Origin of the sequence: Pseudonocardia yunnanensis, assembly GCF_039534065.1 — a bacterium.
GTDB classification, from domain to species: domain Bacteria; phylum Actinomycetota; class Actinomycetes; order Mycobacteriales; family Pseudonocardiaceae; genus Pseudonocardia; species Pseudonocardia yunnanensis.
This window is the reverse complement of sequence record NZ_BAAAUS010000034.1, coordinates 288,358-344,733: the sequence shown is the minus strand read 5'-3', so window position 1 is coordinate 344,733 and position 56,376 is coordinate 288,358. Positions and strand designations below refer to the sequence as shown.

General features: G+C 71.6%; 58 protein-coding genes (2 of these 58 cut by a window edge). 23 read left to right on the top strand and 35 right to left on the bottom strand.

What is annotated here, in order from left to right:
• Both ABD743_RS30190 and ABD743_RS30185 read left to right on the top strand, forming a co-directional pair.
• Positions 1-124 carry the end of an ATP-binding protein gene (locus tag ABD743_RS30190; protein ID WP_344725762.1) on the top strand. It extends 2,693 nt beyond the left edge of the window, so the window shows 124 of its 2,817 coding nt (coding positions 2,694-2,817); the start codon falls outside the window, past its left edge; it ends in the stop codon at positions 122-124.
• A 26-nt stretch (positions 125-150) separates the two neighbouring features.
• Positions 151-747, top strand: coding sequence for a COG4315 family predicted lipoprotein (locus ABD743_RS30185; RefSeq protein ID WP_344725760.1), 597 nt, complete (start codon positions 151-153; stop codon positions 745-747).
• 38 nt (positions 748-785) lie between these two features.
• On the opposite strand, the gene ABD743_RS30180 is transcribed toward ABD743_RS30185, so the two are convergent.
• Together ABD743_RS30180 and ABD743_RS30175 are read right to left on the bottom strand one after the other, a co-directional pair.
• Entirely contained in the window at positions 786-1,187 is a 402-nt protein-coding gene (locus ABD743_RS30180) for a nuclear transport factor 2 family protein (RefSeq protein WP_344725758.1), read from the bottom strand.
• A gap of 133 nt (positions 1,188-1,320) precedes the next feature.
• A complete protein-coding gene (locus ABD743_RS30175; RefSeq protein ID WP_344725814.1) occupies positions 1,321-2,625 on the bottom strand; it encodes an NAD(P)/FAD-dependent oxidoreductase in 1,305 nt (434 codons plus the stop codon).
• A 193-nt stretch (positions 2,626-2,818) separates the two neighbouring features.
• On the opposite strand from ABD743_RS30175, the gene ABD743_RS30170 reads away from it, so the two are divergent.
• Entirely contained in the window at positions 2,819-3,088 is a 270-nt protein-coding gene (locus tag ABD743_RS30170; RefSeq protein WP_344725756.1) for a hypothetical protein, read from the top strand.
• A 120-nt stretch (positions 3,089-3,208) separates the two neighbouring features.
• Entirely contained in the window at positions 3,209-4,042 is an 834-nt protein-coding gene (locus ABD743_RS30165; protein WP_344725754.1) for an SAM-dependent methyltransferase, read from the top strand.
• Here ABD743_RS30165 and ABD743_RS30160 read toward each other — a convergent pair.
• Positions 4,012-4,635 (bottom strand): TMEM175 family protein, encoded by a 624-nt coding sequence (locus ABD743_RS30160; protein ID WP_344725752.1) that lies wholly within the window; start codon positions 4,633-4,635, stop codon positions 4,012-4,014. The two genes, ABD743_RS30165 and ABD743_RS30160, sit on opposite strands and share 31 nt — an antisense overlap.
• A gap of 100 nt (positions 4,636-4,735) precedes the next feature.
• On the opposite strand from ABD743_RS30160, the gene ABD743_RS30155 reads away from it, so the two are divergent.
• On the top strand, positions 4,736-5,563 hold the full coding sequence (locus tag ABD743_RS30155) for an SDR family NAD(P)-dependent oxidoreductase (protein ID WP_344725750.1): 828 nt from the start codon (positions 4,736-4,738) through the stop codon (positions 5,561-5,563).
• Between the two features lie 7 nt (positions 5,564-5,570).
• On the opposite strand, the gene ABD743_RS30150 is transcribed toward ABD743_RS30155, so the two are convergent.
• Positions 5,571-6,614, bottom strand: coding sequence for a cupin domain-containing protein (locus ABD743_RS30150; RefSeq protein ID WP_344725748.1), 1,044 nt, complete (start codon positions 6,612-6,614; stop codon positions 5,571-5,573).
• 121 nt (positions 6,615-6,735) lie between these two features.
• Between ABD743_RS30150 and ABD743_RS30145 the strand changes: the two genes are divergently transcribed.
• Positions 6,736-7,230, top strand: a complete 495-nt coding sequence (locus ABD743_RS30145; RefSeq protein WP_344725746.1) for a MarR family winged helix-turn-helix transcriptional regulator — start codon at positions 6,736-6,738, stop codon at positions 7,228-7,230.
• 71 nt (positions 7,231-7,301) lie between these two features.
• Here ABD743_RS30145 and ABD743_RS30140 read toward each other — a convergent pair whose 3' ends face one another.
• Positions 7,302-7,646: a helix-turn-helix domain-containing protein gene (locus ABD743_RS30140; RefSeq protein ID WP_344725745.1), complete on the bottom strand. Its 345-nt coding sequence runs from the start codon at positions 7,644-7,646 to the stop codon at positions 7,302-7,304.
• Positions 7,647-7,846: 200 nt separating this feature from the next.
• Between ABD743_RS30140 and ABD743_RS30135 the strand changes: the two genes are divergently transcribed.
• The gene (locus ABD743_RS30135; RefSeq protein WP_344725744.1) at positions 7,847-8,227 is read left to right on the top strand and encodes an STAS domain-containing protein; all 381 of its coding nucleotides are present in this window, start codon (positions 7,847-7,849) and stop codon (positions 8,225-8,227) included.
• Positions 8,228-8,272: 45 nt separating this feature from the next.
• A complete protein-coding gene (locus tag ABD743_RS30130) occupies positions 8,273-8,923 on the top strand; it encodes an ATP-binding protein (protein WP_344725743.1) in 651 nt (216 codons plus the stop codon).
• Positions 8,924-8,935: 12 nt separating this feature from the next.
• Here ABD743_RS30130 and ABD743_RS30125 read toward each other — a convergent pair whose 3' ends face one another.
• The 6 genes from ABD743_RS30125 to ABD743_RS30100 all read right to left on the bottom strand — a co-directional run bounded on the left by ABD743_RS30125 (position 8,936) and on the right by ABD743_RS30100 (position 14,574).
• Positions 8,936-9,886 carry a PfkB family carbohydrate kinase gene (locus ABD743_RS30125; protein WP_344725742.1) on the bottom strand — a complete coding sequence of 317 codons (951 nt, stop codon included), beginning with the start codon at positions 9,884-9,886 and terminating at the stop codon, positions 8,936-8,938.
• On the bottom strand, positions 9,870-10,895 hold the full coding sequence (locus tag ABD743_RS30120) for an ADP-ribosylglycohydrolase family protein (protein ID WP_344725741.1): 1,026 nt from the start codon (positions 10,893-10,895) through the stop codon (positions 9,870-9,872). The genes ABD743_RS30125 and ABD743_RS30120 overlap by 17 nt, the downstream gene beginning before the upstream one ends.
• A gap of 25 nt (positions 10,896-10,920) precedes the next feature.
• On the bottom strand, positions 10,921-12,522 hold the full coding sequence (locus ABD743_RS30115) for a non-homologous end-joining DNA ligase LigD (RefSeq protein ID WP_344725740.1): 1,602 nt from the start codon (positions 12,520-12,522) through the stop codon (positions 10,921-10,923).
• Between the two features lie 48 nt (positions 12,523-12,570).
• A complete protein-coding gene (locus ABD743_RS30110) occupies positions 12,571-13,125 on the bottom strand; it encodes a hypothetical protein (protein ID WP_344725739.1) in 555 nt (184 codons plus the stop codon).
• A gap of 111 nt (positions 13,126-13,236) precedes the next feature.
• Positions 13,237-13,707, bottom strand: coding sequence for an SRPBCC family protein (locus tag ABD743_RS30105; protein ID WP_344725738.1), 471 nt, complete (start codon positions 13,705-13,707; stop codon positions 13,237-13,239).
• Positions 13,708-13,788: 81 nt separating this feature from the next.
• A complete protein-coding gene (locus ABD743_RS30100) occupies positions 13,789-14,574 on the bottom strand; it encodes an alpha/beta fold hydrolase (RefSeq protein WP_344725737.1) in 786 nt (261 codons plus the stop codon).
• 148 nt (positions 14,575-14,722) lie between these two features.
• On the opposite strand from ABD743_RS30100, the gene ABD743_RS30095 reads away from it, so the two are divergent.
• Positions 14,723-15,484: an IclR family transcriptional regulator gene (locus ABD743_RS30095; protein WP_344725736.1), complete on the top strand. Its 762-nt coding sequence runs from the start codon at positions 14,723-14,725 to the stop codon at positions 15,482-15,484.
• 66 nt (positions 15,485-15,550) lie between these two features.
• Here ABD743_RS30095 and arfA read toward each other — a convergent pair whose 3' ends face one another.
• The 4 genes from arfA to ABD743_RS30075 all read right to left on the bottom strand — a co-directional run bounded on the left by arfA (position 15,551) and on the right by ABD743_RS30075 (position 19,506).
• The gene (gene arfA / locus ABD743_RS30090) at positions 15,551-17,113 is read right to left on the bottom strand and encodes an arabinosylfuranosidase ArfA (RefSeq protein WP_344725735.1); all 1,563 of its coding nucleotides are present in this window, start codon (positions 17,111-17,113) and stop codon (positions 15,551-15,553) included.
• A gap of 121 nt (positions 17,114-17,234) precedes the next feature.
• On the bottom strand, positions 17,235-17,711 hold the full coding sequence (locus ABD743_RS30085) for a hypothetical protein (RefSeq protein ID WP_344725734.1): 477 nt from the start codon (positions 17,709-17,711) through the stop codon (positions 17,235-17,237).
• 99 nt (positions 17,712-17,810) lie between these two features.
• Positions 17,811-18,665 (bottom strand): IspD/TarI family cytidylyltransferase, encoded by an 855-nt coding sequence (locus ABD743_RS30080; protein WP_344725733.1) that lies wholly within the window; start codon positions 18,663-18,665, stop codon positions 17,811-17,813.
• A gap of 538 nt (positions 18,666-19,203) precedes the next feature.
• Positions 19,204-19,506 carry a hypothetical protein gene (locus ABD743_RS30075; RefSeq protein ID WP_344725732.1) on the bottom strand — a complete coding sequence of 101 codons (303 nt, stop codon included), beginning with the start codon at positions 19,504-19,506 and terminating at the stop codon, positions 19,204-19,206.
• Here ABD743_RS30075 and ABD743_RS30070 point away from each other — a divergent pair.
• Positions 19,478-21,055: an LCP family protein gene (locus ABD743_RS30070; protein WP_344725731.1), complete on the top strand. Its 1,578-nt coding sequence runs from the start codon at positions 19,478-19,480 to the stop codon at positions 21,053-21,055. The two genes, ABD743_RS30075 and ABD743_RS30070, sit on opposite strands and share 29 nt — an antisense overlap.
• Before the next feature lie 25 nt (positions 21,056-21,080).
• Here ABD743_RS30070 and ABD743_RS30065 read toward each other — a convergent pair whose 3' ends face one another.
• A complete protein-coding gene (locus tag ABD743_RS30065) occupies positions 21,081-21,803 on the bottom strand; it encodes a response regulator (RefSeq protein WP_344725730.1) in 723 nt (240 codons plus the stop codon).
• A complete protein-coding gene (locus ABD743_RS30060) occupies positions 21,800-23,473 on the bottom strand; it encodes a sensor histidine kinase (protein ID WP_344725729.1) in 1,674 nt (557 codons plus the stop codon). Before ABD743_RS30060 ends, ABD743_RS30065 begins: the two co-directional genes overlap by 4 nt.
• A 136-nt stretch (positions 23,474-23,609) precedes the next feature.
• Between ABD743_RS30060 and ABD743_RS30055 the strand changes: the two genes are divergently transcribed.
• From ABD743_RS30055 to ABD743_RS30030, 6 genes are all read left to right on the top strand, one after another.
• Positions 23,610-24,980, top strand: coding sequence for a cation:dicarboxylate symporter family transporter (locus ABD743_RS30055; protein ID WP_344725728.1), 1,371 nt, complete (start codon positions 23,610-23,612; stop codon positions 24,978-24,980).
• Positions 24,981-25,271: 291 nt separating this feature from the next.
• Positions 25,272-25,583 carry an integration host factor, actinobacterial type gene (gene mihF, locus ABD743_RS30050; RefSeq protein ID WP_241034699.1) on the top strand — a complete coding sequence of 104 codons (312 nt, stop codon included), beginning with the start codon at positions 25,272-25,274 and terminating at the stop codon, positions 25,581-25,583.
• A 155-nt stretch (positions 25,584-25,738) separates the two neighbouring features.
• Entirely contained in the window at positions 25,739-26,605 is an 867-nt protein-coding gene (locus tag ABD743_RS30045; RefSeq protein ID WP_344725727.1) for an alpha/beta fold hydrolase, read from the top strand.
• A gap of 55 nt (positions 26,606-26,660) precedes the next feature.
• A complete protein-coding gene (locus tag ABD743_RS30040) occupies positions 26,661-26,831 on the top strand; it encodes a hypothetical protein (protein ID WP_344725726.1) in 171 nt (56 codons plus the stop codon).
• A 722-nt stretch (positions 26,832-27,553) separates the two neighbouring features.
• Complete coding sequence (locus ABD743_RS30035; protein WP_344725725.1) at positions 27,554-28,444, top strand: ParA family protein; 891 nt, start codon at positions 27,554-27,556, stop codon at positions 28,442-28,444.
• Complete coding sequence (locus ABD743_RS30030; protein ID WP_344725724.1) at positions 28,441-28,872, top strand: hypothetical protein; 432 nt, start codon at positions 28,441-28,443, stop codon at positions 28,870-28,872. The genes ABD743_RS30035 and ABD743_RS30030 overlap by 4 nt, the downstream gene beginning before the upstream one ends.
• Positions 28,873-28,962: 90 nt before the next feature.
• Here the strand turns inward: ABD743_RS30030 and ABD743_RS30025 are convergent, their stop codons facing one another.
• The 7 genes from ABD743_RS30025 to ABD743_RS29995 all read right to left on the bottom strand — a co-directional run bounded on the left by ABD743_RS30025 (position 28,963) and on the right by ABD743_RS29995 (position 36,986).
• Complete coding sequence (locus tag ABD743_RS30025; protein WP_344725723.1) at positions 28,963-29,781, bottom strand: DUF1684 domain-containing protein; 819 nt, start codon at positions 29,779-29,781, stop codon at positions 28,963-28,965.
• Between the two features lie 49 nt (positions 29,782-29,830).
• Positions 29,831-30,982 carry an LLM class flavin-dependent oxidoreductase gene (locus ABD743_RS30020; protein WP_344725722.1) on the bottom strand — a complete coding sequence of 384 codons (1,152 nt, stop codon included), beginning with the start codon at positions 30,980-30,982 and terminating at the stop codon, positions 29,831-29,833.
• 67 nt (positions 30,983-31,049) lie between these two features.
• Positions 31,050-32,723, bottom strand: a complete 1,674-nt coding sequence (locus ABD743_RS30015) for a dipeptide ABC transporter ATP-binding protein (RefSeq protein WP_344725721.1) — start codon at positions 32,721-32,723, stop codon at positions 31,050-31,052.
• Entirely contained in the window at positions 32,720-33,634 is a 915-nt protein-coding gene (locus ABD743_RS30010; protein WP_344725720.1) for an ABC transporter permease, read from the bottom strand. Before ABD743_RS30010 ends, ABD743_RS30015 begins: the two co-directional genes overlap by 4 nt.
• Entirely contained in the window at positions 33,631-34,575 is a 945-nt protein-coding gene (locus ABD743_RS30005; protein ID WP_344725719.1) for an ABC transporter permease, read from the bottom strand. The genes ABD743_RS30010 and ABD743_RS30005 overlap by 4 nt, the downstream gene beginning before the upstream one ends.
• 4 nt (positions 34,576-34,579) lie before the next feature.
• Positions 34,580-36,238, bottom strand: a complete 1,659-nt coding sequence (locus ABD743_RS30000) for an ABC transporter substrate-binding protein (RefSeq protein ID WP_344725718.1) — start codon at positions 36,236-36,238, stop codon at positions 34,580-34,582.
• A gap of 349 nt (positions 36,239-36,587) precedes the next feature.
• Positions 36,588-36,986: a hypothetical protein gene (locus ABD743_RS29995; RefSeq protein ID WP_344725717.1), complete on the bottom strand. Its 399-nt coding sequence runs from the start codon at positions 36,984-36,986 to the stop codon at positions 36,588-36,590.
• An 89-nt stretch (positions 36,987-37,075) separates the two neighbouring features.
• Here ABD743_RS29995 and ABD743_RS29990 point away from each other — a divergent pair, with 89 nt between their 5' ends.
• The 6 genes from ABD743_RS29990 (at position 37,076) to ABD743_RS29965 (ending at position 44,112) form a co-directional block, all read left to right on the top strand.
• Positions 37,076-37,795: a GntR family transcriptional regulator gene (locus ABD743_RS29990; RefSeq protein ID WP_344725716.1), complete on the top strand. Its 720-nt coding sequence runs from the start codon at positions 37,076-37,078 to the stop codon at positions 37,793-37,795.
• A gap of 203 nt (positions 37,796-37,998) precedes the next feature.
• Entirely contained in the window at positions 37,999-39,306 is a 1,308-nt protein-coding gene (locus ABD743_RS29985) for a sugar ABC transporter substrate-binding protein (protein WP_344725715.1), read from the top strand.
• Positions 39,307-39,314: 8 nt separating this feature from the next.
• The gene (locus ABD743_RS29980; RefSeq protein ID WP_344725714.1) at positions 39,315-40,286 is read left to right on the top strand and encodes a carbohydrate ABC transporter permease; all 972 of its coding nucleotides are present in this window, start codon (positions 39,315-39,317) and stop codon (positions 40,284-40,286) included.
• Positions 40,283-41,113, top strand: a complete 831-nt coding sequence (locus tag ABD743_RS29975; RefSeq protein WP_344725713.1) for a carbohydrate ABC transporter permease — start codon at positions 40,283-40,285, stop codon at positions 41,111-41,113. Before ABD743_RS29980 ends, ABD743_RS29975 begins: the two co-directional genes overlap by 4 nt.
• Positions 41,114-41,120: 7 nt before the next feature.
• The gene (locus ABD743_RS29970; RefSeq protein ID WP_344725712.1) at positions 41,121-42,524 is read left to right on the top strand and encodes a glycoside hydrolase family 3 protein; all 1,404 of its coding nucleotides are present in this window, start codon (positions 41,121-41,123) and stop codon (positions 42,522-42,524) included.
• Between the two features lie 88 nt (positions 42,525-42,612).
• Positions 42,613-44,112 (top strand): S1C family serine protease, encoded by a 1,500-nt coding sequence (locus ABD743_RS29965; RefSeq protein ID WP_344725711.1) that lies wholly within the window; start codon positions 42,613-42,615, stop codon positions 44,110-44,112.
• A gap of 66 nt (positions 44,113-44,178) precedes the next feature.
• Here the strand turns inward: ABD743_RS29965 and ABD743_RS29960 are convergent, their stop codons facing one another.
• The 9 genes from ABD743_RS29960 to ABD743_RS29920 form a co-directional block, all read right to left on the bottom strand.
• The gene (locus ABD743_RS29960; RefSeq protein WP_344725710.1) at positions 44,179-45,336 is read right to left on the bottom strand and encodes a CaiB/BaiF CoA transferase family protein; all 1,158 of its coding nucleotides are present in this window, start codon (positions 45,334-45,336) and stop codon (positions 44,179-44,181) included.
• A 39-nt stretch (positions 45,337-45,375) separates the two neighbouring features.
• A complete protein-coding gene (locus ABD743_RS29955; RefSeq protein ID WP_344725709.1) occupies positions 45,376-45,765 on the bottom strand; it encodes a PPOX class F420-dependent oxidoreductase in 390 nt (129 codons plus the stop codon).
• Between the two features lie 10 nt (positions 45,766-45,775).
• Positions 45,776-47,182: an MFS transporter gene (locus ABD743_RS29950; RefSeq protein WP_344725708.1), complete on the bottom strand. Its 1,407-nt coding sequence runs from the start codon at positions 47,180-47,182 to the stop codon at positions 45,776-45,778.
• Positions 47,183-47,256: 74 nt separating this feature from the next.
• Complete coding sequence (locus ABD743_RS29945; protein WP_344725707.1) at positions 47,257-47,760, bottom strand: MarR family winged helix-turn-helix transcriptional regulator; 504 nt, start codon at positions 47,758-47,760, stop codon at positions 47,257-47,259.
• A 69-nt stretch (positions 47,761-47,829) separates the two neighbouring features.
• Complete coding sequence (locus tag ABD743_RS29940; protein WP_344725706.1) at positions 47,830-48,564, bottom strand: alpha/beta fold hydrolase; 735 nt, start codon at positions 48,562-48,564, stop codon at positions 47,830-47,832.
• Between the two features lie 13 nt (positions 48,565-48,577).
• A complete protein-coding gene (locus tag ABD743_RS29935) occupies positions 48,578-50,752 on the bottom strand; it encodes a phage holin family protein (protein WP_344725705.1) in 2,175 nt (724 codons plus the stop codon).
• A gap of 144 nt (positions 50,753-50,896) precedes the next feature.
• Positions 50,897-51,499, bottom strand: coding sequence for a DedA family protein (locus ABD743_RS29930; protein ID WP_344725704.1), 603 nt, complete (start codon positions 51,497-51,499; stop codon positions 50,897-50,899).
• Positions 51,496-52,338, bottom strand: coding sequence for an MBL fold metallo-hydrolase (locus ABD743_RS29925; RefSeq protein WP_344725703.1), 843 nt, complete (start codon positions 52,336-52,338; stop codon positions 51,496-51,498). The genes ABD743_RS29930 and ABD743_RS29925 overlap by 4 nt, the downstream gene beginning before the upstream one ends.
• Before the next feature lie 129 nt (positions 52,339-52,467).
• Complete coding sequence (locus tag ABD743_RS29920; protein ID WP_379658943.1) at positions 52,468-53,799, bottom strand: ATP-dependent 6-phosphofructokinase; 1,332 nt, start codon at positions 53,797-53,799, stop codon at positions 52,468-52,470.
• A 274-nt stretch (positions 53,800-54,073) separates the two neighbouring features.
• Here ABD743_RS29920 and ABD743_RS29915 point away from each other — a divergent pair, with 274 nt between their 5' ends.
• The gene (locus tag ABD743_RS29915) at positions 54,074-55,501 is read left to right on the top strand and encodes an MFS transporter (RefSeq protein ID WP_344725702.1); all 1,428 of its coding nucleotides are present in this window, start codon (positions 54,074-54,076) and stop codon (positions 55,499-55,501) included.
• 35 nt (positions 55,502-55,536) lie between these two features.
• Here the strand turns inward: ABD743_RS29915 and ABD743_RS29910 are convergent, their stop codons facing one another.
• Positions 55,537-55,911: a VOC family protein gene (locus ABD743_RS29910; RefSeq protein ID WP_344725812.1), complete on the bottom strand. Its 375-nt coding sequence runs from the start codon at positions 55,909-55,911 to the stop codon at positions 55,537-55,539.
• Positions 55,912-55,955: 44 nt separating this feature from the next.
• Positions 55,956-56,376 carry the final stretch of an alpha/beta fold hydrolase gene (locus ABD743_RS29905; RefSeq protein WP_344725701.1) on the bottom strand. Its footprint extends 434 nt past the window's final position, so only the last 421 of its 855 coding nucleotides appear in the window; its start codon lies beyond the right edge, outside the window — the gene reads right to left on this strand; it ends in the stop codon at positions 55,956-55,958.

The window sequence follows — 56,376 nt, the reverse complement described above, 5'->3', positions numbered from 1 at the left end:
CTACGTCTCGCCGCACACGGTGAGCACACATCTCAAGCACGCGTTCACCAAGCTCGGCGTCACGTCGCGGCTCGAGCTGGCACGTATCGCGCTGACCCGCGCGCAGTCGAACGTCGTTCCTTGACCGATGGGCGCCGGGAGGTGCATCCGATGACCAGGGGCCGGGAGGCCGACAGCTTCCGGCGCAGCAGATGGTGGGCCGGCGCAGGTGCCGTCGCCCTCACGGCGACCGCGCTCCTGGTGACGGCCTGCAGCACTGAAGACGCCACGTCGCCCGCGGCACTGGCGCAGGCTCCGCCGCGTGTGAAGGCGATGCCCCTGCCTGCGGCCGACGGCGCGCTGGTCGGGCCGCAACCCACCATCGACCTGGGCACGGTTCTCGTGGACGGAGAGGGCCGCACACTCTACGAGTTCGCGGGCGACACAGAGAACAAGTCCGCCTGTACCGGGGTCTGTGCGCAGGACTGGCGGTTCGTGCCGGCGCCCTCCCCCCTGCCCGCGCTCATGCCCGGGGTGATGGGCGCGCTCGGCAGCGCGGCCCGGCCCGAGGGCGGGCAGCAGCTCACGATCGCCGGTCATCCCGTCTACACGTTCGCCGGCGACGTCGCGCCTGGCCAGACCAACGGGCAGGGCAAAGTCGTCGACGGAAGCGTGTGGTCGGCCGTGTCCGCCACCGGCACGCCCGTGCAGAGCTCCCCGGCAGCGGCAGGCCCGGTGACCACCTCGCTCGTCGGTATCCCGTACTGACCGACCGGTCCCCCTCCGGTCAGCCGCGCACGGGTGACTCAGCAGAATTCGTCGGTGAAGAAGCGGTTCATCCCCTCCAGGTCGTCGAGGTAGGTCTCCACCTGGACGATCCTGCCCGCCCGCACGGTGCACACCGTCGCGATGTGCTCGTCGAGCACACGCTCGCCGCAGCGGGCCGTGGCGTGCAGCCCGAGCGCGATGTTGTCGCGGCTCACGAGTACGCGCTCGAGCGTCGAGGTCATCCGGTACGCGCCGATCAGCTGGGCGCGCGCGATGACGTCGTCGATGCCGGCCGCGGTGCCCGAGATGGCGTTGTTCCCCGGCAGGCTCCACGTGGCGTCAGGACTCATGATCTCGCGGAGCAGCGCCCAGTTCTTCGTGCGCAGCGCCCAGAAGAACGCCGTGCCGAGATCGACCTGGGGTGACGCCGTCATGGTCATCAGCTGCCTCCAATGGGGGTTGGGTGGCACCTCATCTTCGAACCATGGTCAGGCCTACGCCGCATACACCACATCACGTGTTGATGGGAGGTCACTCATCGACACGACGGAGCGCCAGGACGAAGACGGACGATCATCCGGTGCGCGTCCCCTGCTCGACGGGCCGGGGAAGTTCGGTATCCAGTGGTACGGCGGCCGAGCGCACGAGCCCGAGCTGCACGGTCTGGCGGCCCGCGGCGACGTCGAGGATCCAGTCGACCGCGGTGCGCAGCCGGTTGCCCGGCATGCTGAGAAGGTGATAGCCGCGGGTCACAGCCTTCGCCGGAAGCCCGCTGAGCGGAATGCGCAGCGGGTTGGCCGCCGCCTGCGTGCCACCGAGGTCGACCACGAAACCGAGGTCGTGGTGCTTGTACCGGCGTATCCGCCCGTGGCCGAGCGATGCAGCGACGTTGCGCCCCGCGAGCTTGCCTTGGCGGCTCGCATGCTGGGCGGTCATCGCCGTCACCTCGCCGCGCCTGGTCAGGTCCGGAACCGCGGCGGCATCCCCACAGGCGAAGACGTCGGGGTGACCGGGCACCACCAGCGTCGGGTCCACCACGAGTCGGCCCTTGAGGGTGGGCAGGCCGGTTTCCTCGACGAGTGGGTCGGGACGGACGCCAACACACCAGACGAGGGTCCGCGTCGGGACGAACTCGCCGGTGGTGAGGTGCACGCCCTCGCGGGTCGCCTCCCGGACGGAGACACCCGTCCCCACCTCGACACCCCGATGCCGCAGCACCCGGTCCGCCGCGCGGGACAGGCGTGGGTCCAGCTCGGGGAGCACCTTCGGCGCGAGGTCGAGCAGTAGCCAACGCACCTTCTGATCGCGCAGGTGCGGGTGGCGCTCGACGATCCTGTCGGTGAACAGCGGGCCCTGCGCCGCCACCTCGGTGCCGGTGTAGCCGGCCCCCACCACGACGAACGTGCACCGGGCCGTCCGCTCATCGGGGTCGTCGGTGGCGTCGGCGAGCTCGATCTGGCGGATGATGTGGTCGCGCAGGTAGAGCGCCTCGGCCACGTTACGGAAGCCGTGGGCGTGCTCGCCGACCCCCGGTATCGGCAGCAGCTTGTTCACGCTCCCCGCGGCGAGGATCAGCCGGTCGTAGCCGAGGCTGTGCGAGCCACCCTCGGGATCCGTGTAGTGGACGGTGCGCTCGTCGAGCGACACCGATTGCACCTCGCCCAGCAGGAGCCGCACCCCGGGCAGCGTCGCCGGGAGCGACACCGTGATCCGCCGCGGATCGATGACCGCCGCGGCCACCTCGGGCAGCAGCGGAAGGTACAGGAAGTAGTCCATGGGATTCACCAGCACGATCTCCACGCCGGAATCCGGCGGGAGCGCCTTCGTGAGCGAACGCGCAGCCTCGTACCCGGCGAAGCCGGCGCCGACGATCACCACGCGCTGCGGCGGCGCCTGAGGCGCGAGTCCGTCGGACCTCTCCGGCTGTTCCGCACGCCCCGTCTGCGTTTCGCGCACCTGCGCCTCCTCGTAGCGTCCCCCGGCTCGGATGACCCTCTCTACCGAAGTCTGCCTGCACACGGGGGGCTACCCGTGGTGGAATCGATGCACACGACGGCACGGGGGATGCGACATGTGGTTGGTCAGCGGGATAGACGAGGAGCACCGGTTTCCGCAGTGGACCGATGCCGTCGAGTTCTACCGGCAGATCGTCGACGACTGGGTGGCCGCCCACGGTGATCCGGACGCAGCAGCGGCCCGCGAGCTGACCACCTCCATCGCCGACCTGCCCATGGGTCAGCCCCACCAGGTGGGCTTCCCCGCGAACGGCGGCGACGCGGTCCGCTTCGAGCTGACCTGGGAAGTTCCCTCCGTTGGGATGGATCACTTCACAGCGTGCTGAATGCGAGGTCACCCACCGAAAGGTGGGCTTGCGGCTTGTGCCGCTGATCACGCTAGTCTCTTCGGCGCAAGCATCGGACGGGACTCGGCCGCTGGTGACCGGCCCCGCGAAGGAGGATCCGTGTCGGGTGGTCACTCCGGGTCCGGGCCGGACGGCCAGGGCGCGCGCAGCGGTGCGCGCCGCGACCTGAACTTCAGGAGGCCGTCGATCGCCCGCGTCTACGACTACGTGCTCGGCGGGCGCGACCACTTCGAGATCGACCGCAAGGCCGCCCACAGCTTCCTCAACGTGGTGCCGGAGGCAGGGCAGCTCGCCAAGGACAACCGGCACTTCATGCGCCGCAGCGTGCGTTTCATGGTCGCCGAGGCCGGTATCCGGCAGATCATCGACATCGGCTCCGGGCTGCCGACCGCAGGCAACGTGCACCAGGTGGCGCACGAGATCGACCCCTCGGTGCGCGTGGTCTACGTCGACAACGACCCGATGGTGCTGGCGCACGCCAGAGCGATGCTCGACGACGACACCACCACGGTGATCACCTCCGACCTCCGCACGCCCGAGGCGATCTTCGACGACCCGGAGACCCACAAGCTCATCGACACGAATCAGCCGTTCGGTGTGCTCATCGCGGGCATCCTGCACCACCTCTCCGACGAGGACGACCCCGCCGGCATCGCGGCCGAGGTCAAGGACCGGCTCAGTCCCGGCAGCTACCTGGCGATCTGCAACTTCCTCGGCGAGGAGCCGCGAGCCAGAGAACTGGAGCGCGGGTTCCTGGACGGCCTCGGATCCGGGCGCTTCCGCACATGGGACGAGAACCGCGCCTACTTCGATGGACTCGAGATGGTGCCGCCCGGCCTGGTGCACGCCAACAAGTGGCGGCCGGACGAGGACACAGCCAAGGACCACTCGGTGGAGACCCTCTACGTCGGCGGGGTCGGCCGCAAACCCTGACGCGCGGCGCGGCGCTCCTCCACCCGACCGAGCAGCGGTGTGACCATCCGGTTCACCAACGAGCTGAACACGAGCAGCAGGAGCGCGAAGTAGGTCACGCCCGAGACGAGGGCCGTCAGCACGAACGCCACCACGAGGATCGCCGTGGTGCTCACCGCACCTGACGCGCCGGCGGGTCCATGGATCATGAACGCCAGCACGCTCAGGCAGACGCTGCTCGCGAGGATCGTCCCGACGTAGAACACGGCCGTGAACCAGTCATCGCCGTACCCCCCGATCATCTCGGTCGGGAAGGGCAGCACCACGATCGTGAGCAGCCACGCCAGGCTCCAGAACAGCAACGGGGTGGAGTCCGCCACCACCTTCTCGAACATGCGCCGGTGCACGACCCAGAGGCGCGCGATGACGGCGAAGCTGAGCAGGAAGCTGTAGATCTGCGGCTGGTGCTCGATGATCACCTCGACCGGGGGCACCCGTGCAACGACCGACTCTCCGACGGCATCGACCAGCGGCAGCACGAGCAGCGTGATCGCGATCGCGACCACCGCATCGGTGAAGGTGACGAGTCGGTCCAACGGTTTCAACGCGCTCACGCGGACAAACGTAAGGCACCGGCCGTCACTCTCAGCTCACCTTCAGCTTCCTGGGCGCTTCTCAGCGTCACCACAGGGACCCCTCCCTAGCGTTCGTTCCATGCCCACCGCACTTGTGACAGGCGCCAGCCGGGGCCTCGGAGCCGTTTTCGCCGACCGTCTCGCCCGCCGCGGCATCGACCTCGTCCTCGTCGCGCGCGACCGCGCCGGGCTGGAGCGCACCGCCGCGACGGTGCGCGGACACGGCGCGGTGGCCGAGGTCCTCGTCGCGGACCTCGCCGACCCCGCCGCCCGGGCCGCGGTCGAGCTCCGGCTCTCCGACGCGGACCGGCCCGTCGACATGCTCGTGAACAACGCCGGTTTCGAGGTGAGCGACGAGTTCGTGAACAGCGAGCTCCGCGATCTGCAGACCCAGATCGACACGAACATCTCGGCGGTCATGTCGCTGACCCATTCCGCGCTCCCGGGCATGATCGCGCGCGGCAGCGGATCGGTGATCAACGTCGCGAGCTTCGCCGGCTACCTTCCCTCGCCGGGCAGCTCCTACGCCTCGACCAAGGCGTGGGTGCTCGCGTTCACCGACACGATGGCCGCGTCGCTCGCGGGCAGCGGCGTCGGCATGATCGCCCTGTGCCCCGGGCGGATGCTCACGGGCAAGCACAAGGCCCCGGACTCACCCTCTCCGCTGTGGCTGGAGCCCACGACGGTGGTGGAGCAGTGCCTGCGCGACCTCGGGCGGGGCCGCACACTCTGCACGCCCGGCTGGATCTACCGCACCGTGGTCGGCACGCTGGAGATGCCGCGCCGCTCACTGCGGGCGGCCGCGAAGCTCGCAGGCCGCGGGCGCACGCAGCAGCGCCCGAAGGCCGACGCGCAGGGCGACACCCAGTCGTTCACCCGCTCCCCCTCGCTCAACGGCGTCGCCTGACCGCGCGTCACGCCTCCGAACCTGGCTGGTCGTCGCGCCACATTCCGAGCGCCTGCAAGGCCGGTCGGTTGCTGTAGGAGAAGACGAACGTGTCCTCGGCGGTCGGGTTGACCAGTCGGTAGGGCTGCCAGCCGGGTACCGCGATCACGTCCTTGGGCCCGAAGTCGAAGCGCTCGTCGCCGATCTCGACATACCCGCTCCCCTGCACGATGTGCAGGACGGCGCTCGCGGTGGTGCGGCGGGGCTGCCCGTGGAAGCGCGGGCGCAACCGGCTGATCCGGCAGTCCATGGTCGGCAGTACCGAGCCGCCGGTCCACGGGTTCGTGTACTCCAGCACGATCCCGTCCGACTCACTGCCCTCGGCGTCGTCGGCGATGGCCGCGAACGCCCGCTCGGTCTCCTGCCACGGGTAGTTGCCCACGGGCGAGGACAGCCGGTCGGGCTGTTCCCAGGCGGGGTTGAGCCTGCCGTGGATGAACCGGCGGCTGGAGAGGTCGTCGGGCACGAGCGATTTCTGCACACGATCCCCGAACAGCTCGAAGAATCCCGCTTCGAAAGCGTTCGTGAGCGGGAAATCGAGGCCGTCCAGCCACATCATCGGATCGTTTCCCTCGTGCCGGTGGTCGTGCCAGTGCCAGCCGGGGGTCAGCAACAGATCGCCCGGATTCATGTGCAGTCGTTCACCATCGACCGTGGTGTATGCCGAGGCACCCTCGATGATGAAGCGGAAAGCGTTGGCCGTGTGGCGGTGCGCCTGCGCCGTCTCGCCGGGAAGGATGATCTGAATCCCGGCGAACAGGCTGTTCACGGTGGCGGGTGGATCCTGCATGCCGGGGTTGACCAGCATCAGGACCCGTCGCTCGGCCTCGTCGAGCGACAGCGTGCGGGTGAAGTGCAACATCAACGGCCGCAGGGCGGCATAGTCCCACCGATGCGGCAGGGCGACGCTGCGCGGTTCGGGCGAGAAGAGCGACCCGTAGTGCCTCCACAACGGTGCGGCCGCGAGTTCGTCGAGCGTCCGATATGCCGCTTCCGATGATTCGACGGTCAACTTCAGCTCCTTTACCGATAAGTGATTGCTCAGTACACTGAGCATCAATTCGAACTGTAGGACGGGGCTTAGCGCCGCGCAAGGACCGGCGGCCCCACCGCACGGCCTCTAGACTCGCGGCATGTCCTCATGGGCCGACCACCAGCCTCCTGAGGTGGACGAGGACGCGTTCGAGCTACGGACCGCCCCCGGCCACCTCCTACGCAGGCTGCAGCAGGTACATCGGGAGATCTGGGCGCGGGAGGCACCCCCGGAGCTCACCTCGGTGCAGTTCGCCGTGCTGAACATCCTCGCCGACAAACCCGGAATCGATCAGCGGATGCTCGGCGAACTCGGCGGAATGGACCGTTCGACCACGGCGGAGATCGTGCGGAGGCTCACAGCGAGGCGGTTGCTCGCCCGGTTCCCGGACGCCGCCGACGCCCGCCGCAACCTGCTGCGCCTGACCCCCGCAGGCCGCGAAGCGCGGCGCGCGGCGCTTCCCTCTGCCGCCCGGGTGAGCGAGCAACTGACCCACGCACTCGACGGCCAGGAGCGCAAGGAACTCGTTCGACTGCTCAACCTCGTGGTCGACAGCCACGAAGAACCGTTCGACCGACGCCCATCCTCCAAATAACCACGACCCAGTGGATCGCCTGAATTCAGGCCGGGAGTCGCCCGGATTCACGGGAACGACGCGGCGGGCGGTCAGTCGGTGGTGGACTTCTTGTCGGCGAGTTGCTCCGTCATCCGGACGACCTCCTGCTCGAGCTCGGTGATTCGTGCCCTGGCCGTGTCGAGATCGTCCTGTAGTTCGACGACTCGGACGGCGGCATCGAGGGTGAACCCCTCGTCGAACAGGGCCCGCATCCGGGCGGCGAGCACCAGTTGGCGGCGAGAGTAGCGCCGGTGTCCGCCACTCGACCGTTGCGGCTTCAGCACACCGGCCGCGTCCAGGCTGCGCAGGAAGGCCGGCTGGACCTCGAGCAGCTCGGCGGCCTGACCCATCGCGACAGCGGGATAGTCCTCGTCGTCGAGGCGGCCCACCCCCATGGCTACCCTCCGCAGACTTGGAGTCAGTGGTGCAGATCCTATCAATCCGAAACCACAGGTTGCTGCATCGCCGCTGGTCGGCGCCGTTGCGGTGCTGCTCGTCCCCGACTTAGCATTGATTCCTCGGTTGAGCACACAGCCTGCCATTTCCTGTACGGCCGCCCTGCCGCAACAGGAAGACCTCCGCGGAGGGAGCACCAGTGACCGAGCTGGGCAGTTACCCCCCGACAACCCGGTGTGCCTGCACGCCTCCTCTGCTCGTCGACCTGGTGTCCTCGGGCACCGACACCGGGTTGCGAGTCGATGTCCGGCTCGACGGTGAGCTCGACCTCGCCACCGTCGATCTTGTGACAGACGCGTTCGCCTGCCTGCGCGACGACCGGCCCGAGCTGGTTGTGATCGATCTCTCCGCGCTGCGTTTCGTCGACGCGCGCGGGCTCCGCGCGTTCGACAACATCCACCGCGAGCTGCTGGCCGTGGGGGGCCGCCTCGTCCTGGCCATGCCGAGCCCGCACGTCGCCCGGGTCCTCGCCGTCGCCGAGCTCGACCCGGAGATCTCCGTATGGAGCCGCGGCGGGTGAGACTCCGGACGCCGCAGTGGTCGCCGTCCTGGACATCCCGCGTGTGTGAACGACGCCGCGATCGGCAAAACCTGGTCGGTGACGGATTACGCAGGAGACGATGGTGCGCGCTCCGGCCGCACGGTCCGGTGGGCGGGGGCGGCCGAACCCGTCGTCGACACGCTCACGATGCACCTGCTCGCCGAGCCGACCACACCGTCGGTCGTGCGGGCCCGGTTTCGCAAGTGGCTGGAGGGCCACGGCTGGCCCGCCGACGCCGTCGACGACGTCATCCTCGCCGTGCACGAGGCCGTGGCGAACGTGATCGACCACGCCTACCCGGCCGGATACACGGGCGACGTGGCCGTGACCGCGACGCTGCTCGCCGACGGCGGCCGGCGGCGGGTCCGGATCGTCGTCCGGGATCGGGGCCGATGGCGCTCGCCGCCGACCGACCCGGGTTATCGAGGACGCGGCCTCCAGATGGTGCGCAGCTGCATGGAGGACGTCGAGATCCTCCCGGGTGTGCACAGCCGGGACGGCACGGAGATCACCATGCTCAGCGCCTCGGTCACACCGGCCGCCGGAATCGGGCGCAGCTCCCCGGCGCCCAGGAGCACCGCCTGCCGTCCGCGGTCCGCCGTCGCCACGCCCAGCGGCAAGGCGCGAACGTGGGCGATCACCTGGCGCTGCCCACCCGTTCCCCCCGCACCCTGACGAGCGCGACCGTCAGGGACGCGCCGATGCCAGCAGCGCGTCGACCTCCGCACGGCCGGGGGCGGTCGCAGGCCCTCTGCAGGTGACCGCGAGCGTGGCGGTGGCGTTGGCCCGCACCGCGGCGGTGTGCAGGTCAGCACCACGCAGCAGTTCGGCAGCGAACACCCCGCAATGCGCGTCGCCCGCTCCCGTGGTGTCGACGGCCACGACGGGAAACCCGGGGACGTGTTCGGTGTGGCCGTCGCGAGTGAGCAGGCACCCGGCCGCTCCGTCGCGCACGACGACCACGCCCGGTTCGGCGAGCCGGCGCGCGAGCACCTGCGCGGCGGTGCGCAGGTCATCGAAACCCGAGAGGGTGCGTGCCTCGGGGGCGCTGGCGCTGAGCATCGTGGTGCGCGCGAGCAGCCTGTCCCAGACCGGGCCGTCGACCTGGCCCGCGAGCGGCCCGGGATCGACCAGCACGCCCGCGCCGTCGACCACCTCGAGCCGGTCCAGCACAGCGCGGCCCTTCGCCTCCACGAGCAAGCTGTATCCACTCACGTAGACGAGATCCGCGCTGGTCACGGGCACCGCGGCGAGCGCGGCACGATCGACCTCCATCTCGATTCCGCTGCCCGTGACGAACGTCCGCTCGCCGGAGTCGTCGACGAGCACGACGCAGACACCGGTGTCGCCGTCCACCGACGCCGGCAGCGCGGCGACGACGCCTTCGGCGGCCAGCGCGGCACGGACCATGTCGCCGAACCGGCCTGCGCCGTGCCCGCCGAGGTAGACGACGGGTGCGCCCGCGCGTGCCGCGGCGGCCATCACGTTGAACCCGCCGCCCGGGAGCAGGTCCACGGCGGAGGCGACCACGTCACCGCCGACCGGTGGCAGCCCCGGCACCCGCATCACCAGGTCCAGCACGACCTGGCCCGTGTGCAGGAGCCGACCGGGGCCGCCCCGATCAGGACCGTCGGCCACCGTCGTCCCCCGCCCGGTGACGCAGCTCCAGCAGCCGGTCGGCCACGGGCGCCAGGTCGAGGCCGTTCACCCGGCAGACGGTGGCGACCAGGCCGCCGGGCAGACCGGCAACACCGTGGTGCGCACCCAGCACGGCGCCGCAGATCGCGCCGATCGTGTCGGTGTCTCCGCCGAGCCCTGCCGCGAGCGTGAGCGCGTCCAACGGTTCCGCTCCCAGGGCCTCCACCAGCGCGAACGCCGCGACCACCGACTCCTGGGCCGCGACCGAGGTGCCCACCACGTCGGCGACGGCGTCGGCGAGCGCCGCCGGGTCCATGCCGCGCACCCAGCCGCGCACCCATCGGATCCGGGCACCGACATCGCCGCCCGCCCGCCAGTGGCCCCGGCGCGCTCCTGCGGCGGCGGCCCGCTCGGCCGCGTCCAGGGCGTCGCCGAGGTCTGCTCCCGCGACGCCTGCCGAGACCGCTGCTGCCACGGCGGCAGCGGCAGCGATCGCGATGCCGGTGTTGTGGGTGACCCTGCTGGCTGTCACCACCGCGTCCACCAGGGCATCCGAGCCGTTGACCGGCACCGCGATCCCGACGGGCGTGATCCGCATCGCGGCGCCGTTGGTGGTGCCGTCGCGGCCGGTCTCGTCGGGCGACTCGCCGTCATGGAGACGCTGGATCGCCCGTTTCGTCGACGGGCCGAGCAGATCGGCGGAGCCGCGACCCACCATGTCGGCCTCCCACCGGCTGAGTGCGCCTGCGAACGCGACCGGGTCGATCTCGCCCGCGCCGTCGATGAGCAGATGGGCGAGCAGCAAGGCCTGCTCGGTGTCGTCGGTGACCGTCCCGGCGGGCAGGCCCGGCGCGATCGGCTGGTCCGGGGCGGCGTTGCGGAGGCCGGTGATCGGCCCGTAACGCTCGGCGATCCGAGCGCGGGACATCGACTGCGTCGGCATCCCCAGCGCATCGCCGAGTGCCAGGCCGGCCAGAGCGCCGATCGCGCGGTCCCGGATCCCGTTCATGACCGGCCGACGCTACTGCCCGCGGCTAGAGCTCCGGCAACCGCTGGGGCCGTCCGATCAACGGGACCAACGGGTCGCCCTCACGCCGCATCCGGTCGATCACGGTCCGGATCGTCCAGCGGTCGGGTCGCAGGCCGGGGTCGTCCAGTTCGTCCCAGCGAACGGGCACCGACACCGGAGCCGCCGGGGCGGGTCGCGCGCTGAACGGCGCGATCAGCGTCTTGTTGATGGCGTTCTGCGTGTAGTCGAGCCGCGCGAGCCCGTCCCGGCGGTCCTTGTGCCACTCCCAGCTCACGAGGTCGGGCACCGTCCGGCCGACGGCCCGCGACAGCTTCTCCACCCACGCCCTGGTATCCGCGAAGGTGTAGCCGATCCCGACGGGCACCCAGATCTGGATCCCCCGCTTGCCGGTGACCTTCGGTGCGGCCGCGACCCTGAGATGCTCGAGCGCGGCGCGGTAGAGGCGGGCGAGCACGATCACGTCCTCGAAGTCCGTGCGGTCACCGGGGTCGATGTCGATCAGCGCCCAGCTGGGCTCGTGCACGTCGGGGAGCCGGGACGTCCAGGGGTTCAGCTCCACCGCCGCGAAGTTCGCCATCCAGACGAGCGATGCCGGCTTGTCGACCACGGCGTAGCACTCCGTCTCTCCCCGGTCCGCCTCCTCGTTGCGCCATCGGGTCAGCCACTCCGGTGCGTGGGTCGGCACCTCCTTGTGCCAGAAGCCCGGCTTCTCGACGCCTTCGGGGTAGCGGTGCAGGTTCACGGGCCGGTCGTAGAGGTACGGCAGCATGTACGGCGCGACCAGCGCGTGGTAGCGGATGAAGTCTCGCTTCGTCACCGGGCTCTCCCCCTCCCTCGCGGGGAACAGCACCTTGTCCAGGTTGGTGAGCCGGACCTCGAAGCCCTGCACCTGCCACCGGCCTTGACGCCCGAGCGCGTCGAGCGCGTCGAGCTCGTCCTCCGTGGGCGGGTCCCATGACGGGGGCACCGGGCGCTCCAGTGGGACGGCGGCCTCGCCCGGGGGCAGGTCGCTGCGCCAGAGCGTGTCGGGGGCGGCGGCCACCTCGTCGTTCGTGCGCCCGCTCTTCACCGACAACGGGTGCTCCTCGGGGTTCCACCCCTTGCGCGCGTGCTCGTCGTTCTTGTGCAGCAGGAGCCACTGCTCCTTGCCCGGTCGATCGGCCTCGCCCCGGCGGACCAGCACGAAGCGGCCGGCCAGCTTCTCCCCGTGCAGGTCGAAGTGCAGCTCACCGTCCTCGACGGCCCGCAGAGGGTTGTCGGTGCCGGACGGCGCCCACGTCCCCCGGTCCCAGACGATGACGTCGCCCCCGCCGTACTCACCGCGGGGGATGACGCCCTCGAAGTCGACGTACTCGACCGGGTGGTCCTCGACGTGCACGGCCATCTGCCGGGCCTTCGGGTCGAGCGTCGGGCCCCTGGGCACCGCCCAGCTCGCCAGCACGCCGTCAACCTCGAGGCGCAGGTCGTAGTGCAAGCGACGAGCTCGGTGCCGCTGCACCACGAACCTTCTCGAACCGATCGCGGGCTCCGATCCGGCCGGCTCCGGCGTGGCCGTGAAGTCACGCTTGGCCCGGTAGGTCGCGAGCCGCTCACGCTGCCCGGTCATGCGGCCGGGGTACCACCGCGACCCGTTCGCGACTCGCCATGCAGCGGGTCACTCGCAGGCGGTGCCGTCGTTGTCGCTGTCCAGGTCGTAGATGTCGGTGCCGGTCACGTCGACGGGACCCCTCGCGTACGCCGGGCCGTTGCCGGAGCCTCCTTCGCAGTCGACGTCGCTGGCGATCGGAACGCACCCGCTGTAGTTCGGATCGCAGTCCCCGCCCGACGGCGCGGGCTTCGCCACCGGCTTGGGCTCGGGCTTCGGTGCCGGCGCGGGCGCCTGCTCCACCTTCGGCGCGGGCTGAGGCTGGACCAGCGGCCGAACCTGCGGCGGCACCGGGTGCGGCGGAGGGACGGGCGCCTGCTGGCGGGCCACCGGCGCTGCCACCGGAGGAGCCGTGCTGGTCGGCGCAGCGGTGGTCGTTTCGGCTGTGGTAGGCGCAGCGGAGGTCGCCGCGGCGGCCAGGGGCTGTACGGCGGGAGCAGCCGCCCCGCCGCACCCACTGGCCACGACCAGCGTGAACGCAGCGGCCGCGATCAGGCACAGTCGGGTGAACCCGCTTGCGTGGGCGCGGCGCGGTGGACGGGACGGGAGCGGCAGGACGCGCATGTGATCTCCAGCGTGACGATGGACACCGGAAGATCGTGAGCTTTCAACCATCGTTACCGGTTTCGGCGTGTCGTCCTGACCTGTCGGCGCGCCGCCGATGTGGGCGCCAGGTCAGGCCACCGCCTCGCAGTGGTTCTTGAGGTTGACGCCGAGCGTCTCGCCCCACGCGCAGTTGCAGAACGCGTACCACCGGGCGTCGCTCGACCAGCCCTCCTGCCGGAACTCCAGCACCGTGAACTCCTCGCCCGTGACGAGCGGAGCGAGAAGCGAGCCGACCCGGTCCCGCCGCACGGTGCGCAGGGCGAAGGTGAAGCGATGGCCGAGCCAGTCGGATGCGGGGTTCGTGGGGTCGTGGAAGTCGGAGAGGCACCGCCACTCCACCCACTCGCCGGGCACGAGGTCGACGATCCGCATGCGCAGCAGGTCGCCGTGACCGTGGTCGAACTCGACGACCGACCCGATCTCGGGCGCAGCCGTCAGCACCGTTCCCCACCAGGCGTCGAGGCCGTCCTTGCTGGTGATCGCCTCGAAGACCGACTTGCGGTCCGCGTTGATCCACACCTCGAGATGGATGGTGCCCACAGTTCCTCCTCCGGCCCGCGCATTGAGTAGGCGAAAGCTTACGTAAGCGATCACCGACTCTTCAAGAGGTGCGCGCCCATGTCACCCGCCCAGGAACCCGGCGAGCACCGGGGCGAGGACCTCGGGGTGGTGCAGGACGGCGTGGTCCTCTCCCTCGATCGTGTGGAGCCGGGCTCCCGGCACGGCCGCGGCGACCGCGCGGGCGGTGTTCTGCATCCACGCTTCTCCGGCACCGCCGGCGAGAACGAGTGACGGCACGCCGATCGTCGCGAGCACGTCGGTCATGGACTGGCCGGGACCGTGCAGTGCGACGTCATAGGACAAGGTGGGGGCGAGCGCCTCCAGCGGTTCCCAGTCAGGCGAGCCCTGCATCATGTCGATCACCTCGGCCGGCACGCCCGCGCACTCCGAGAGGAACAGGCGCGCCGCATCGGCCGGCCGTCCGGCCGCCACCAGCTCCTCCAACTGCTCCGCCATGTCGGCCGGGGGTCGAGGACGGTCGGTCCCGACGATGTACGAGGGCTCGTAGACGGCGAGCCGGGTGATCGGCAGGCCCCGTGCAGCAGCCTGGAGAACCAGCACACCCCCGGACGAGTGCCCGAAGAGCGCGGCCTCTCCCCCGGCATGCGCGACGAGAGCGGCCAGGTCCTCCACCTCCCGCTCGACGGCGTAGGGCGGGGTGTCGCCACTCGACCCGCGCCCTCGCCGGTCGTAGCAGTAGGTCGTGAAACGGTCGGCGAGCAACGCCGCGGTACCGGTCATGGTCGTGTGGTCGTTGAACGCGCCCCCCACCATGATCAGGGCCGGGCCGCTGCCCGCCCGTTCGAACGCGATCGTCGTGCCGTCCGCCGACCGGACCGTCTCCATCTGTTCCTCCCACTCTTGCCGTCCGTACGGCATCCGCCGCCGTCCCGAGGTGGTCGGAGCAGCGGGGCAGGTCTCGACGTCAACTCCAACCGGTATCGTCGCGATCCTCGAATCGCTTCATTCCCCGTGGCAGAACCGGAGCGCACCCATGACGGTGTCCCGCGCTGCGGGCACCGGTCCGGTGCTGGCCCGCGCGTTGCGCATCCTTGGCGCGTTCTCGGCCGACCATCCGGCCATGACGCTCAGCGAGCTGGCGCGCCGCACCCGCCTCCCGGTCTCGACGGTGCACCGCCTGCTGGCCGGCCTCGTGGAGTGGGGCGCCCTGGAACGCGGCGACGACGGGTACTACCGCGTCGGGCTGCGCCTGTGGGAGGTGGGCGCCCTCGCCCCGCGAGGCCAAGGCCTGCGCGAGCGTGCGCTCCCGTTCCTCGAGGATCTCTCCCAGATCACGCGGGAGAACGTGCAGCTCGCGGTGCGCGAGGGCAGCGAGCTCGTGTTCGTCGAGCGGATCGCAGGCACGGGGGCGGTGCCGGTGCTCACCCGCGTCGGTTCCCGGTTCGCGCTCACGCTCACCGGCGTCGGGCTGGTGCTGCTCGCCCACGCCCCCGTCGAGCTGCAGGAAGAGGTGCTGGCTGCGCCGATCGACCGCTTCACCCCGTGCACCGTCACCGACCCCGCCACGTTGCGACACATGCTCGCCGACATCCGCAGGTCCGGTTTCGCGGTGAGCGACCGGCAGGTCACGATGGACGCGCTGTCGGTGGCCGTTCCCGTGCATGACGCCCGCGGCGCCGTGGTCGCGGCGGTGTCGCTCGTCGTCCGGCACGGAAGCGTTCAGGCGCACTCACTGGTGCCGCTGCTCCGCACCAGCGCAAGAGCCATCTCTCGCGCCCTGGCGCAGCCCTCCTGACCGCGACATGGACACATGTCACCGTTCTGCGAGCGCCCGTTCAGCGTCAGGTGACCACGACGCGGACTACCGCTCGCGATCGGCGGGTTCGGCGAAGCGCAGGAGCGACCAGGAGGCGGCCGGCAGCTCCACCTGCACCACGCCCTCCTGCACCGCGGGCAGCTCCTGGTAGCGGACGCGCACGGCGTCGGGATCGGCGGCGCTGTTGACGCGCGGCTCGCCTGCGGCGACACCGAGGTGGCCCACCGGCACCCACCGGCCCCGCGGCAGCCGCACGGATGTGCGCAACGGGGTATCCGGCGAGCGGTTGACGAGGAAGACCGACAGCGCGGCGCCCGCCGGGTCGGGAACGGCGGGGTCGAGGCTGGGGTCCGGAGCCGGGGCGAGAGTTGCGGTGGCATCGAGCTGGGCGACGTCCCCGTACCGGCCCGTCGGCAGCATCGGCGAGGTGACGGCCGCCTGCAGCACGTCGCCGCGGGCGTGACGCGCGGTCAGCGCGAACGGGTCGAAGATGCTCTGCCGCCAGGCCGGGCCGCCCGGCTCGGTGCGGATCGGCGCGATCACGTTCACCAGCTGGGCCTGGCAGGCGATGGCCACCCGATCGGAGTGCCGCAGCAGCGCCAGCAGCAGGTTGCCGACGACGACGGCGTCGAGTGCGCTGTAGTCGTCCTCGATCAGGGCTCGGGTGTCGGCGAACTCCAACGAATCCTCGCCGCCGAACCGGGACTGATACCACACGTTCCACTCGTCGAACGACAGCCTGATCTTCTTGCGGCTGCGCCGGCGGGCACCCACGGCATCGGCGGTGGCGACCACGGCGTCGATCATGTGGTCCATGTCGACGGCGCTGGCCAGGAAGCTCGCGGCGTCACCGTCGTGCTCCTGGTAGTAGGCGTGCAGGGACACGTAGTCGACGAGGTCGTAGGTGTGCTCGAGGACCTCCGCCTCCCACGCACCGAAGGTCGGCATCCTGCTGTGCGAGCTGCCGCAGGCCACCAGCTCGATCCGTGGGTCCAGCCTGCGCATCCCCCGCGCCGCCTCGGCCGCGACGCGCCCGTACTCGGCCGCGGTCTTGTGCCCCATCTGCCACGGGCCGTCCATCTCGTTGCCCAGGCACCAGAGCCGGACGTCGTGCGGCTCGCGGGCGCCGTTGCGGATCCGCATGTCCGACCAGGCCGTCCCGCCCGGGTGGTTGCAGTACTCCAGCAGCTCGCAGGCCTCCTGCATCCCCCGCGTCCCGAGGTTCACCGCGAGCATCGGCTCGGCACCGAGCCTGCGCACCCAGCGCAGGAACTCGTCGGTGCCCACCTGGTTGGTCTCCACGGCCTTCCACGCCCGGTCCAGCCGCACGGGCCGGTCACCGCGGGGCCCGACGCCGTCCTCCCAGCGGTAGCCGGAGACGAAGTTGCCGCCCGGATAGCGGACGACCGACGCACCCAGCTCGCCGGCCAGCTCCAGAACGTCCTGGCGGAAGCCGTCCTCGTCGGCCGTCTCGTGCCCGGGTTCGTGGATGCCGCCGTAGACACACCGCCCCATGTGTTCGACGAACGAACCGAAGAGCCTGCGCGGAACCGGTCCGACGCGGAACGCCTCGTCCAGAACGACCTCGGCGGCGTCGGTGAGCGGCATCGGCAGAACCTCGTTCCTCGGGGGCGGGACGAACCGTGTCGCCGTCCATCGTGATGCCGCCCCGGCACGCCCTCGACGCGGGGGGCCACCCCCGGGAGTGCGCGCACGCCCGCTCTCTCGCTCAGGCTGTGGCCACCGGCTTCTCGGGCCGAGCGACGCGGGCGACGTCGGTGGTCAGCGGGGGGCACGGTAGAACGAACAGACCACGCGACTTGCCCGCGGTCGCCACGGCCGGCACTCGGGCGGCCAACTCGCGTTCGGCGTGTTCAACCGTCGCGAACATCGAGAACCGGGCGAGTGCAGCGCTGATCCCGGAAGGCAGCAGGGCCTCGCGCCCGGCCAGCCCGCAGAGGTGCAGCCGCAGTCCTACGGCGGCAGCCGCGTCCTCCACCGCGACCAGCGCGGTGAAGTCGTCGGTACCGAAGAATCGCACTTCGCCCAGGTCGATCACCACATGCCCGGTGCACAGCCCCAGCTGCGCTCCGGCCACATTCGACACTCTGGTGATCGTCGCGGGGTCGAGTACCCCCGCCAACCGGACCACACGCAACCGCGACCCCCGGACCTCCACCGACACCTGCGCCCCATCGAAAGGCACCCGACACCTCCTGACCTCGACCCGACTGATCGGGTCTGCCACTTCCGGCGTTGGGTCGATACCCGTTTCCGTGAACCGAAACCTCTCGAGGGACAGCCGTCACACTTTCTCGTGGTCTCCGAAGAGTGGGGCCGCCACCTCCTGTGCCAGTACGAGGTCGTGGGGATAGGTGATCTTGAAGTTGCGGGCCTCGCCCGCGACCCATCGGATCGGCACAGCCGGGGCGAAGCGGTGCATGCAGGACGCCGTGTCGGTGCCCGCGAAGCCCTCCCGAGCGGCCTGCTCGTAGGCCGCCAGCAGCGGCGCGGCCGAGAACCCCTGAGGCGTCTGCACTGCCACGAGACCCTCCGGCGCCGGACCGGCGAGCCCGCGTCCGCCGGGCCCCGCCGCGGCGAGATCGTCACGGGGCAGGCCCGGCACCGCGCCCCCGCACTCCCGCGCCACCCGCAACACCTCGCGGACGAGCGATGGGCCGGCGAACGGTCGGGCGCCGTCGTGGATGAGCACCGTGTCGATGTGCTCGTCGCGGATGCGGTCAGCCAGCTGTCGCAGACCGGCGAGCTCGGACTCCTGACGGGTCGAACCCCCGGTCACGACCTCCACGGCAGCGTCCACCTCGCGGTCGATCACCCGACCGGCGAGCTCACGGTCCTCCGCCCGCACGACGAGAACGAGCGGGCCGATCTCGGGCAGCGCCGCGAACGTGTTCAGCGAGATGCCGATCATGATGCGCCCCGCGACGGGCAGGTAGACCTTGTTGCTCTCGCCGCCGACGCGCGTGCCGCTGCCTCCGGCGAGGACGACGGCCGCCGCGCGTCCGGCTTGCCCGGCCGCAGCGCCACTGCGCTCGCCGACGGCCGTATGCCCGTGCTGACCTGCGGCTGTATCGCCGGGCCCGGCGGCGGGCGCACCGCCCCGCTGTTCGGCCGCTGCGCGGCTGCGCTGATCGGGCACGCGGTCAGTGGAGCGCCAGTGGGGCCACCAGGTCAAGCCGACCACGACGTGCGATAATTCTCAACTCGCACCGAATGACGCGCGCCATGACGGCCTTCCGTCGGCCGCAGGTGCCGGGTTGCGGCTCGGGCTTTCGGCCCGCCCTCCCGGGAACCACGGCGGGGGTCCGAACGTCTCACCGGAATGGGGTACCAGCTGGGCGAATTTCCTCCCACCGAGGTGCGCCGTGGAGCGACTTGTCACGGGCAGTAGGCTCCGGCGGGCTCACCGCCGAGTCCTTGGTTGTTCCCCTATTCGTTCGGATGCAGGGAGTGGGCACGGTGAACGATGAAAGCCGGCGCACTCCCCGCGGCGGCGGACAACACATGCCCCCACAACAGCCGTGGCCGCGGCGCAGCGAGCGCGAACAGCACCCCGCACCGCCCCGCCACGCCGAGCCACCGCCGCGCCGGACGCCCAGGTCCGCAGACGCCCCGCCCCGGCCCATGCCGCCCCGGCGCGTCGAGCGCGCCAACGACTCCGAGCTACCGACGCGGCCTCAGCCCCGGCTGGCCCATGAGCGCAAGTCGTCGGCGACGCCGCACCCCGGCAGCACCGCCCCGCCCCGACCGAAGAGCCCCGGCACCAGGACCACCACGCCGCGGACGCACTCCGCACGCTCGGGGGGGTCGACGATCGGGCGGGCGACCCCCACCACGAAGTCCGACACCACGATGATCCCTGCGACGAAGGGATCCGGCGCCACGCGCTCCGCGGCAAAGGCGGCACCCACGTCGACGAGGAGCGGCTCCTCCCGGGTGGGTCCGAAGCGCGTGTCCTCCGCGGCCGGCTCGACCGCCACGGGCGCCACCGTTTCGCGAAGTGCCCGGCGCCGCGCCGGTACCGGCCGCCCTCGCCGCACGCTCGGCCGGGCGCTGCTCGCCACGGCCGCGTCCACAGTGGCCCCGGGCTCGGGCCACCTGATGCTCCGCCGGCAACGCACCGGCGCACTGATCCTCGGTGTGTTCCTGCTGGCCATCGTCTTCCTCGTGGCGCTCGGGGTCAGTGCACGCCGGTCGGCCATCCTCGAGAACCTGCTGTCCACGCGCGTGCTCACGATCATCGCGATCGGCTGTGTGGTCGCCGCGGTGGCCTGGATGGCCGTCATCGTCCGCACGTACATGTTGGCCCGGCCGTCGCGGCTGGCCGCCGGTCAGCAGGCACTCGGCGTGGGAGTGGTGGTTGCGCTCTGCCTCGTGGTCGCAGCGCCGCTCGGGTTCGGCGCCAACCTCGCCAACTCGCAGCGCTCCCTGCTCGACTCGCTGTTCACCGGTGGGGGCGGCACCGCTGTGGCCGAAGCCATCGCCAAGCCGCGGCTCAACATCCTGATGGTCGGTAGTGACGCAGGGCCGGACCGCAAGGGCACCCGTACCGACACCATGATGGTGGCGAGCATCGACACCAGGACCAGCCGCACCACGCTCTTCGCGCTCCCCCGCAACATCGGCCACGCCCAGTTCCCCCCGGGGTCGCCGATGGAGGAGAAGTTCCCCGACGGTTTCTACGACGAGTCCGACCCGCTGTCGGGCAACTACCTGCTCAACGCCGTGTACGCCTACGGGCTCGAGTACCCCGCGCTCGCACCGTCAGGGCCCACCGCCGATCCAGGGCTGAACCTGCTGCACCAGACCGTCTCGTACATGCTCGGCGTGCAGTTGGACTACTACGTCGAGGTCAACATGGCGGGCTTCGCGTCGATCATCGACGCGCTCGGCGGCCTGACCGTCGATGTCGGACCCAACCGGCTCCCGGTCGGCGGCATCACCCCGAGCGGCCAACACGTGGCGCCCGACTACTACATCCCCGCGGGCGTGCAGAACCTCAACGGCGAGCAGGCGCTCGCGTTCGCCCGCTCCCGCACCGGTTCCGACGACTACACGCGGATGGGCCGCCAGCGCTGCCTGCTCCAGTACATCTTGGAGCAGAAGAGCCCCGCCGACCTGCTGACGAACTTCCAGGGCGTCGCAAAGGCCACCACGAACAGCGTGGCGACGAACCTCCCGCAGCAGGTCCTGCCCCAACTGGTGTCGCTCGCAGGCAACGGCAACCTGTCGCTGGAGAGCGTGTCGTTCGACCCCAACCTGCCCGACCCCAATGAGGACGACGGCAAGTTCAACACCCTGTGGCCGGACTTCGAGTACATGCGCGAGGTCGTGCAGAACTCGATCAACAAGCCGCCACCGCCTGCCGCGAGTGCGGCGCCGAACCCCGCGGCCGACCCGAGTACCGCGCCGACCACCACCAAGGGCAGGTCGGGCAGCACAACCACCACCACGACCAAGGCCGCCCCGGACTCCTCCGGCTCCTCGGACGCCTCGCAGCCGCAGTCGCTCGCCGCGTCCTGCAACTGATCAGCGGGACGGGCGGCGCCACCGGTCAGGGCACCGCGCCACCGGGAACTGCTCGTCCTCCGGGTACTCCGGCGGCCCGCCACCGGTACTCCACCTGTGGACGGCCGGTGCTCCCGTACCGGGAGTGCCGCTCGGCGAGTCCTGCCTCAGCCAGGTACTCGAGATAGCGCCGGGCCGTCACCCGGGACGCCCCGAGACCCTCGGCCACCTCGGCGGCGGTGAGCCCGGCATCCCCGGCAGCGGCCAGCCGGCGGGCCACAGCGTCGAGGGACTCACGGCTCACGCCCTTCGGGAGGCCGCCGGCGGGAGCGGGAGCGCGCAGGGTGTGGAACAGGCCGTCGACATCCTCCTGCGCGACCATCGGGCCCGCGCCGAGCCGCGACCGGTACTCCAGGAAACCCTCCAGCTTCGTGCGCACCGCGCTGAACGTGAACGGCTTGACCAGGTACTGCGTGGCGCCGAAGGAGATCGCCGCCTGAACCACGGCGAGGTCGCGCGCCCGCGTCACCATGATGACGTCGGTGGTGTGGCCTGCGGCCCGCATCCGGCGCAACACCTCGAGCCCGCTGGTGTCGGGCAGGTGGACGTCGAGCAGGACGAGGTCCACCGTGCGGCTGTCGAGCAGCCGCAGCGCCTCGGCCCCCGAACCCGCGCTCCCCACGATCTCGAAGCCGCGCACGCGGCCGACGTAGCTGGCGTGAGCGGCGGCCGCGATGGGGTCGTCCTCGACGATCAGGGTGCGGATCATGCCCTCACCAGCGGCAGGTGCACGGCGAACTCGGCGCCCCGCGCGCGGTCCCCTTCGGATCGGTCCACATCGGCTCCGTCCGTTTCGGATGATCCCAGCTCGGGCGTGTTCCGGCCGGGGTCGTCCCCATCGGACGTGCGCAGCCGAACCCACCCGCCATGGCGCTGGGCCGCCTGCCGGGCCAGCGCCAACCCCAGGCCGCGGCCCAGCCCGTCGTGCGGCTTCGTGCTCCAGCCACGCTCGAAGGCGCGCTCGGCGTCGCCTGCGGCGATCCCGGGGCCGCTGTCGGCCACCCGCAGTTCCACGGCGTCGCCGGTGACGCAGGCGGCGATCCGGACCCAGCGAGGTGCAGGGGCGTCCTCGGCGGCGTCGATCGCGTTGTCGAGCAGGTTGCCCACGATCGTGACGAGATCGCGGGGGTCAGCGATCCCGGCCGGCACCCGGGTGCCCTCGGCCACCTGCAGCGTGACGCCCCGCTCCCCCGCCTCTGCCGCCTTCCCGACGACGAGCGCCGCCAACTCGGGCACGGCGATCCCGGCCAGCACGGCGTCGGTGAGTTGCTGGGACACGGCGAGCTCGGACGCCGCGAACTCCAGTGCGTCGTCCGGTCGGCCGAGCTCGATCAGCGAGATCACGGTGTGCAGCTGGTTGGCCGCCTCATGGGCCTGGGCGTTGAGCGAGTCGGCGAAACCGCGGATCGTCTGTAGCTCGCTGACCAGGGCACGCAGCTCCGTGTGATCGCGCAGCGTCACCACGGTGCCGAGGTGCCGTCCGGCCCACCGGGCAGCTCCTTGACTCACCACCACGATCCGGTCGGCCGTCAGATGGATCTCGTCATCGCGCGCCTCACCGGTGGCGAGCGCGGCCCCCAGCTCTGTCGGCAGCCCGATCTCGTCGACGCGAGGGCCCTGCGCGTCGGGGGGCAGCGCCAGCAGCCGCTGGGCCTCGTCGTTGACCAGCTGCACCCGTCCTGAGCGGTCGAGCAGCAGCAGACCCTCCCGAACGGCGTGCAGCACCGCGTCGTAGTACTCGTACATGCGCGCCAGCTCGGCCGGCCCGAGGTCATGGGTGCTGCGCCGCAGCCACCGGCTCACCAGCCACGACCCGGCCGCGGCGAGCAGCAGCGCCACGCCCGCCGCCCCGAGCACCCACGGCATCTCGCGCTGCAGCTCCCGTGACACCTTCGCGACCGTGCGCCCGACCGACACCAGCGCCACGACGGTCCCATGGTCCAGAACCGGGACGACGGCGCGCACCGAGGGACCGAGGGTGCCGGTGTAGGTCTCCGTGAACTGCTGGTCCCCGTGCTTTGCCGGCTCGATCGTGCCCTGGAAGACCTGCCCGATCTCGGCCGGGTTCGGGTGCGAGAGACGGATGCCGTCCAGCCGCATCACGACGACGAAGTCGGTGGCGGTGTCGATCCGGATCCGCTCGGCGAGCGGCTGCAGAACGGCCACCGGGTCGCGGGCGGCGAGGGCGGCGCGCACGTCGGGCGAGGCGGCGAGGGTGTGCGCGATACCGAGCATCTCCTCCGCGGTCGCGTCGCGGTTGGTCTCGTCGAACTGGACGTACGTGGCCGCCGCGACCCCCGTCAGCACGATCACCACGATCGCCGCCTGGAGCGCGAAGAGCTGGCCGGCGAGGCTCCACCGGCTCCGTCGCCTGGCCACCGTCGTCACCGCCCGTCGTACGAAATGAACGAAATGGTGACGGCCACCACGTCGCACCGCATAGTCGCCGCGATAGTTGCCGGTACACGGGTGCCGGCGCAACGTCCGACGCTGCCGTCGGCTCCCCGGAGGACACGTGTCAACCACCGAAACACCGCCCAAGAAGGACCGGACCCACTACCTCTACATCGCCGTGATCGCCGCGGTTGTACTGGGCATCGTCATCGGTCTCGTCTCGCCCGCACTGGGCAAGGACCTCAAGCCCCTCGGCACGGCGTTCGTGAACCTGATCAAGATGATGATCTCCCCGGTCATCTTCTGCACGATCGTCCTCGGCATCGGGTCGATCCGAAAGGCAGCCACCGTCGGCCGGGTCGGCGGGCTCGCGCTGGCGTACTTCATCGGCATGTCCACGTTCGCGCTGGCGATCGGGCTCGTCGTCGGCAACATCCTGCAGCCCGGCACCGGGCTGCAGCTCGGCGAGGCCGCGCACTACACGGCGCCCGAGGCCGAGTCGCTGTCGGACTTCCTCGTCGGGATCATCCCGACCACGCTCTTCTCCCCGCTGGTCGGCGACAGCGTGCTCTCGACGCTGTTCGTGGCGTTGCTGGTCGGCTTCGGGGTGCAGGCCCTCGGGCGCTCGGGCGAGCCGATCCTGCGCGGTGTGCAGCACGTCCAGCGGCTCGTCTTCCGGGTGCTCGCGATGGTCATGTGGGCGGCCCCGATCGGCGCCTTCGGGGCGATCGCGGCAGTCGTCGGCGAGACCGGCTGGTCGGCGGTCATCGCGCTGTTCCAGATGATGGCTGCGTTCTACCTGACCTGCGCGATCTTCGTGTTCGGCGTGCTCGGGCTCGTGCTGCGGCTCGGCGCCGGGATGAACATCTTCTCGCTGCTGCGCTACCTGAGCAGGGAGTTCCTGCTCATCGTCTCCACCTCGTCGTCCGAATCGGCGCTGCCGAGGCTGATCGCGAAGATGGAGCACGTCGGCATCTCCCGTCCCGTCGTCGGAATCACGGTCCCGACCGGCTACTCGTTCAACCTCGACGGCACCGCGATCTACCTGACGATGGCGTCGATCTTCATCGCCGACGCGCTCGGCAGGCCCATGTCGATCGGCGAGCAGATCGCGCTTCTGCTCTTCATGATCATCGCCTCCAAGGGTGCGGCCGGTGTTTCCGGCGCCGGGCTCGCCACGCTCGCGGGCGGGCTGGCCTCGCACCGTCCGGACCTCGTCGACGGCGTCGGCCTCATCGTCGGGATCGACCGGTTCATGTCGGAGGCCCGCGCGGTCACGAACTTCGCAGGCAACGCCGTCGCCACCGTCCTGATCGGCAACTGGGTCGGCGAGTTCGACCGCGAGCGCGCCGACCGCGTGCTGAGCGGTGCCGAGCCGTTCGACGAGGCCACGATGCTCGACGACGACCACGGCTCGGGCGAGCCGGCCGACCGCGACACGGAGACCGCCGCGCCGACGCCGCAGAAGCGAGCCGAGGACGCCACGGTCTGACCCGAAAGGACGTACCTCCCGGGTCGGGACGTACCCGCAGGCGTTTCGTCGAGGTCAGGGCGGGTAATCCCGGCGGCCTCCACCGTCGACGCGGACGGCGAGGTGTGGGTCGCGCGCCACGCGGCTCGACCCCCTCTCGTACCTGGGCCGGTACGCCCATTCGGGGGACGCACAAGGACCCGCCGCGAGGGGTGGTTGTGCGTGGCGTTGCACGGTTCTGTCAGGCTGAGCAGTGAAGATGACCTGCGGACATCCGATTCGCGGTGTCCGCACGGAGAGGAGAACCACGACATGGCACTGCCCACGCTTACGCCAGAGCAGCGCGCTGAGGCCCTGAAGAAGGCCGCCGCTGCCCGCACTGCCCGCAAGGAGCTGCGCGACGCGATCGCCCGCGGGGAGCAGACCATCCCGGCGGTACTCGACCGCGCGAAGTCCGACACGGTCGTCGGGAAGACGAAGGTGGCCGACCTGCTCAAGAGCCTCCCTGGCTACGGGCCGGCCAAGGTCTCCGCGCTGCTCGAGCAGACGGGTATCGACGCCTCCCGGCGCGCAGCCGGGCTCGGCGAGCGCCAGCGCCAGGCGCTGCTCGACGCCCTGAAGTAGACCCGCACCACCACCTGCGTCAGGCACCGCGAGAGCGGACCCGACGCTTCGGCCCGTGACTGGTACCCGGCGTTCACGCCGGGACCGGCCACGGCGGGCGAGTTCGTGTGCCCTCCGGATCGACACGCACCACTGCCGACCGGCAGGCTGTGCCCGTGGAACGCTACGTCGATGTCGCCCCGGGCGTCCGGCTCTGGGCGGAGGACATCCCCTCGACAGGCCCGCAACCCGGTGAGCCGCTGCTGCTGGTGATGGGAGCCGGTTCGTCCGGCATGGCCTGGCCGGACGCTCTGATCGATCTGCTCACGGAACATCACCGGGTCATTCGCTACGACCATCGCGATACCGGCCGCTCCTCCGCCATGTTCGAGGAGGAGCCGTACGGGATCACCGATCTCGCGAACGACGCCGTCGCCGTCCTCGACGCCTTCGAGGTTCCACGGGCCCACGTCGTGGGCATGTCGATGGGCGGCATGCTCGTGCAGCTGATGCTGCTCGACCACCCCGAGCGGCTCGCCTCAGCCACCCTGTTCTGCACGGGCGCCCTGGCGATGCAGGGCGCACCGGAGCTCCCCGACCCCGATACCGCCCTGCTGCGGCTGTGGGGGGAGCTCGACGACCCCCGCGACGCCGAGGGCGAGCTCCGCTGGCGTGTGGAGCACTGGCGGCTGCTCAACGGCTCCGGCACCCCGTTCGACCCTGCCGAGTTCCGTGCGCTGGAGGAGCGCGTCGTCGCGCATGCCGGCCGCACCGACGCCGTGGTCGCTCACGCCCGCATGGACACCAGCGGGCTGGACCGCGGCGCCGAGCTCGCCACCGTCACGGTGCCGACTCTGGTGATCGAGGCACCGGAGGACCCCGCGTACCCGCCGCCGCACTCCGGCCACCTCGTCCGGACCCTCGGCCAGGCCCGCCTGGTCCGGATTCCGGGAATGGGCCATGCCATCAACCACACGGTCGTCTCGCCACTCGCCGCGGCGATCCTCACCCAGACCACCCAGACGGCGACTCCGGCAGCCTGACCGGCCGCCCCGCCCCGCCCCGCCCCGACGACCGAGACGACGAGAGGTACGGACCATGGGAATCGAGGATCCGGACGCCGACGTGGCCGAGCAGCGCCAGCCCGTGGATGACGACGACAGGGCCGACATCGGCGAGGACCCCGGCAGCCTGCCGCTGGAGGCCAACCCGGCCGACGTCGCCGAGCAGCGCGAGATCGTGCCCGAGTACGACGACGACGCGAGGTAACGCCCGGGCGACCGGTTCCGATGTATGACGCCGGGCCGGTCACCGGGCGTCCCTGGTGTCACAGGAGTGCCGACTACTACCCGCTTCGATCCCATACGGTGGACAACCACTGTCATCCGACCGGGTGGTTTATCGAAGGTTCCCATCGGCGTGGATGGTCGGACACGCCGATCGCTCCCTCGGCTCGGGCCCGCTCGGCGGGTCGGAGCAACAGATGCCGCCAGACGATTCGGGTGCCCTTTCCTTCAGTTCCCACACCCTTGTGAAGGCGGCCCGATCGACGGTGCGAAGCGCCTCCGATCCATACCGTAACCGCGTGATCACCCAGTGTCTGCGCGACGGGAGTTGCTGATGTTGCTCCCGATCATCGCGGGCGACCCGGACGGCACGCCCGTACGGGAGCAACGGGCCTCTCACCTGCACCTCCGGTAGAAGCCGGGCACGCCGGGCAACTCCGGCGCCGTGCGCTCGCGATGCCGTCGCGCCCCGGCGCGTCGGACCGCACCCGGATCGGTTCGGAACATCCGTCCGTGGCGCACCGGAGCGCCGTGGAACGCGATCGCGATTTCCCGCCCGGCGACCGCCCGCGCGCACGGCCCCGCTCCGCCCTCAACAGCCCGTCGTCGCCCACCGAATGGGCTACACGACACGCAGTGACCTAGGAGCGGGGCGGTTCGGGCCGTATGGCATCGTTCCCGCCGCGTGACGCGGGGAGGAGAACGGTGAAGGTCATCTCGATCATCAACCACAAAGGCGGAGTGGGTAAAACCACCCTCACCGCCAACCTCGGCGCCGGGCTCGCAGCCCGGGGTCAGAAGGTGCTGCTCGTCGATCTGGACGCACAGGCCAGCCTGACGGTCTCGTTCTTCACCCAGAGCGAGTGGACGGCCGACCTGCTGCCGAGCAGGACCATCAAGCACTGGTTCGACGGCATCGGCACGACGGAGGCGATGGCAGATCCATCATCTCTCGTCTCGTCGCCGCCACGTGTCCACGACAAGCTCGCTCGCAGCAGCGGAACGCTCGGCCTGATCGCCGCGCACCGCGACCTCTCCGACATCGAGACCGAGCTGGCCGCGGAGCTCCTGGGCGAGCCCAAGCGCTTCGCGGAACTGCACGGGCGGCTGCGCGACGGCCTTGTCCACCCGGCCTTCGCCGACTACGACGTCGTGCTGATCGACTGCGCGCCGAACTTCGGCCTCATCGCGAAGAACGCCGTGGCGGCGAGCGACCTACTGCTGATCCCCACCAAGCCGGACTACCTGTCGACCAACGGCATCGACTCGCTCGGACTGAAGATCCGGGCCTTCATCGAGGAGTACAACGACTACTCCCCGGTGCCCGTCGAGCGCCCCGCAGCCGCGGTCGTCTTCACGATGGTCCAGAACCACGACGGAGCGCCCATCGAGGCCCAGCGCAGCGTCATCAGCCGCATCGTTGCTCGCGAGGTGCCGACCTTCGCCACGACCATGCGGGACAGCAAGTCGGTCTACGGGCCCGCGCCCGAGCACGGGGTGCCGGTGATCCTCGGCGGCACCGGCCGCGCCCAGACGCGCGAGCTGCGCGACATGGTTTCCGAGCTCTCAGGCCGCCTCGAAGGGATCGCTGCATGACAGGCACGACGACCACCGCCCCGCTCACCGCGGCCCTTCAGCAGGCCACGGAGATGGTCAGGACGCTCACCCCGCAGCAGCTCGACGACCTCGCCGCCGGACGCGGCGAGCTCGTCTTCCGTCGCGCCCCGCACGCGGCCAGCACCCGTTCCAGCGCCCCGACCCGCAGGCCCCGCCCCGAGGTGGACGTCAGCGCGGACGTGGCGGAGATCAACCGCCTCGGCACGCCCGGCGAGGTGGACGACTACCTGCACCAGCACGACGCCCGGTTCACCGTGCCGGTCCTGCGGCAGATCGCCAGGGCCCTCGGCCCGACGGTCCTGACCACGGGACGCACCAAGGCCGAGATCCGGCGCGACATCGTCGCGGGTACCGCGGGCTTCCGCACGCGGTCGGCCGCGATGTCCGGCGGAGCCTGGGCCAAGTAGAACAGCGCGGAGAAAACTGCGAGCCGCACCTCAGCGCCCTCGGCGGGGCGTTGACGTGCGGCTCGCAGTGGTTACAGGGCCGGTAGGCGGCTACGCGCGATCGGGCCGCAGCGGGCTGCGCTCCCCCGCCTCCACTGCCACCGACAGCACGTTGCCGGCAGGCGGCAGCGGGCAGGTGGCGAAGTCCGTGAACGCGCACGGCAGGTTGACCACCCGGTTCAGGTCCAGGGTCAGCGTGCCGTCAGGTGCAGGGTCGTCCGTGCGCACGACCCGGCCGCCCGGGTAGGTGGAGTCGCCCGAGGTGGCGTCGCGGAAGTGCAGCGACAAGCCACCGGCCTTCCCCGCCATGGCGACGAGCACGTGCTCCTGCCCGTAGAGCTCGAAGCGCACCTCACCCACGGCCGTCAGGTAGTGGTGGAGCCCCTCCACCACGGCGTCCACGGTGACCGGGCGCAGGTCGGCGTAGGGCTCGAACCGCGCGTCCAGCACCCAGCACTCGTCCACGGGGAACGTCGGCACACCCGTGAAAGCCGTGCGCGTGATCGCCTCGGGGTCGCGCACGCGGATCGCGTGGGAGTCGGTGCGGCGGACGACCTCGATGACCGCGTCGCCCCTCTCGACGAGAGAGCCGGGCAGGCCGTCCACGGGGTGCAGAGTGACCGTGCCGTCGATCGGGCGGGGCTCCCGTACCGAGCGGACAACGAGCCCGTCGGCGGCGGTGGCCGTGACCACCACGCCATCCGGGGTGGCGCTCCACAGGCCCGGGATCCCGTCGAAGCCGGCGGGCTCCGGCGTGAGCCAGTGCAGGGCGGTGAGGCTCAGCCAACCGTGCGGAGCGCGCAGCTCCTCCTCGCGCTCGCGGTGCCAGCTGCTCCAGCCGCGCACCAGGTCTGGCAAAGTGCTCGTCATACCTGTTCCAACGCCGGGCGATCTCGGTTCATGCCAGGATCATGCCTCCTCATCCAGCGGCCCAGGCCTTCGCGAGTAGCTCGTAGCTGCGCACCCTGTCGGCGTGCTCGGTGGTGATCGTCGTCACGATCAGCTCGTCGGCCCCTGTCACCCGCGCCAGCGTCGACAGCTTCTCCACCACCCTGGACGGCGAGCCGACGATCTGTGTGGCCACCCGGTCGGCCACCGCGGCCCGTTCCTCGTCGGTCCACACACGCGCTCTCGCCTGATCCGGCGTCACGTACGGCTCCGCACCCAGACCCCTCCGGATGCCGAGAACCCACTGCCCGTAGGGCGCCGCAAGCTCCTCGGCGGTGGCGTCGTCGTCCGCCACCACGACGTCGGCCGAGACCGCGACGTACGGCCGCTCCAGGCGGCGCGGACCCGTCCCGGGCCGGAACGCCGCGCGGTACGCCTCGAGCGTGTCCAGCACCGACGACGGCACGACGTGGTACGCGGCAGCGAGCGGCAGACCTGCCGCACCCGCAGTGGTCGCGCTGTCGCCCCCGCTGGCCGCGAGCACCCAGACCTCGAGATCCGCGCCCTCGGCCGCGATCACGTGCAGCGGCAGGCCGTCCGCAGCGATCGCCGTGCCCTCCAGGTAGGACAGGATCTCGGCCACCTGCTGCGCGTATTCCGCCGATTGGTCGTCGAGGCTGATGCCGACCAGGGGTGCGAGCACGGCCACCCGCGCCGGGATCCGGCCGCCCGGGGCCGGGGCCGGGATCAGGAGGCCGTCGACGACCCGGTCCTCCGGCGGGTTGCCCCCCGGAGCGGGAGAAGCCGGCTGCGCAGCGGGCGACCGGCGCCGGGGCGGGCCGGTGCGCCCGAGGCCCAGGTCGATCCGTCCGGGGTGCAGAGCGGCGATCTCACCCATCTGCTCGGCGGCCGCCAGCGGCAGCGCGGGAGGCATCAGCACGGCGCCGGAACCGACCCGGATCCGTTCGGTCGCCCCGGCGATCATCGCGACCAGAACCGGTGCCGACGACGACGCGACGCCGGTGACCCCGTGATGCTCGGCCACCCAGAACCGGTGGTAGCCCGCTCGTTCTGCGGCCCTGGCGAGGTCGATCGAGTTGCGGATCGCGTCGGCCGCGGTGCCGCCCGCGGGCACCGGCGCGAGATCCAGGATCGACAGGGGAATCTCCGGGCGACTCGTCATCCCAGCGTCTCCTCCCGGTCGATCGCGGTGCGCTCCACGGCTTGTGTTCCAGCGGTCGTCGCAGTCGTCATGTGCCCACTTCCAGGGTCGGTGCGCCGCGGCGCCGCCCGGCGATGGCGGCGAGCAGCTCTCGGGTGTAGTCCTCACCCGGGGCGTCGAACAGCTCGGTGGTCGGGCGCAGCTCCAAGAGCCGCCCGTCCCGCATGACGCCCACGCGATGCGCGACCCTGCGCACCACGGCGAGATCGTGGGAGATGAACAGGTACGCCAAGCCCGCAGCTGCCTGCAGCTCCGCGAGCAGGTCGAGCACCTGTGCCTGCACCGAGACGTCGAGCGCCGACACCGGCTCGTCACACACTACGAGGTCGGGTGAGAGCGCCAGCGCTCTTGCGATCGCGACACGCTGGCGCTGGCCGCCGGAGAGCTCGACGGGCCTGCGCACCAGCACCGAGGCCGGCAACGCCACCTTCTCCACCAGTTCCGCGGCCCGACGCCGCTGCTCGGTGGCCGATCCGACCCGGAAGGCCCGCAGGGGCTCGGTGACGACGTCCTCCACGCTGAATCTCGGGTCCAGCGAGGCGTAGGGGTTCTGGTAGATCAGCTGCGCGCGCCTGCGCAGCTCCCGCCAGTCCTTCCCTTTCACTCGCGTGATGTCCGCGCCGTCGAAGATCACCTGCCCGGCCGTCGGGTCGGCGAGCCGCAGCACGAGCCGCGCCGTGGTCGACTTGCCCGACCCCGACTCGCCCACCAACGCGAGCGTCTCGCCGCGGGTGATGGTGAAGCTGACATCGTCGACGGCGCGCAGCACGCCGCGGCGGCCGTTCACCCGGGGCAGTGGGAAGTCCTTGACCAGGTTGCGCACCTCGAGGAGCGGGTCGCCCGCGGGGGCGGGTGCCCTCGTCGTCGCCGTGGACGCGGGCCGCAGGCCTGGTGCGCTCGCCAGCAGCGTGCGCGTGTACGGGTCCGACGGGGAGTCGAGGATCGAGCCGACCGGCCCTTCCTCGACGATCCTGCCGCCCGACATCACGAGGATCCGGTCCGCGCGGTCGGCGGCCACCCCCAGGTCGTGGGTGATGAGCAGCACCGCGGTGCCGGACTCGCGCGTGAGCTCCTCGAGGTGGTCGAGGATGCGACGCTGCACGGTCGCGTCGAGCGCGCTGGTCGGCTCGTCGGCGATGAGCAACCCGGGGTTCGCCGCCACCGCGATCGCGATCAACACCCGCTGCCGCATGCCACCGGACAGCTCGTGCGGGTACTGCCCGGCCCGTACCCGCGGGTCGGGGAGCCCGGCCCTGGCCAGGAGCTCGATCGCGTCGATCGCCGCCCGGCGCCGGTCGGCCAGCCCGTGCACGCGCAGCGCCTCGGCCACCTGCGTGCCGATCTTCTGCACGGGGTTCAGCGACACCGTCGGGTCCTGCGGGACGAGCCCGATCCGGCGTCCCCTGATCGACCGCATCGCCTTCTCCGACAGGCCCGCCAGCTCCTCTGCCGGCCCCTGTCCGGTGGCGAGCCGAATGCTTCCCCGTGCGACCGTGCCGTTGGGCGGCAGCAGCCCGATCACGGCCTGGGCCAGCGTGGACTTGCCCGACCCCGACTCCCCCACGACCGCCACCACTTCGCCGGGCGCCACCGTCAACGACGCACCGCGAACGGCATGCAGCAACCCGCCGCCCGTCCGGTAGGCGACGTCGAGGCCCTCGACCCGCAACAACGGCTCGGCGGCCGCGGATGACGCGCTCATGACGTACGGCTCCATTCCCCGTCCAGGGCGCGGGAGATCCGGTTGACCGACAGCACGGTCGCGGCGATCGCGAACCCCGGCATCGCGCACAGCCACCAGGAGGCGGCGATGTAGTTGCGGCCCTCCGCGATGAGCGACCCCCACTCCGGAGCAGGCGGCGGCGCCCCGTAGCCGAGGAAGCTCAGCGACGAGACCGCGAGGATCGCCAGGCCGAACTCCAGCACCGCGAGCACCAGCACGGGACCGGCCGCGTTGGGCAGCACGTGGCGCACCAGCGTGACGTGCCACCGCGTGCCCACCGAGCGTGCCGCCTCCACATAGGTCGACTGCCGGATCCGCAGCGTCTCGGCCCGCATCACCCTCGCGAAGTTCGCGACGCTCGCGATGCCGACGGCGATGGCCACCTTGATCGTGCCGTAGCCCAGCGCCGTGATCAGGGCCAGCGACAGCAGGATCGCCGGGATCGCCATCAGCACGTCGACCACACGCATCAGGCTCTCGTCGACCCACCGCCCGACGAACCCTGCGAGCAGGCCGATGAGCCCACCGACCACCAGCGCCACGGCGACCGCGATCACCGTGGCCTGCAGCGAGAGCGCCGCCCCGTGGACGACCCTGGTGTAGACGTCGCGGCCCAGGTAGTCCGTGCCGAACACGTGGGCGGCGCTGGGCGCCTGGAGCTTGTCCGCCGGCACGCCCGCGGCCGGGTCGCCGCTCGCCAGCACCGTGGGCGCGAATGCCGCGACCAGCACCAGCACGACGAACACGATCGACACGACGAGCCCTGGCCTGCGTACGAAGAAGCGCAGCGTGCGGGCCACCCGCTCCCGCGGCGTCGCGGCGACTGGCTGTGCAATGGTCGAACCCGGGGGGACCTCGCCCAGAGGTTTCCCGATCAGCAGTTGGGTCATACCGCCGCTCCCGTCGCGATCCTGGGGTCGAGCACCGGATAGATGAGGTCGACGAGCAGGTTGACCGTGACGAACACCGCGGCGGCGAACACGACGATCCCCTGCACCAGCGGGATGTCCTGGACGCTCACGGCCGAGACCGTGAGCCTGCCCAGCCCTGGTCGGGTGAACACCGTCTCCACCACCACCGAGCCGGCCAGCAGGTTGCCGACCACGTACCCGAGCACGGTGAGCGCCGGGAGTGCCGCGTTGCGCAGCGCGTGTCGCAGGTGGATCGCAATGCGTCCGGCGCCCTTGGCGCGTGCGGTGACGACATAGGGCTCGTCGAGCGCGGCCGAGAGGCTCTTCGCGAGCACCTGCGCCACGAGCGCGCCGGTCGGCAGGCCGAGAGTGACCGCCGGGAGCACCAGCGACTCGAGCCCTTTCGCCCCGACCGAGGGCAACAGCCGCAGCTGGAAGGAGAAGACCTGCACCAGCATCAGTCCGACCCAGAACACCGGCAGCGACACGGCCAGCGACGGCAGGGCCATGAGCAGCTGCCGCAGCCAGCGGGCCGAGGTGTAGGTCGCGACGAGTGCCACAGCCCCGCCGAACACGATCGCGAAGGCCAGGCCGGCCACCGAGATCTGGATCGTCGGTGGCAGGGACTCGCGGATCGCGTCCCCGACGTCCTTCCCGGACTGGATGGACGTGCCGAAGTCGCCGTGCAGGGCGTCCCACAGACGGGTGCCGTACTGCACGATCAACGGCTGGTCGAGGCCGTAGCGGGCACGCAGCGCGTCGAGCGCCTCGGGCGTGAGCGGCTCGCCGTCGAGCCCACCGCTGGCCATGGTGGCCACCGGGTCGCCGGGTAGCAGGTACAGGACGACGAACGAGACCGTGAACGCCGCCCACAGCACCCCGATCGCCAGTGCGACGCGTCTGACGAGATAGATGGCCATCGCGCTACTCCGACTTCCAGGCATCGTGCAGGACGATCCGTGACGACGCGTCGAACTTGACGTCGTGGGTGTTCTGCGCGACGCCGAGCACCGTGGTCAGCTCCACCACCGGCACCGCGTAGTCGCGCTGCAACAGCAGGCCCTGGGCCTGGCCGACGAGCCCGGCTCGCTCGGCCGCGTCGGGCTGTGCGGCCTGCTCGGCCAGCACCTGGTCGAGCGGGCTCGGTGGGAGCCGGTAGAAGTTGGCGCTCTCCGTGGAGTAGGAGGTGCGCAGGACGTCCGGGTCGGGGCGGGTCGTGTTGCCCCAGGTCGCCTCGAAGTCACCGCTCTGCTGCACCGGCGTCAGGTCGGAGATCGGCCGTTCCCGCAGCTGCAGATCGATCCCGACCTTCCTGACCTGCTGCTGGATGAGTTCCAGCGCAGGCTTGTTCGTGGCCGCGTTGGCGAAGAACGTCAGCTCGATCGAGAGCGGCTGCCCCGCCTTGGCCCGGATGCCGTCCGGGCCGGGGACCCAGCCGGCCGCATCGAGGGTGGCGGCCGCCTTCGCCGCGTTGAACGAGAGCTGCGCCGATGCGTCGGCGTACGACGGCGTGCTCGACGCCAGCACACCGGTCGCCGGTTTGGTCTGGGAGGTGTAGACCGCGGCGGCCACCTCCTGCCGGTCGATCGCTAGCGACAACGCGTCCCGCACGGCGGGGTCCGACACGATCGGCTTCTGCAGGTTGAAGAAGATCCCGAAGGGGATGCCGGGGTTCGCCCTCGCCAGCAGCCGGACGCCCACCGCCGTGAGCGGAGCCTCGTCCTGGGGGCCGATGCTGCTGATCGCGTCGACCTCGCCGGACTGCAGGCTCCCGGTCCGCACGCCCGACTCCGGGACGACGCGGAACTCGATGCTGTCCAGATAGGCCTCGCCCGGGTGCTTCCACAGCGACGAGCCCCAGTCGTAGCCCGCCCGCTTGGTGAGCACCGTCGACTGGTTCATGGTGTAGCTCTCGAGCACGAACGGGCCCGACCCCACCACCCCCTCGCAGCGCTCGTCGTCGCTCTCGGCGACCGAGGCGGGCGAGAGGATGCCGAGGCTGAACGTCGAGGTGCCCTGCAGGAACTGCACGTTGGGGCGGCTGAAGGACACCGTGAACGTCGTCGGGCTGGTCACGGTGGTGCTCTGGTAGCTCGCCAGGTAGCTCTTCGCCAGCGGGGCGCGCGCACCCAGCTGCGGCACCCTGTCGAGGTTGGCCGCCACGGCGTCGGCGTCCAGCGGGGTGCCATCGCTGAACGTCACGCCCTCGCGCAGCGTGAACGTGTACGAGGTGGCGTCCGGGCTGGTCTGCCAGGTGGTGGCCAACCACGGCTTGATCTCCCCGGTGACGGGGTCCTGGTCGGTGAGCGAGTCGACGATCTGGCGCATCGAGTAGATCGAGTCGTTGCTGGTCACCTGCTGCGGATCGACGCAGCCCTGATCGCTGCCCACCGCGAAGCGCAGCGTGCCGCCGGGCTGTGGTGGCCCGACGGCAGCAGGGCCGCCGGATGCCGCGCCGCCGGACCCGCACGCGGCCAGCACGAGCACCGCGACCGCACCGAGCACGGACGTGGCGAGCAGGCGGCGGGGAGCACGCCGGGAGATCGATGTCGTCGGGGAGGAACTGACGTCCGATGCGGACATGAGGGTGTGCCACTTTCCGCGGCGACGGCCGCGACAGTCGGGGAGAGCGGAGGGGGCCCGGGAGGGACTCAGGCCCGACAGCAGGCGCCGGCGACGCGCAGCAGGTCGATGTGCAAGCGGTGGCGGCAGCCGGTCGCGCGGTAGAACGAGCTCACGTGCCCCCCTCGACTCCGGCCAGGGCACCCGATTCGCAGAGCGAGGGTGCTACGGCGCCGTCGAACCACGTCTCTCGGACGGATGGATCGGACGGTACGTAACGGCGCGGGGACGATCAACCCGGCAGCACGAGCCGCTCGTGTGACGTGGAGCGCTTCCGGCTCACATCCCGGGCCGCACCGCAGCCGGGGCGTCACGCTCCTGCGCCGGCAACCTCGCGGTCGAGCACGGCGGCGACCCGTCCGGCCCAGCGCTCGTGCGCGGACTGCCGGGTGACGCCGGCGGCGTGCGCGATCTCCTCCCAGGTGGCGCCGTGGCGCCGCAACCCGATCAGCACGGGCAGCGGGTCCATCCCCGCTCCGAGCCCGATGCGCAGCTGCAGCAGTTGCCAGGCGCGCTCGCGGCGGAGGGGAATGCCGGTGCCCTCCTCCGCGTGCCATTCCACGCTGCCGGGCAGGGGCGGCTCCCCGAGGAGCGCGTCGGCCTGCCGGCCCGCCTCGGTGACCGCCGCGACCTGCACCGCACCTGCCGCAGCCGTGACGTCGACGGTGAGGGCGATGGCCACAGGATCGTCCGCGTCGAGATCGAACATCGTGTCAGGATGATCCTGACAAACATCGCTGTCAACCACCCGGGGCGTTGCGTTGGCCTCGACCGCGATCCTTGGTGTACCAATGGGCTATGAGCGCGCCGCCCAGCGAGACCGACAAACAACGGCGGCTGCGCGCGCACCTCGGCGAGCTGATCGCCGCCATGGCGCCCGGTGAACCACTCCCGGCCGAGCGCGACCTGGCGCGCGACCTGGGCGTCGCCCGGATGACGCTGCGTCGCGCGGTCGACGGGATGGTCGCCGACGCACTCCTGGTGCGCCGGCAGGGGGCGGGCACGTTCGTCGCTCCGGCGAAGGTGGCCCACCGCCTCTCGGCCAACTCCTTCTCCGCCGACATGCGCGCCCGGGGCCTGCGTCCGGGCAGCCGCACGCTGCAGAGCAGCCGCGAGCCCGCCGGCGTCATGCTGGCCGCGCTGTTGGAGGTGCCCGCAGGCTCTCCGGTGCTGCACGTCCGCAGGCTCCGGCTCGCCGACGACGAACCCATGGCAGTGGAGGACCTGCACGTCCCGGGCGACCTCGTGCCGGGCCTCACGGGTGCCGATCTCGAGGACCGCTCCTACTACGAACTGCTCGCACAGCGGTTCGGCCACCGCATCGTCTCGGGCACGCAGACCGCCGAGGCGGCACTGACCGGCGCGGAGGACGCCGCCGCGCTCGGTATCGAGCCGGGCGCCCCGGCCTTCTGCTTCGAGCGCACCTGCCGCGTGGAGGGCGGGCGCGTGGCGGAGTTCGTGCGGTCGGTCTACCGCGGCGACCGCTACCGGATCATGGTCGACATCTTCCCGTCCTGACCCCGGTCCGGCCCCGCGAGTCACCCGAAACCGGGTGGGCCCTCCACGGCCTGCGGCGTCATCCGATCTTCACCCCCGTGATTGCCCGGCGCGGTCTTGACGCCGCAGGGGTGACGAGCGCTACAGTTTCGGACATTTAGACCTCTGGTCTCAATAAGCGGTCTGCTCTGCTGCACCCATCGGAAGGGGAACCCATGTGGTCGATGCCCGGAGCCCGAGGGGCGCGGCGTAGCACCGTCCGCGTCGCTGCCCTCCTCGCCGCCTCGGCGCTGGCCCTCACCGCCTGCGGCGGTTCCGGGGGCGGCGAGGCCGCCGACGCCGGAGGCGATCGCGCCCTCACCGTCTGGATCATGGAAGGCACCAACCCCGACGCCCGCCCCTTCTTCGACGAGCTGTCCACGGCCTTCCGCAACCAGACCGGCGCCACGCTCGACGTTCAGTACGTGCCCTGGGCCTCGGCCCACGACAAGTTCGTCACCGCGATCGCCGGAGGCACCACGCCCGACGTGGCCGAGGTGGGCACCACCTGGACCGGCGAGTTCGGCGACGCGGGCGCGCTGGCCGACCTCACCGCGCGGGTACAGCAGGCGGGCCTGTCCGACGGCCTGGTCACGGGCCTGACGGAGGCCGGCACCGTCGGCGACGCCCTCTACGGGATGCCCTGGTACGCGGGCGTCCGCTCGATCGTCTACCGCACCGACGTCTTCACCGAGGCCGGCGTGACCCCGCCCACCACGTGGGACGAGCTGGCCGCGGCGGGAGAGAAGATCAAGGCCGCCCGCCCGGACATGGTCCCGTTCCCGGTCGCGGGGGACAACGAGTACGGCGTCTATCCCTTCATCTGGGGAGCGGGCGGCGAGATCGCCACCCAGAACGGCGGCAACTGGACGAGCGCCCTCGACACACCGCAGGCTCGCCAGGGCATCCAGGCCTACGCCGACCTCGCGCTGAAGCACGGGCTCTCCACTCCTGCTGCGGCCACCTGGAAGGAGACCGACCTGCAGGACGCGTTCGCCAAGGGTCAGGCCGCGATGATCATCTCGGGGAGCTGGACGCCGAAGGCGATCCTCGAGGCGGCGCCGGACCTGCAGGGCAAGATCGGCGCGTTCCCGATCCCCGGCCCCACCGGCGGCCTCGCCCCCTCGTTCCTGGGCGGCTCACACCTGTCGATCTTCGAGGCCAGCCCGAACCAGGACCTCGCCTGGCAGCTCGTGCAGCTGATGAGCACCGGTGACTTCGCCGCGAAGTGGGGCTCGGAGTCGAGCTTCTTCCCCGGCACCACCGCGCTGCTGCAGCAGGCCGCGCAGTCGTCCGATCCGCTCGTGGCACCGTTCGCGAAGCAGATGGTGGAGGCCGGCCGCAGCGTGCCGGTGACTCCGCTCTACGGGCAGGTCCAGGGCAAGAAGACGGTTCAGGCCATGATGGCCGCCATCCTCAACGGCACGCCCGTCGACCAGGCCACCTCGTCCGCCGCCGCGGAGATGAACCAGATCTTCGCCGGCGGAGCGTGACCGACGTCGTGACGACGCTCCGGGAGCGCACCCGTCCGGGACGCGGGACGGCCACCGCCGGCCCGCGCCCCGGACGCTCCCGCCACACCGGCGCCCGGACCGTCCGGCCCTGGCTGCTGCTCGCGCCCGCCCTGCTCGTCATGGGCGGGCTGCTGCTCTACCCGCTGGTGCAGGTCGTGGTGATCTCGCTGCAGGACTTCGGCCTGCGGCAGCTCGTGTCCGGCCGCACCAGCTGGGTCGGCTTCGACAACTACGTCGAGCTGCTCGGCGATGTCGACCTCTGGCGCACGGTCCTGCCCAACACCGTGGTGTTCGCGGTGATGGCGGTGGCACTGACGGTGGTGGTCGGCACCCTCGTGGCGCTGCTGCTGGCCTGCCTGCGCCCGTTCACCCGTGGCGTCGTCACCACGGCGATCATGCTGGCCTGGGCCGTGCCGGCCGTCACCGGAACCTACGTCTGGGTCTTCCTCTTCACCCCGGGCGACGGGCTCGCGGTGCAGGCCCTCGACGCACTCGGCCTGGCCGACGCCGCCACCACCAACCCGTTCGCCTCCCGCTTCTCCTTCTACACGGTGGCCGCCCTCAACGTCGTGCACCACGGCTTCCCGTTCGTGGCCCTCACCGTGCTCGCCGGGCTGCTCACCGTGCCGCAGGAGGTGACCGAGGCGGCGATCGTGGACGGCGCCGGTGCGTGGCGGCGCTTCTGGTCGGTCACGTTCCCGATGCTGCGGCCGATCTTCGCCGTGGTGACGGTGCTGTCGACGATCTGGGACTTCAAGGTGTTCACCCAGATCTACCTGATGCCCGGCGGCGACGGCGTCAACCGCGACGTGCTGAACCTCGGCACGTGGTCCTACGTCGAGTCCTTCGCCCAGAACCGCTACGGGCTCGGCGCGGCGATCGCCGTGGTGCTCACCGTGCTGCTGCTGATCATCACCGTGGGCTATCTGCGGCTGCTGTTCCGTGAGGAGGAGCTGTGACGGGTCATGCCTCACCGATGAGACGCGCGCTGCGCGGGCTCGGGGTGGCCGCGGTGCTCGTCTTCACGCTCTTCCCGGTCTGGCTCATGGTCGCCACGGCGCTCAACGGGCGGGCGAACGCGGGGTCGCGTTCGCTGTGGCCGCAGGAGTGGACGCTCGACAACTTCACGTTCGTGATCGGCGAGGGCGGCTTCGGCCGGTATCTCCTGAACTCGCTGCTCGTGGGGCTCGGCACCGTGCTCGCCGGCGCCCTGCTCGCACTGCTGGCGGCCGTTGCCGTCTCGCGGTTCCGCTTCCGGTTCCGCACGTCGGTGCTGGTGATGATCCTGATCATCCAGATGGTGCCGGTGGAGGCGCTGGTCATCCCGCTCTTCATCCAGGCGCGCAGCCTCGGGGCACTCGACACGCTGCTCGGGCTCGTCGTCGTCTATCTCGCGTTCTCCCTGCCGTTCGCGATCTGGACGCTGCGCGGGTTCGTCGCCGCGGTGCCCGTGGAGCTGGAGGAGGCGGCCTACCTCGACGGGGCGTCGTGGGGGCGGATGTTCTGGTCCGTTCTGCTGCCGCTGGTGGCCCCGGGCCTCGTGGCCACGAGCGTGTTCTCCTTCATCACGGCGTGGAACGAGTTCATCTTCGCCCTGACGTTCATGGCCGACCAGGACAACTACACCGTCGCCGTCGGGCTGCGCCGCTTCTTCGGGCAGTACGGCACCGACTGGGGTGCGGTGATGGCGGCCTCCACGCTGATCACGGTGCCGGTCATGGTGTTCTTCGTGATCGCGCAGAAACGGCTGACCGACGGGCTCGTGGCCGGGGCGGTGAAGGGGTGAGCACGGGATGAGCACCGACGGGCGCCTGGTCGACGCCGTGCTGCTGCCCGGCTTCAGCGGCGAGACGGTGCCCGACTGGCTCGCACGGGCCGTCGACGGCGGGCTCGCGGGCGTGTGCGTCTTCTCCTCGAACGTCGGACCGGAGTTCACCGAGCTCAGCGCCGCCCTGCACGACCGGCGCGCCGGGATGCTCGTCGCGTCCGACGAGGAGGGTGGAGCCGTCACCCGGCTCGAACACCGCGACGGTTCGTCCTGGCCGGGTGCCGTCGCGTTGGGCCGCCTCGACGACATCGCCGTCACGGAGGCGGTCGCCGCGGGGATGGGCCGTCAGTGCCGGGCGGCGGGCGTGGACATCGCACTCGCGCCGGTGGTCGACGTCAACGCCGAGCCGGAGAACCCGGTGATCGGCATCCGGTCCTTCGGAGCCACCCCGGACCTCGTGGCGCGGCACACCCGGGCGTTCGTGCGGGGGCTGCAGGGCGCCGGCACGGCGGCCACCGCGAAGCACTTCCCCGGCCACGGCTCCACCACGGTCGACTCGCACCGGGCGCTCCCCGTGGTCGACGCCGACCTGGCGACGCTGCGGTCGCGCGACCTGCCCCCGTTCGCGGCCGCCGTCGAGGCCGGGGTGCGCTGCGTGCTCACCGCACACGTGCTGTTCCCGGCCCTGGACGACCGACCGGCCACGATGAGTGCGGCGCTGCTCGGGCTCCTGCGCCACGAGCTCGGCTTCGACGGCGTGGTGATCAGCGACGCCGTCGACATGGAGGCCATCGCGGGCACCGTCGGAAGCGGACCCGGTGCGGTCGCCGCGCTGGCGGCGGGCGTCGACCTCGTATGCATCGGCAACCCCTCCAACGGCTACGACGACGAGGCGGGCTACCTCGAGGTACGCCACGCGCTGCTCGCCGCGCTGGCCGACGGCACGCTCACCCGCCCCCGCCTCGCCGATGCGGGGCGGCGGGTGGCGCAACTGGCGGAGTGGGTGCGCGGGGCCACGGTCTCGACGGACGGTCCCGCCGGTGACCTCGGCAGGCAGATCGTCCGGCGCGTCGTGGAGGTGCGCGGGGACGTGCGGGTCGGAGCGGCCCCGCATCTGCTCGATCTCACGGGTCCGGAGAACGTTGCGGCCGGGCGGCGCCGGGAGCCGTGGCTGGCTGCGGCCCTGCGCCTGCGCGACCCAGGGGCCACCACGGGCCGGCAGGACCTTCCCGATGCCGGAAGGCCGCTCGTCGCCGTCGTGGCCGGCCCGTCGGCGGCGCTGGACACCGTGCGCGACGCCCGGCCGGACGCGGTGGTCGTCCATGTCGGGATGCCGGACCGCTGGCGACCCTCGGCACCGTCCGTGACGGTGTGGGGCGACGGGCGTGCGCAGGCGGATGTCGCTGCAGAACTGCTGATGGGAAGGTGAGGAGAGCAGGGGTGACCGGCGGGATTTTCGTGCGCTTTCCCAGATACTCCTCAGGCAGTTCCCAGGTTCCGGGCGCATCGTCGTTCCTATGAGCGACGAGCAGAGGGAGCAGGGCCGGGACGCGAGCGCCTCGACCGATGGCCCCCGCACCGACCAGCACCCCGCGCAGTCGTACGCGCCCGGACAGGAGAACACGGTACCGGCCATGGGGCCGAGCCCCATGGGAGCGCCCGTGGGCGCGGAGCAGCCGGCGGGCAACCCGTACCAGCACTCCACGGCCGCATACCCGCCGCCGAACGGTGGCTTCCCGTACGGCCCGCCGCCGCCCACCCCTGGACACCAGCCGCGCAAGCCGCGCACGATGGTCGGCATCGTCGCGGCCGCGTTGATCGCCGGACTCGTCGGCGGCGGGGCCGCCTTCGGCGGGGCCTACGCCCTGACGGGCAGCCACCCGGTCAACACCGTCCTCACCTCCTCCCCCGCCAGCCCCGCGTCCACCAACGCCACGCCGGGCACGGTGGCGGCGGCCGCGCAGAAGGCCATGCCGAGCACGGTCGACATCCGTGTCGACCTGGCTCAGGGCACGGCCGAGGGCAGCGGCGTGATCCTCACCGCCGACGGCGACGTGCTCACCAACAACCACGTCGTGGCGGGCTCCACCGGGGACATCGTCGTGACGCTCGCCGACGGCAGCCAGCACAACGCCACGGTGGTCGGCACCGCGCCGAGCTACGACCTCGCCGTGATCAAGCTGCAGGGCGCCTCCGGTCTCACCCCGGCCACGCTCGGCCAGAGCTCGAGCCTGCAGGTCGGCCAGCAGGTCGTCGCGATCGGGTCGCCGCAGGGCCTGACCGGCACCGTCACCACCGGCATCGTCAGCGCTTTCAACCGCACCGTCCAGGTGCAGGGCGAGAACGGGACCGGCGTCGTCTACAACGGCCTACAGACCGACGCCCCGATCAACCCGGGCAACTCCGGCGGCCCGCTCGTGAACCTCGACGGCCAGGTCATCGGCATCAACTCCGCCATCGCGACCGGCGGCGGGCAGAGCGAGGGCAGCGTCGGCCTGGGCTTTGCGATCCCGGTCGACCAGGCCAAGCGCGTGGCGCAGGAGCTCATCAACACCGGCACGGCGACCAAGCCGGTGCTCGGCGTCCAGGGCAACGCGTCGGCCACGGCGTCCGACGCCGCCGGGGGCGCACCGATCGCCGCCGTGCAGTCCGGCTCACCGGCCGCGCAGGCAGGGCTTGCCGCGGGCGACGTCGTCACCAAGGTCGGCAACGCCCAGGTCCAGGACTTCGCCGACCTCATCGCGCGGATCGGCTCCTACGCCCCCGGCCAGCAGGTGCCTCTCACGATCTCCAACGGCAGCGGCAGCGGCAGCACCCGCACCGTCGACGTGACCCTGGGCAGCCAGCCCGACAAGAGCCCCACCACCGCGGGCGGCCAGAACGAGGGCGGCAACCAGAACCCCTTCGGTGGCCAGAACCCCTTCGGCGGTGGCAACCCCTTCGGCGGCAACGGCGGCGGGAACGGCAACGGCGGCGGCGGGAACGGCGGGGGCAACGACAACCCCTTCGGCAACTGACCGGCACACCCTCACCACGAAGCCACCTTCACGCGGTTTGCGTGGAGGTGGCTTCGCCGTGGAGCGTCAGGGGTTGGCGAGCAGCCAGTCGCGGATCTCGGCCCCGTGGGCGCCGAGCGCGGGTGGCGGCAGGCGGTAGGACGGTGGGGTGGCGGAGTACGTCACCGGGTTGCGGACGCTCAGCACGCCGCCGGGTGCCACCACGGGGTCGAGACCGAGCCGCTCGGCGAGGGCCAGCCCGTCGTCGATGGTGTTGATCGGGCCGCACGGCACCCCGGCAGGCGCGAGGATGTCGAACCACTCCTGCGCCGACTTGGTGGCGAGGCGGGCCAGCAGCAACGGACGTAGCTCGTCGCGGTGGGCGTTGCGGTCCCCCATCGACCCGAAGCGGGGGTCCTCGAGCAGTTCGGGTGCACCGATCGCGATCGCGAGCCTGCGGAACTGACCGTCGTTCGCCGCGATGACGATCAGCTCGCCGTCGCCCGTGGGGAGCGGCTCGTAGGGGAACAAGCTCAGGTGGGCGTTGCCGAGCCGTCCGGGCACGACCTCGCCGGTCAGCACCGCCGAGGTCTGGTTGACCAGCCCCGACAGCGCAGCGGAGAGCAGGTTCGTCTCCAGCTTCTGCCCCTCGCCGGTGCGCTCGCGGTGTTGCAGCGCGGCAAGGATCGCGACGGCCGCGTGCAGCCCGGTGATCACGTCGAACACGGCCACCCCGGCGCGGTAGGGCGGGCCGTCGGCGGCTCCCGTGAGGCTCATCAGCCCGGACGTGGCCTGCACCAGCAGGTCGTAGCCGGGCAGCGCGGCCCCGGCGGCGGTGCCGAAGCCGGAGATCGAGCAGTAGATGATCCGCGGGTTTCCCGCCGCCACGGTCTCGTGGTCGAGCCCGAACCGCGCCAGACCGCCGGGCTTGAAGTTCTCGATCATGACGTCGGCGCGCGCCGCGAGCCGCTGTGCCACGTCGAGGTCGGCAGGGTCGGCGAGGTCGAGCACGATGGAGCGCTTACCCCGGTTGATCGCCAGGTAGTAGGTGGCCGTGCCGTCCGCCGACCTGGGTGGCACCCACGTGCGCGTGTCGTCGCCCGTGCCGGGGCCCTCCACCTTGATCACCGTGGCACCGAGGTCGGCGAGCAGCATCGTGGCGTAGGGACCGGCGAGAATGCGGGAGAAGTCGGCGACGACCACCCCGGCCAGAGGTCCGGTCGCCGGCTGGTCCTCATCGAGCACTCACCGACCCTATGCCAGCGACACGGCGTGCCGTCATCGTCACACCGAGAAGCCGGTGACCTTGCTCGGCGTCACGCGGACGATCAGCCGGCGCACGGTGTCGGGCTCGGGGAGCGGGTCCTCACCGAGGTACTTCTGCGAGAGCCTGCGTGGCAGATCCTTCTCCGAGTCGGCGACGAGCTCCGCCGTGCCGGCGATGTCCGTGGACCGATAGGGGTTCGCGATGTCGAAGACGCTGAGGCTGATCCGCGGGTCGCGGGCGAGGTTGCGTGCCTTCCGGCGCGCCGCCGTGACGGAGAACAGCACGGTGTCGCCATCCCTCATGATCCAGACCACCGACGTGTGCGGATCCCCGTCCGCGTTCAGCGTCGCGACCGTGGCGAAGTTCCGCCCGTCCAGCAATGCGCGCGTCTCGTCGTCGAACGTCATGGGAACGACCTCACTTCCTGTTCAGCACGGTCAGAGCGATCAGCGCCGAGACCGCCACGGAGGCAGCCGCGACCGCGAAGGCCAGGTGGTAGCCGGCCGTGAGGGCCTCCTGCAGCGGCATGCCGGCGGCGGTCGCCCCGTCGGTACGAGCGGTGGCGAGCGCGGCCAGCACCGCGATGCCCAGCGCGCCGCCCACCTGCTGGCTGGTGTTGGCGAGCCCCGAGGCCAGCCCGGCGTCGGCGGGCGTGGCGTCGGACATCATCACGGTCGTCACGGCGGGGAGGCTGAGCCCGGCCCCGACACCGAGCACCAGCATCGACGGCAGCACGTCCATCACGTAGCTGCCGACCGGATCACGGGTCAGCAGCAGCAGGCCTGCCACGAGAAGCACCTCGCCTGTGAGCAGCACCGCGCGCGGCCCGAACCGCCCGATCAGCCGCCCCGACCAGGCGAGCGAGACCACCGCGATCGTCACCGGGATCGGCAGGATCGCCATGCCGGTTTGCGCCGGCGGGTAGCCGAGAGCGCGCTGCAGGTACAGCGTCGCTGTGAACTGGAAGCCCAGCATGCCCGCGACCATGAGCATCTGGACGAGGTTGCCGCCGGACACGGCGCGCGAACGGAAGATGCCGAGCCGCACGAGCGGCTCCGCGGCCACCCGCTGGCGGATGACGAACCCGGCGAGCAGCGCCGCCGCCAGCAGACCGAGACCGAGTCGCATCCCGGACCCCGACTCGTCGACGATCGCGAACACCGCGAGCATCAGCCCGGCCGTGACGAGCGCACCACCGAGCACGTCGGGCCGCGCGGCACCGCCGAGCGGGCGGTCCCGCTCGATGAGCCGCATCGACAGCACTGCTGCGACCACGCCGATCGGGACGTTGACGAGGAAGATCCAGCGCCAGCCGACGGTCTCGGTGAGCACGCCGCCGAGCAACGTTCCGATCGACGCCCCGGCGGCGCCCACGAACGCGTACACGCCCATCGCCTTCGCCCGCTCCGCCGGCTCGGGAAAGAGCCCGACGATCATGCCGAGCACCACGGCCGACGCCATCGCCGCGGCCGCCCCTTGCAGGAACCGGGCCGCGACGAGCATCCCGGAGCCGGTGGCGAGCCCGCAGAGCAGCGAGGCCAGGACGAAGAGCACGAGGCCGGAGACGAGCATCCGGCGCCTGCCCAGGAGATCGCCGAGCTTGCCGGCGAGCAGGAGCAGCCCTCCCAGGGGAACGAGGTAGGCGTTGACGGTCCAGGCCAGGCCGGAGGCGGTGAAGCCCAGGTCGGCCTGGATCGCCGGAAGCGCCACGCTGACGATGGTGCCGTCGAGAATGATCATGAGCATGCCCGCGCAGAGGACCGTGAGGGCAGCCCAGCGGGAGCGGGTCGAGCGTTCGGCGCGTTGCGTGCCGAGTGACGTCATGTCGGGAACCTCCTGGATCGTGAACCAGGAGGGACCGTAACAGATAGTTTTTTTCTAGACTATCTAGATTCGCATCATGCGCTTCGGGACGATCGCTGGGAGCGCCGCCGGGGTGCGTTCGGGGTGGGCTCCACGGCGGACAGGGGGCCGTCTGTCCCGACCAGCGCGACCAAGGCGTCGAGGAAGGCGGCGCGCTGCTTCTCGGGCAGGACGGCGAGCACGTCCTCGTAGACCCCGTCGATCACCGTGCGAGCCTTCTCGACGACCTCGCGGCCCTCGTCGGTGGTCTGCACGATCCGCGCCCTGCGGTCCTCGGGGCAGGGCGTGCGCCGGGCCAGACCGGCACCCTCGAGGTTGTCCATCGTGACGACCATGGTCGTCTTGTCGAGCAGCGCGATCTCCGCCAACTCGCCCTGGGTCAGCTCGCCCGGCGCCGCCTTGGTGAGCACGCAGTAGTCCCGCGGCGTGATGTCGAGATCGGCGAGCGCAGTGGTCATCCGAGCGGCGAGCGCCTGGCTCGCCTTGTCGAACAGGTAGCTGAGGTCGCCACGGATCTCGTCGTTGCTGCGCTGGACCATGCGGTCATGGTATCGATGTTCTGCCGCGGGATCATCCCATAGCGGAACGGTCCAGAACCGGAGCAGTGGTCAGCGGAGCAGTTCGGCCGCCGTCGCTTCCGGCGCGGTGATCATGGCGTCGTGCCCGGTGGCGAGCTCCCGCCACTCCCAGCCCGCCCGGCGCACGATCTCATGGCCCGAGCGCAGCGCGAGATAGGGCGGGTCGGTACAGCAGATGTAGGTGACCGGCACGCCGTTGCCCAGCGGGTCGCGCAGCCCGAACGACTCCGTGTAGGACCGCAACGGGTGCGGGGTGAGCCGCCGGTCCACCCACGCCAGGTCGTCCGGATCGGACAGACCGAACACGGTGGCAGGCGCCGGCCCGAACGCCAGCCCGCTCGGGGACGCCTTCGCCGACGCGACGCGCTCCTCGATCACCTCGGCAGGCACACCGTCGAACCCGGACGCGCCCGGTTCCACCACCAGCCCGTCGAGCAGGACTATCCGGCGCAGCCGGTGCGGCACCCGGTCGGCGACGCCCAGCGCGACCAGCGCACCGAAGCTGTGCCCGACCAGCACGACGTCGCGCAGTTCCTCGTTCTCCAGCACCGCGACGATGTCCTGCACCATCGTGGCCGGTCCGACGTCCTCGGTGAGCAGGTGGGCCCGCTCGCCCAGGCCCGTGAGTGTCGGCGTGAAGACCTCGTGGCCGGCGGCGCGGAGTAGGCGCGCGACCCGCACCCAGCACCATCCGCCGTGGCTCGCGCCGTGCACCAGCACGAAGGGATCGCGATGTGCCGCCTGATCACCCGCCGCCTCGCTCATGACCGACAGTCTGTCAGGGAACCTGCGAGCGACGTGTGACGTCGTCCACGGCCACGCCGCGCGTGGCGGGCGCGCCGACCGCAGGCTCCGGATGCCCGAGATGGGTCAGCCAGCCGCGCAGCACGCGGTGCAACGCCTCCGCCCCCACGATCTCGCCGGGAGCCGGCAGCTCCGCGGGATGGATCAGGAAACCCCTCGACTGCGGACCGCCCATTCCCCCGTGCGAGCCGACGTGCGGTTCGAACGGTGAGGCGTCGCCCGTGACGGGGTCGTACCGGCTGTTGATCATGATGTCGGGGCAGTGGTCGAACTCGTCCACACGCCGGACGAGGTCGGCGGCGTGCGGCCCGTAGCCCCCGAGCGGGTCCTCGCCGATCACCCGTCCCGTGACCAGCCGGTGCACTCCGTCGCGGCCGAGCACGACCGGCCCGAACTCCGCGCTGCGCACCAGCAGGAAGCCGACCCCCGGGTGGTCGACGAGGGCAGGCAGCAGGTCCGGGAACTCGCGCTCGATCGTCTCCAGCCCGACCCGGCCCTCGTGCTCCGTGAACGACACCATCGCCACATGGCCCGAAGCGACCACGACCACGCCGGGCGCGACACGGGTGACCGCACCGGGCGCCCCGCTGACGGTCCGCGGCCGGTCGGCCTCCGAGCCCGCCTGCTCCACACGCGCCCGGAGCCTGCGTGCGATCGGCCCGCTGCCCGTGGACGCCGCGGCCAGGGCGGCACCCACCTGCCAGCCCTCCGCCGGCCTGCGGGCATCCGAGTTCACGCCGCGGCGCGGCTCCGGCTGGGGAGCCCCGCACAGGCGCCCGACCAGCGCCTCGACGGACTCCCCGAACCGGTGCGTGAACGCCCAGCCCTGCGTCTGGCCGTGGTCCGACAGCGCCACGATGTGGTAGCGCCGCGGCGCCAGCTGGGTGGCCCGGTGCAGCCGGCCGATCTGCTGGTCGATCGCGCGGAGCACCGCGAGCGCGTCGAACCGCTCCACACCCGAGTGGTGGGCCACCTCGTCATACCCGAGGAAGTCGGCGTACACCACGGCCCGGCCCGCGAGCATGTCCTCGATGATCGCCGAGACGACCACGTCGCGGACGATCACCGTGGTGGCGCTGCGCGCGAACGGATAGAAGCCGCCCCGGTTCACGCGCGGCAGCACGCCCGCGCGCCGCTGTCGTGTGGACGCGGAGATCTCGCGGACGACGTCCACCAGCGCCCCGGCGAGCGTCCGGAGCGTGTTCGCCGGATTGGCGAAGTAGGCGTAGTAGCCGGCCCCCACCCCGTCCGACCCGCGGTGCCGGCGGGCCGCCCCGGCCAGTAGCGGCAGCGCGCTCATCGTCAGGCTCACGTGCTCGGCGTCGCCGGTGAAGAGGTTGCCGTGGCCCGCGCCGTCGACGCTGAGCAGCCCGCCGCCGTCGGAGTGGCGTCGCTCGATCTCGGCGGCGTCCTCGGGATGCGAGCACGCCATGACGTGGTCGCGGTCCTTCTCGTACCAGCGGAACCCGAGGATGTCGGAGTTGTCGCCGTGCAGGATGCCGCAGACGCTCGCGCCCGTCTGGGAGCTCCAGTCCGTGTGCCAGTCGGTGAGCCGATGGCTCCCGGCAGCCAGCCAGCGCGCGAAGGTCGGCATGTCCCCGTCGCGCACGGCACGGCGCACCGTGTCCATGCCCAGCCCGTCGACCTGCAGGAACAGCACGCCGGGCGGCATCTCGGCGTCCCCGCCCGTACCGCGCCGCGCCCGGCGGCGCGCGGCCCGGCGGAAGAACAACTCGTCCTCGTCGAGCGCCAGCAGGCTCGACCCGAGCGCTCCGAGCGCGGACACGGCGACCGCGACGACCACCGCCGTCTCGAAGTCGGCGATCACCACGCCCGGCACGGCGAAGGAGATCGCCAGCACCCCAGCGCCCAGCAGCAGGAACGACCCGATCCCGAGCGTGAACACCGCGATCGGTAGCGCGACCCGCAGGATCAGCGGCCACACCACTCCGCTGAGCACCCCGAACAGCAGCGCGCACACCGTCGGCTGCCACCAGTCCGCCATCGAGAAGCCGGAAAGCCACCCGTCGAGCAGCCGCAGCGCCGCCGCCACCAGCACCCAGACGAGCAGCACCCGCGCGGCGACACGTCCACCCCTCAGCAGCCGTCCCGCACCGTTCCGCTGCCCGGTCGGCGCTCCCCCGCTCATCGCTCGCCCTCGCTGCGCTCGGTCGGCGCTACGCGAAGGCGCTGTATTGATGATTCACTCGCAAGCTCGCTCATCGCTCGCCCTCGCTGCGCTCGGTCGGCGCTGCGCGAAGGCGCTGTATCGATGATTCACTCGCAAGCTCGCTCATCGGTCCGCCTCCCGGCGCCTGCGCCGTACGTACGTGGCCACCAGCGAGCTGAGTCCTCCGACCACCAGCACGAGCAGCGCCGCCAGGAGCGTCGCGATCAACGGGTTGTCGAACAGCCCGCCGCTGACGATCCCCAGCGCGGCATACGCGATCGCCCACAGCAGGCACGCCGCCACCGCGGCCGGCACCAGGCGTCGCCACGGGTAGCCGAGCGTGCCCGCGGCGAGCAGTACGGGGATCCGCCCGGCCGGCACCAGCCTGCCCACCACGACGAGCTGCCAGCCGCGCGTGGCGAACCGCGCGCGGGCAGCGGCGAGCCGCTCCGGCGGCTGACCCCGTGCCACCCAGCGCAGCGCCGCATCGCTGCCGACCCTGGCCACGCCGAACGTCGCCAGATCACCGAGCAACGCCCCCACCGTGGCCAGCAGCACGACGATCGGGAGCGACATGTGATCCGTGGTCGTCGCGATCGCGGCCGCCGCTCCGACCACCGCACCCGTGGGCACGACGGGCACCAGCGAGCCGAGCAGAACTCCGCCGAACACGGCGGGATAGCCGATCGCGGAAGGGTCCGTGAAACTGCCCGCCAGCGCGATCACCGCACGTCCGGTGCCGGCGGCGTGCCGGGCAGCGACGACGGGCGCGGAAGGGCGACCGTGGCGCCCGGCTCGGTGATCGCCACGCAGGTGGCCTCGCCCGTGGCCGTCACCGCGTCGGCGAACGTCCTCGGCGGCTCCACGAGCAGCCGGCGCATCCGCGCACCGGCGCGCCCGGGCGCACCCACCAGCCCGGCGAGGGCGAGGGTGCCCCAGTGCACCGGCACCGCCACGCGGGGCCGCAACAACTGCACCGCCGCGGCAGCGCGAGCCGGGTCGAGGTGGCCGGGACCGAGCGTCGGCCCCCATCCCCACACCGGCAGCAACGCGACGTCCAACGTGGGCCCGGCGAGCTCGGCCATGCCGGGGAACAGGTCCGTGTCACCCGCCGCGTAGACCCGCACGTCCCGGCTCGTCAGCAGGTGGCCCATGGCCAGGGCCTGCGGACCGCGCGTGGAACGCGGCCCCCAGCGGTGCCCGCTGTGCACGGCCGGCACGCCGGTCACCCGCAGGTCGCCGTCCTCGAGGTCCTCGCCGGGGGCGAGCTCCTCGACCCGGGCGATCCCGCGCCCGCGCAGCCAGTCGCCGGCACCCCGCGGGACCACCACCCGCGCGCTGCGCGGCAACCGGCGCAGCGACGGCAGGTGCAGGTGGTCGCCGTGCAGGTGAGAGATCAGGACGAGGTCGACGTCGTCGTGGTCGCGCGGCGCCGGTGTCGGCCCTCCGACCCGGCGCAACGGCCCGATCCCCCGCGTCAGGACGGGATCGGTGAGCACCACCCGACCGGCCAGCTCCAACCGCACCGTGGAGTGACCGAGGAACCGCATAGCCAGGCCGCGCACCAGATCAGTATCGCTGGCGAGCCGCCGGCCCCGCCCCGCGAGCCGCCCTACCGCGGGGAAGATCGTCCCGAGATCGGGGTTTGCGCCCTCCGGAGGGCGAATCCGCGGATCTCGCGGCGATCATGAAGGTCAGCCGAAGCGGACCGGTTGCCCCGTGGACTCCAGCACCGCCATCCACAGGTCGCCGTGGGGGTCGACCTGGTTGCGCCGGCTCACCGCCACCCGCATCGGGATGTGGACGAACCGCCGCCGGTACCTGCCCACCACCATCGCCGTGCGCCCCGACATCGCCGCGTGCACGGCCGCCTGGGAAAGGCGCACGCAGTAGACGGAGTCGTAGGGGTTGGCGGGCACGCTGCGGATGGCATAGCTCGGATCGATGTAGCGGATCGAGGTCTCCACCCCGGCGCCGGCGAAGTGGTCGCCGATCCGCCGCCGCAGGTAGGGCCCGATGTCCTGCAGGCGGGCGTTGCCGGAGGCGTCGCTCCCCACGCCCGAGTCCGGGAGCAGCTCCTGCCCCGCCCCCTCGGCCACCACGACGACGGCGTGACCCCGCTCCGCAACGCGGCGGCGCAGGTGCGCGAGCAGTCCCTCGTCGCCGTCGAGCGCGAACGGCACCTCGGGGATCAGGACGGCGTCGGCGCCGCTGCGTGCCAGCGCGGCGTAGCAGGCGATGAAGCCGGAATGCCGGCCCATTAGCTTGACCAGCCCGATCCCGTTGGCCGTTGACTTCGCCTCCACCTGCGCCGCGCGGATGGCGTCGCTCGCGAGGCTGAAGGCGGTCTGGAAGCCGAAGCTCTGGTCGATGTAGGGGATGTCGTTGTCGATGGTCTTCGGGATGCCCACCACGGCGATCATCAGGCCGCGCTCGGCCACGGTGCGCGCGATCTCCATCGCCCCGCGCATCGAACCGTCCCCACCCACGACGAACAGCACGTTGATGTGCAGCCGCTCCAGGCAGTCGACGATCTCCTCGGGATCCTGCGGCCCGCGGGAGGTGCCGAGCACCGTGCCGCCGTCGGTGGCGATGTCCCGCACGGTCTCCGGGGTCAGCTCGACGACGTCGTGCCCGTAGTCGGCGACGAAGCCCTGGTAGCCGTTGCGGATGCCGACGACGCGGCGCACGCGGTAGTGGTAGGTCAGCGTGCGGACGAGCCCGGCGATCACGTCGTTCAGGCCGGGACACAGACCTCCGCACGTGACGATCGCGGCCCGGGTCTTCGACGGGTCGAAGAAGATCTTCCGCCGTGGGCCGCAGGGCTCCATGCCGGGCAGCTCACCGGCCGGCACGCCGCGGGAGCTGATGCCGGCCAGCGTGTCGTCGAGAAGCACGCGGTCCTGCTCGTCGACGTAGTGCTCGGTGGTCTGGCGGGCGTCCAGCAGCGGCGCCATCGGCGAGGTGATCCGGCACGCGCCGAGGCTCGTGATGGACAGGTCGGGTGTGGGGCGGATGCGCGACAGCTCGACGACGGTGCCCTGCTGGTCGCCGGAGGAGGAGAAGGCAGTGCTCACAGGCGCTCCCCTGATCGACGGGACGACCACGCCGCGGCACCGGGGACGCTGGTCTTCTTGACCGTTCCAGGATGCCGCGTCCTCCCGGGCGGTGGCTAGTCGGTACCGGCGCTCATGACGCTTCCGCAGGGACGATCCGGATCTTCCTCCACGGACGTGACGTTCCTCCCGGATCGGGGCAAAAAGCTTGCTTATGGCAACGATCGCGTGCTCATGTGGATAGGTGGTCGCACCGTCAGCCCGCCCGGCACTCGTGATCGGCGTCCTCGCATCGTGTGGGCTGGCGGTCTCGGTGATGCAGACCCTCGTCGTGCCGCTCCTGCCGCAGTTCCCGCGCCTGCTCTCGGCCTCCCCCGCAACGGTGGCATGGCTCGTCACGGCCACGCTGGTCGCAGGCGCGGTGTGCGCGCCCGTGCTCGGCAGGCTCGGGGACATGTACGGCAAGCGGCGCCTGATGCTCGTGGCGCTCGCGATGGTGACCGCCGGATCGACGCTGGGCGCCATCGCACCGAACATCGGTGTGCTGATCGCGGCCCGCGCGCTGCAGGGTGCGGCGATGGGCGTGATCGCGCTGGGGATCAGCATCATGCGCGACCTGCTGCCCCCCGACCGCGTCGGAAGCGGGATCGCCCTGATGAGCTCCTCGCTCGGCATCGGAGGCGCGATCAGCCTCCCGATCACCGGCCTCGTCGCGCAGCAGGCGAGCTGGCGGTGGCTCTTCGGGGCGGCGGCGCTGCTGAGCGCGCTGCAGTTCTTCCTGGTCCGCGCGGTGGTGCGGGAGTCGCCGCAGCGCTCCGGCGGTCGCTTCGACCTCCCGGGAGCCGTCGGCCTCGGCCTCGCACTGGTCTGCGTGCTGCTCGCGATCTCGAAGGGCGCCGAGTGGGGCTGGAGCAGCCCGCGCGTGCTCGGCCTGCTGGCGGCGGCCGTGGTGCTGTTCGCGCTCTGGGGCCGGCTCGAACTGCGGGTGCGATCGCCGCTGGTGGACCTGCGCGTCTCGGCCCGGCCCGCGGTGCTGTGGACGAACATCGCATCGGTCCTCATCGGCTTCGGGATGTTCGCGGGCTTCCTCCTGACCACCCAGGTGCTGCAGGCCCCGACGGCGAGCGGCTACGGGTTCGGGCTCTCCCTCGTGGCCGCCGGTGTGGTGCTGCTGCCGATCGGCGGGGCCATGACGATCTTCTCTCCGGTCTCGGCACGCGTGTCGCGCCGCCGGGGCGCCCGCACCACGCTGGTGCTCGGCACTTCCGTGCTCGCCATCGGGAACGTCGCGATGGCGACGCTCCCCGGGTCGATCCCGCTGGTGATGGCGGCGTCCACCGTCACGGCCATCGGGGCCGCGCTGGCCTACTCGGCGCTGCCGCTGCTCATCATGGACGCGGTACCGGCGTCCGAGACCGCGGCGGCCAACAGCCTCAACACGCTGATGCGGATGCTCGGCACCTCGTCCTGCAGCGCGGTCGTCGCCGCGGTCACCACCAGCCTGACCATGGCGGTGGACGGGCAGGTGCTGCCCTCCGCCACCGCGTACACGGTGGTGTTCCTCGCTGCGGCGGTCGCAGCGGTGGGCGGCGCCGTGATCGCCGCCGTCACGCCGGCGAGGCAGGCCGGGTCGGTGGCACCGGAGCCGGTGGCGGCGGCAGCCCGGGCCTGACGGGGTCGGGCCAGAACCGTCGCCGTGAGGTCGGGCTACTGGTGGTGGCGGGAGTCCCGGCGGATCGGATGGTCGGCCGGAACCTGCACCAGCACGATCCGTGTGCCGTCGGGGTCGGTGATCCACATCTCGTGCAGGCCCCAGGGCTCCTGTCGCGGTTCGCGGACCACGTGCGCGGCGAGCTCTCGGTGGGCAGCGGCCAGGTCGCGCACCTGGAGCCAGAGCGCGATCGCCTCGCCCGCCGGTTCCTGCGCGTTCCCGGAGAGCTCCAGGAAGCCGCCTCCGAGGAAGAACACGGTGCCACCGGGGAACTCGCGGTAGACGGCGAGCCCGAGCACGTCCCGGTAGAAGTGCAGGCTTCGCTCCAGGTCGACCGGGTGCAGGAGCACCCGGGAGGCGAGGACCTCCATCAGCGCCACCGGTCACAGGCCATGGCGGACGACCTTAACGCACGTCAGCCCGGATGCTCCTGGAACTGCTCGAGAAGGAGGTCGGCGAGCTGGTCGGGCGCTTCCTCCAGGATCCAGTGGCTCACGCCGCGCAGCTCCACATAGCGGAAGGGCCCGGCGACGTCGGTGTGCGTCAGCTCCGTGGACTGCCGGGTGATGGCCGTGTCGCCGTCGCTCCAGACGAACAGGGTGGGCACCTGCACAGGCGGGGTGTGGTCGGAGAAGGGGCCGGTCAGCAGGGCTCGGTACCAGTTGATCGCGGCGGTCAGCGCCCCCGGGTCGGCGAGCGCCGCCGCGTCCCGTTCCGCGGCGGGCCGGGACTGGCCGGAGCGCCGCAGAGCGGCCACGAGCCTCGGGGAGAACGCGCGCCCGTCCGCCCCGAGAAAACGCTCCGGCAGGAGCGGGAGCTGCAGGGCGTAGATGTAC

Coding starts and splice junctions, on each gene's coding strand:
- ABD743_RS29910 (WP_344725812.1), bottom strand. CDS start 55,911: ATGGAGGTCCTCGCCTCCCGGGTGCTCCTGCACCCGGTCGACCTGGAG.
- ABD743_RS30100 (WP_344725737.1), bottom strand. CDS start 14,574: ATGGAGACGGTCCGGTCGGCGGACGGCACGACGATCGCGTTCGAACGG.
- ABD743_RS29990 (WP_344725716.1), top strand. CDS start 37,076: ATGAGCGCGCCGCCCAGCGAGACCGACAAACAACGGCGGCTGCGCGCG.
- ABD743_RS30030 (WP_344725724.1), top strand. CDS start 28,441: ATGACAGGCACGACGACCACCGCCCCGCTCACCGCGGCCCTTCAGCAG.
- ABD743_RS29950 (WP_344725708.1), bottom strand. CDS start 47,182: ATGACGTCACTCGGCACGCAACGCGCCGAACGCTCGACCCGCTCCCGC.
- ABD743_RS29995 (WP_344725717.1), bottom strand. CDS start 36,986: ATGTTCGATCTCGACGCGGACGATCCTGTGGCCATCGCCCTCACCGTC.
- ABD743_RS30140 (WP_344725745.1), bottom strand. CDS start 7,646: ATGGGGGTGGGCCGCCTCGACGACGAGGACTATCCCGCTGTCGCGATG.
- ABD743_RS30180 (WP_344725758.1), bottom strand. CDS start 1,187: ATGACCATGACGGCGTCACCCCAGGTCGATCTCGGCACGGCGTTCTTC.
- ABD743_RS30155 (WP_344725750.1), top strand. CDS start 4,736: ATGCCCACCGCACTTGTGACAGGCGCCAGCCGGGGCCTCGGAGCCGTT.
- ABD743_RS30020 (WP_344725722.1), bottom strand. CDS start 30,982: ATGACGAGTCGCCCGGAGATTCCCCTGTCGATCCTGGATCTCGCGCCG.
- ABD743_RS29965 (WP_344725711.1), top strand. CDS start 42,613: ATGAGCGACGAGCAGAGGGAGCAGGGCCGGGACGCGAGCGCCTCGACC.
- ABD743_RS30065 (WP_344725730.1), bottom strand. CDS start 21,803: ATGATCCGCACCCTGATCGTCGAGGACGACCCCATCGCGGCCGCCGCT.
- ABD743_RS30120 (WP_344725741.1), bottom strand. CDS start 10,895: ATGAACGGGATCCGGGACCGCGCGATCGGCGCTCTGGCCGGCCTGGCA.
- ABD743_RS29970 (WP_344725712.1), top strand. CDS start 41,121: ATGAGCACCGACGGGCGCCTGGTCGACGCCGTGCTGCTGCCCGGCTTC.
- ABD743_RS29940 (WP_344725706.1), bottom strand. CDS start 48,564: ATGAGCGAGGCGGCGGGTGATCAGGCGGCACATCGCGATCCCTTCGTG.
- ABD743_RS30025 (WP_344725723.1), bottom strand. CDS start 29,781: ATGACGAGCACTTTGCCAGACCTGGTGCGCGGCTGGAGCAGCTGGCAC.
- ABD743_RS30095 (WP_344725736.1), top strand. CDS start 14,723: ATGACGGTGTCCCGCGCTGCGGGCACCGGTCCGGTGCTGGCCCGCGCG.
- ABD743_RS29955 (WP_344725709.1), bottom strand. CDS start 45,765: ATGACGTTCGACGACGAGACGCGCGCATTGCTGGACGGGCGGAACTTC.
- ABD743_RS30145 (WP_344725746.1), top strand. CDS start 6,736: ATGTCCTCATGGGCCGACCACCAGCCTCCTGAGGTGGACGAGGACGCG.
- ABD743_RS30010 (WP_344725720.1), bottom strand. CDS start 33,634: ATGACCCAACTGCTGATCGGGAAACCTCTGGGCGAGGTCCCCCCGGGT.
- ABD743_RS30015 (WP_344725721.1), bottom strand. CDS start 32,723: ATGAGCGCGTCATCCGCGGCCGCCGAGCCGTTGTTGCGGGTCGAGGGC.
- ABD743_RS29945 (WP_344725707.1), bottom strand. CDS start 47,760: ATGGTCCAGCGCAGCAACGACGAGATCCGTGGCGACCTCAGCTACCTG.
- ABD743_RS30115 (WP_344725740.1), bottom strand. CDS start 12,522: ATGACCGGGCAGCGTGAGCGGCTCGCGACCTACCGGGCCAAGCGTGAC.
- ABD743_RS30005 (WP_344725719.1), bottom strand. CDS start 34,575: ATGGCCATCTATCTCGTCAGACGCGTCGCACTGGCGATCGGGGTGCTG.
- arfA (WP_344725735.1), bottom strand. CDS start 17,113: ATGCCGCTCACCGACGCCGCCGAGGTCGTTCTGGACGAGGCGTTCCGC.
- ABD743_RS30040 (WP_344725726.1), top strand. CDS start 26,661: ATGGGAATCGAGGATCCGGACGCCGACGTGGCCGAGCAGCGCCAGCCC.
- ABD743_RS30000 (WP_344725718.1), bottom strand. CDS start 36,238: ATGTCCGCATCGGACGTCAGTTCCTCCCCGACGACATCGATCTCCCGG.
- mihF (WP_241034699.1), top strand. CDS start 25,272: ATGGCACTGCCCACGCTTACGCCAGAGCAGCGCGCTGAGGCCCTGAAG.
- ABD743_RS30185 (WP_344725760.1), top strand. CDS start 151: ATGACCAGGGGCCGGGAGGCCGACAGCTTCCGGCGCAGCAGATGGTGG.
- ABD743_RS29985 (WP_344725715.1), top strand. CDS start 37,999: ATGCCCGGAGCCCGAGGGGCGCGGCGTAGCACCGTCCGCGTCGCTGCC.
- ABD743_RS30110 (WP_344725739.1), bottom strand. CDS start 13,125: ATGCGCGTCCTGCCGCTCCCGTCCCGTCCACCGCGCCGCGCCCACGCA.
- ABD743_RS29935 (WP_344725705.1), bottom strand. CDS start 50,752: ATGAGCGGGGGAGCGCCGACCGGGCAGCGGAACGGTGCGGGACGGCTG.
- ABD743_RS30170 (WP_344725756.1), top strand. CDS start 2,819: ATGTGGTTGGTCAGCGGGATAGACGAGGAGCACCGGTTTCCGCAGTGG.